The organism is Kutzneria viridogrisea DSM 43870, assembly GCF_000525635.1.
Taxonomy (GTDB): domain Bacteria; phylum Actinomycetota; class Actinomycetes; order Mycobacteriales; family Pseudonocardiaceae; genus Kutzneria; species Kutzneria viridogrisea.
In genome coordinates this window covers 7,961,047-8,016,993 of sequence record NZ_CP007155.1, presented here as the reverse complement: position 1 = coordinate 8,016,993, position 55,947 = coordinate 7,961,047, and the positions used below count along the sequence as shown (strand labels likewise).

The 55,947-nt window shown below is 72.2% G+C and carries 55 protein-coding genes (2 of these 55 cut by a window edge); 38 read left to right on the top strand and 17 right to left on the bottom strand.

Annotated elements, in window-relative coordinates:
• Both KALB_RS34740 and KALB_RS34735 read right to left on the bottom strand, forming a co-directional pair.
• Window positions 1–676 carry the 5' portion of an LON peptidase substrate-binding domain-containing protein gene (locus KALB_RS34740; protein WP_025360282.1) on the bottom strand. Its footprint begins 5 nt before the window's first position, so only the first 676 of its 681 coding nucleotides appear in the window; the start codon lies at window positions 674–676; the stop codon falls past the left edge of the window.
• A gap of 22 nt (window positions 677–698) precedes the next feature.
• Window positions 699–1,397 (bottom strand): NUDIX hydrolase, encoded by a 699-nt coding sequence (locus KALB_RS34735; RefSeq protein ID WP_081789676.1) that lies wholly within the window; start codon window positions 1,395–1,397, stop codon window positions 699–701.
• 51 nt (window positions 1,398–1,448) lie between these two features.
• Here KALB_RS34735 and nadA point away from each other — a divergent pair, with 51 nt between their 5' ends.
• The 5 genes from nadA to KALB_RS34710 are packed head-to-tail and all read left to right on the top strand — an operon-like array spanning window position 1,449 to window position 7,755.
• Entirely contained in the window at window positions 1,449–2,465 is a 1,017-nt protein-coding gene (nadA, locus tag KALB_RS34730; protein ID WP_025360280.1) for a quinolinate synthase NadA, read from the top strand.
• A complete protein-coding gene (locus KALB_RS34725; RefSeq protein ID WP_042221107.1) occupies window positions 2,462–4,084 on the top strand; it encodes an L-aspartate oxidase in 1,623 nt (540 codons plus the stop codon). The genes nadA and KALB_RS34725 overlap by 4 nt, the downstream gene beginning before the upstream one ends.
• Window positions 4,081–4,923, top strand: a complete 843-nt coding sequence (gene nadC / locus KALB_RS34720; RefSeq protein WP_025360278.1) for a carboxylating nicotinate-nucleotide diphosphorylase — start codon at window positions 4,081–4,083, stop codon at window positions 4,921–4,923. Before KALB_RS34725 ends, nadC begins: the two co-directional genes overlap by 4 nt.
• A gap of 22 nt (window positions 4,924–4,945) precedes the next feature.
• Window positions 4,946–6,121, top strand: a complete 1,176-nt coding sequence (locus tag KALB_RS34715; RefSeq protein WP_025360277.1) for a tetratricopeptide repeat protein — start codon at window positions 4,946–4,948, stop codon at window positions 6,119–6,121.
• Window positions 6,118–7,755 (top strand): tetratricopeptide repeat protein, encoded by a 1,638-nt coding sequence (locus KALB_RS34710; protein WP_025360276.1) that lies wholly within the window; start codon window positions 6,118–6,120, stop codon window positions 7,753–7,755. Before KALB_RS34715 ends, KALB_RS34710 begins: the two co-directional genes overlap by 4 nt.
• Before the next feature lie 13 nt (window positions 7,756–7,768).
• On the opposite strand, the gene KALB_RS34705 is transcribed toward KALB_RS34710, so the two are convergent.
• Window positions 7,769–8,551: a carbon-nitrogen hydrolase family protein gene (locus KALB_RS34705; protein WP_025360275.1), complete on the bottom strand. Its 783-nt coding sequence runs from the start codon at window positions 8,549–8,551 to the stop codon at window positions 7,769–7,771.
• A gap of 72 nt (window positions 8,552–8,623) precedes the next feature.
• Here KALB_RS34705 and KALB_RS34700 point away from each other — a divergent pair, with 72 nt between their 5' ends.
• The 7 genes from KALB_RS34700 (at window position 8,624) to KALB_RS48345 (ending at window position 15,327) form a co-directional block, all read left to right on the top strand.
• On the top strand, window positions 8,624–9,244 hold the full coding sequence (locus tag KALB_RS34700) for a GntR family transcriptional regulator (RefSeq protein WP_025360274.1): 621 nt from the start codon (window positions 8,624–8,626) through the stop codon (window positions 9,242–9,244).
• 53 nt (window positions 9,245–9,297) lie between these two features.
• The gene (locus KALB_RS34695) at window positions 9,298–10,872 is read left to right on the top strand and encodes an ABC transporter substrate-binding protein (protein ID WP_030109600.1); all 1,575 of its coding nucleotides are present in this window, start codon (window positions 9,298–9,300) and stop codon (window positions 10,870–10,872) included.
• Entirely contained in the window at window positions 10,869–12,041 is a 1,173-nt protein-coding gene (locus KALB_RS34690) for an aminotransferase class V-fold PLP-dependent enzyme (RefSeq protein WP_025360272.1), read from the top strand. Before KALB_RS34695 ends, KALB_RS34690 begins: the two co-directional genes overlap by 4 nt.
• Before the next feature lie 23 nt (window positions 12,042–12,064).
• The gene (gene hisD, locus KALB_RS34685) at window positions 12,065–13,390 is read left to right on the top strand and encodes a histidinol dehydrogenase (RefSeq protein ID WP_025360271.1); all 1,326 of its coding nucleotides are present in this window, start codon (window positions 12,065–12,067) and stop codon (window positions 13,388–13,390) included.
• On the top strand, window positions 13,387–14,493 hold the full coding sequence (locus KALB_RS34680) for a histidinol-phosphate transaminase (RefSeq protein ID WP_025360270.1): 1,107 nt from the start codon (window positions 13,387–13,389) through the stop codon (window positions 14,491–14,493). The genes hisD and KALB_RS34680 overlap by 4 nt, the downstream gene beginning before the upstream one ends.
• The gene (gene hisB / locus KALB_RS34675) at window positions 14,490–15,089 is read left to right on the top strand and encodes an imidazoleglycerol-phosphate dehydratase HisB (RefSeq protein ID WP_025360269.1); all 600 of its coding nucleotides are present in this window, start codon (window positions 14,490–14,492) and stop codon (window positions 15,087–15,089) included. Before KALB_RS34680 ends, hisB begins: the two co-directional genes overlap by 4 nt.
• A gap of 73 nt (window positions 15,090–15,162) precedes the next feature.
• Window positions 15,163–15,327 carry a hypothetical protein gene (locus tag KALB_RS48345; RefSeq protein ID WP_169743544.1) on the top strand — a complete coding sequence of 55 codons (165 nt, stop codon included), beginning with the start codon at window positions 15,163–15,165 and terminating at the stop codon, window positions 15,325–15,327.
• A 53-nt stretch (window positions 15,328–15,380) separates the two neighbouring features.
• Here KALB_RS48345 and KALB_RS34670 read toward each other — a convergent pair whose 3' ends face one another.
• From KALB_RS34670 to soxR, 3 genes are all read right to left on the bottom strand, one after another.
• Window positions 15,381–15,899 (bottom strand): RNA 2'-phosphotransferase, encoded by a 519-nt coding sequence (locus KALB_RS34670; RefSeq protein ID WP_236650085.1) that lies wholly within the window; start codon window positions 15,897–15,899, stop codon window positions 15,381–15,383.
• Window positions 15,900–15,945: 46 nt separating this feature from the next.
• Window positions 15,946–16,854 (bottom strand): ornithine cyclodeaminase family protein, encoded by a 909-nt coding sequence (locus KALB_RS34665; protein WP_025360267.1) that lies wholly within the window; start codon window positions 16,852–16,854, stop codon window positions 15,946–15,948.
• Window positions 16,855–16,965: 111 nt separating this feature from the next.
• Window positions 16,966–17,430 carry a redox-sensitive transcriptional activator SoxR gene (soxR, locus tag KALB_RS34660; RefSeq protein WP_025360266.1) on the bottom strand — a complete coding sequence of 155 codons (465 nt, stop codon included), beginning with the start codon at window positions 17,428–17,430 and terminating at the stop codon, window positions 16,966–16,968.
• A gap of 94 nt (window positions 17,431–17,524) precedes the next feature.
• Between soxR and KALB_RS34655 the strand changes: the two genes are divergently transcribed.
• From KALB_RS34655 to priA, 5 genes are all read left to right on the top strand, one after another.
• Complete coding sequence (locus tag KALB_RS34655; RefSeq protein WP_042222943.1) at window positions 17,525–18,163, top strand: thiamine pyrophosphate-binding protein; 639 nt, start codon at window positions 17,525–17,527, stop codon at window positions 18,161–18,163.
• A 13-nt stretch (window positions 18,164–18,176) separates the two neighbouring features.
• The gene (locus KALB_RS34650; protein ID WP_025360264.1) at window positions 18,177–19,064 is read left to right on the top strand and encodes a transketolase family protein; all 888 of its coding nucleotides are present in this window, start codon (window positions 18,177–18,179) and stop codon (window positions 19,062–19,064) included.
• Between the two features lie 27 nt (window positions 19,065–19,091).
• Window positions 19,092–19,775, top strand: coding sequence for a hypothetical protein (locus KALB_RS34645; protein WP_148309771.1), 684 nt, complete (start codon window positions 19,092–19,094; stop codon window positions 19,773–19,775).
• Between the two features lie 184 nt (window positions 19,776–19,959).
• Complete coding sequence (gene hisH, locus KALB_RS34640; RefSeq protein ID WP_201771854.1) at window positions 19,960–20,589, top strand: imidazole glycerol phosphate synthase subunit HisH; 630 nt, start codon at window positions 19,960–19,962, stop codon at window positions 20,587–20,589.
• 22 nt (window positions 20,590–20,611) lie between these two features.
• Entirely contained in the window at window positions 20,612–21,349 is a 738-nt protein-coding gene (gene priA, locus KALB_RS34635) for a bifunctional 1-(5-phosphoribosyl)-5-((5-phosphoribosylamino)methylideneamino)imidazole-4-carboxamide isomerase/phosphoribosylanthranilate isomerase PriA (RefSeq protein WP_025360261.1), read from the top strand.
• Here the strand turns inward: priA and KALB_RS34630 are convergent.
• Window positions 21,309–22,046 carry a Clp protease N-terminal domain-containing protein gene (locus KALB_RS34630; RefSeq protein ID WP_025360260.1) on the bottom strand — a complete coding sequence of 246 codons (738 nt, stop codon included), beginning with the start codon at window positions 22,044–22,046 and terminating at the stop codon, window positions 21,309–21,311. The genes priA and KALB_RS34630 overlap by 41 nt on opposite strands.
• A gap of 54 nt (window positions 22,047–22,100) precedes the next feature.
• Window positions 22,101–22,490: a PPOX class F420-dependent oxidoreductase gene (locus KALB_RS34625; RefSeq protein WP_025360259.1), complete on the bottom strand. Its 390-nt coding sequence runs from the start codon at window positions 22,488–22,490 to the stop codon at window positions 22,101–22,103.
• A 245-nt stretch (window positions 22,491–22,735) separates the two neighbouring features.
• Here KALB_RS34625 and KALB_RS34620 point away from each other — a divergent pair, with 245 nt between their 5' ends.
• From KALB_RS34620 to hisI, 4 genes are all read left to right on the top strand, one after another.
• Entirely contained in the window at window positions 22,736–25,732 is a 2,997-nt protein-coding gene (locus KALB_RS34620) for an NACHT domain-containing protein (protein ID WP_025360258.1), read from the top strand.
• A gap of 359 nt (window positions 25,733–26,091) precedes the next feature.
• On the top strand, window positions 26,092–26,865 hold the full coding sequence (hisF, locus tag KALB_RS34615; protein ID WP_025360257.1) for an imidazole glycerol phosphate synthase subunit HisF: 774 nt from the start codon (window positions 26,092–26,094) through the stop codon (window positions 26,863–26,865).
• Window positions 26,862–27,233, top strand: coding sequence for a hypothetical protein (locus KALB_RS34610; RefSeq protein WP_025360256.1), 372 nt, complete (start codon window positions 26,862–26,864; stop codon window positions 27,231–27,233). Before hisF ends, KALB_RS34610 begins: the two co-directional genes overlap by 4 nt.
• Complete coding sequence (gene hisI, locus KALB_RS34605) at window positions 27,230–27,604, top strand: phosphoribosyl-AMP cyclohydrolase (RefSeq protein WP_025360255.1); 375 nt, start codon at window positions 27,230–27,232, stop codon at window positions 27,602–27,604. The genes KALB_RS34610 and hisI overlap by 4 nt, the downstream gene beginning before the upstream one ends.
• Here the strand turns inward: hisI and KALB_RS34600 are convergent.
• Window positions 27,574–28,170: a TetR/AcrR family transcriptional regulator gene (locus KALB_RS34600; protein WP_025360254.1), complete on the bottom strand. Its 597-nt coding sequence runs from the start codon at window positions 28,168–28,170 to the stop codon at window positions 27,574–27,576. The genes hisI and KALB_RS34600 overlap by 31 nt on opposite strands.
• Before the next feature lie 79 nt (window positions 28,171–28,249).
• Between KALB_RS34600 and KALB_RS34595 the strand changes: the two genes are divergently transcribed.
• From KALB_RS34595 to KALB_RS34560, 8 genes are all read left to right on the top strand, one after another.
• Complete coding sequence (locus KALB_RS34595) at window positions 28,250–29,782, top strand: anthranilate synthase component I (RefSeq protein WP_025360253.1); 1,533 nt, start codon at window positions 28,250–28,252, stop codon at window positions 29,780–29,782.
• Window positions 29,775–30,317: a Trp biosynthesis-associated membrane protein gene (locus tag KALB_RS34590; protein ID WP_030111198.1), complete on the top strand. Its 543-nt coding sequence runs from the start codon at window positions 29,775–29,777 to the stop codon at window positions 30,315–30,317. The genes KALB_RS34595 and KALB_RS34590 overlap by 8 nt, the downstream gene beginning before the upstream one ends.
• A gap of 127 nt (window positions 30,318–30,444) precedes the next feature.
• On the top strand, window positions 30,445–31,254 hold the full coding sequence (gene trpC / locus KALB_RS34585; RefSeq protein WP_025360251.1) for an indole-3-glycerol phosphate synthase TrpC: 810 nt from the start codon (window positions 30,445–30,447) through the stop codon (window positions 31,252–31,254).
• Window positions 31,255–31,273: 19 nt separating this feature from the next.
• Window positions 31,274–32,494 (top strand): tryptophan synthase subunit beta, encoded by a 1,221-nt coding sequence (gene trpB / locus KALB_RS34580; protein WP_030111199.1) that lies wholly within the window; start codon window positions 31,274–31,276, stop codon window positions 32,492–32,494.
• The gene (trpA, locus tag KALB_RS34575) at window positions 32,494–33,282 is read left to right on the top strand and encodes a tryptophan synthase subunit alpha (protein ID WP_030111200.1); all 789 of its coding nucleotides are present in this window, start codon (window positions 32,494–32,496) and stop codon (window positions 33,280–33,282) included. The genes trpB and trpA overlap by 1 nt, the downstream gene beginning before the upstream one ends.
• 140 nt (window positions 33,283–33,422) lie before the next feature.
• Window positions 33,423–34,442 carry a prolipoprotein diacylglyceryl transferase gene (gene lgt / locus KALB_RS34570; RefSeq protein ID WP_042221097.1) on the top strand — a complete coding sequence of 340 codons (1,020 nt, stop codon included), beginning with the start codon at window positions 33,423–33,425 and terminating at the stop codon, window positions 34,440–34,442.
• Window positions 34,442–35,104 (top strand): response regulator transcription factor, encoded by a 663-nt coding sequence (locus KALB_RS34565; RefSeq protein WP_025360247.1) that lies wholly within the window; start codon window positions 34,442–34,444, stop codon window positions 35,102–35,104. Before lgt ends, KALB_RS34565 begins: the two co-directional genes overlap by 1 nt.
• A gap of 3 nt (window positions 35,105–35,107) precedes the next feature.
• Window positions 35,108–36,478: a sensor histidine kinase gene (locus tag KALB_RS34560; protein ID WP_025360246.1), complete on the top strand. Its 1,371-nt coding sequence runs from the start codon at window positions 35,108–35,110 to the stop codon at window positions 36,476–36,478.
• Here KALB_RS34560 and KALB_RS34555 read toward each other — a convergent pair.
• From KALB_RS34555 to KALB_RS34550, 3 genes are all read right to left on the bottom strand, one after another.
• Window positions 36,434–37,363, bottom strand: coding sequence for a TAXI family TRAP transporter solute-binding subunit (locus KALB_RS34555; protein WP_201771853.1), 930 nt, complete (start codon window positions 37,361–37,363; stop codon window positions 36,434–36,436). The two genes, KALB_RS34560 and KALB_RS34555, sit on opposite strands and share 45 nt — an antisense overlap.
• 9 nt (window positions 37,364–37,372) lie before the next feature.
• Entirely contained in the window at window positions 37,373–37,495 is a 123-nt protein-coding gene (locus KALB_RS49990) for a hypothetical protein (protein ID WP_268872229.1), read from the bottom strand.
• Between the two features lie 82 nt (window positions 37,496–37,577).
• Window positions 37,578–39,014, bottom strand: a complete 1,437-nt coding sequence (locus KALB_RS34550) for an FAD-dependent monooxygenase (RefSeq protein WP_025360244.1) — start codon at window positions 39,012–39,014, stop codon at window positions 37,578–37,580.
• A 47-nt stretch (window positions 39,015–39,061) separates the two neighbouring features.
• Between KALB_RS34550 and KALB_RS34545 the strand changes: the two genes are divergently transcribed.
• Together KALB_RS34545 and dctA are read left to right on the top strand one after the other, a co-directional pair.
• Window positions 39,062–39,478, top strand: coding sequence for a MerR family transcriptional regulator (locus KALB_RS34545; RefSeq protein WP_025360243.1), 417 nt, complete (start codon window positions 39,062–39,064; stop codon window positions 39,476–39,478).
• Between the two features lie 186 nt (window positions 39,479–39,664).
• Entirely contained in the window at window positions 39,665–40,993 is a 1,329-nt protein-coding gene (gene dctA / locus KALB_RS34540) for a C4-dicarboxylate transporter DctA (protein WP_025360242.1), read from the top strand.
• A 155-nt stretch (window positions 40,994–41,148) separates the two neighbouring features.
• Here dctA and KALB_RS34535 read toward each other — a convergent pair whose 3' ends face one another.
• Genes KALB_RS34535 through KALB_RS34525 form a run of 3 tightly spaced genes read right to left on the bottom strand, consistent with a single transcriptional unit; the run spans window position 41,149 to window position 43,863 of the window.
• Entirely contained in the window at window positions 41,149–41,925 is a 777-nt protein-coding gene (locus KALB_RS34535; protein WP_025360241.1) for an ABC transporter ATP-binding protein, read from the bottom strand.
• On the bottom strand, window positions 41,922–42,932 hold the full coding sequence (locus tag KALB_RS34530) for a FecCD family ABC transporter permease (protein ID WP_025360240.1): 1,011 nt from the start codon (window positions 42,930–42,932) through the stop codon (window positions 41,922–41,924). The genes KALB_RS34535 and KALB_RS34530 overlap by 4 nt, the downstream gene beginning before the upstream one ends.
• Before the next feature lie 4 nt (window positions 42,933–42,936).
• On the bottom strand, window positions 42,937–43,863 hold the full coding sequence (locus KALB_RS34525) for an ABC transporter substrate-binding protein (RefSeq protein WP_025360239.1): 927 nt from the start codon (window positions 43,861–43,863) through the stop codon (window positions 42,937–42,939).
• Window positions 43,864–44,198: 335 nt separating this feature from the next.
• Between KALB_RS34525 and gltB the strand changes: the two genes are divergently transcribed.
• The 4 genes from gltB (at window position 44,199) to KALB_RS34505 (ending at window position 52,104) form a co-directional block, all read left to right on the top strand.
• Complete coding sequence (gene gltB, locus KALB_RS34520; protein WP_025360238.1) at window positions 44,199–48,770, top strand: glutamate synthase large subunit; 4,572 nt, start codon at window positions 44,199–44,201, stop codon at window positions 48,768–48,770.
• Window positions 48,763–50,271, top strand: a complete 1,509-nt coding sequence (locus KALB_RS34515) for a glutamate synthase subunit beta (protein ID WP_025360237.1) — start codon at window positions 48,763–48,765, stop codon at window positions 50,269–50,271. Before gltB ends, KALB_RS34515 begins: the two co-directional genes overlap by 8 nt.
• Before the next feature lie 211 nt (window positions 50,272–50,482).
• Entirely contained in the window at window positions 50,483–51,562 is a 1,080-nt protein-coding gene (locus KALB_RS34510; protein WP_025360236.1) for an HNH endonuclease signature motif containing protein, read from the top strand.
• Window positions 51,563–51,693: 131 nt separating this feature from the next.
• A complete protein-coding gene (locus KALB_RS34505) occupies window positions 51,694–52,104 on the top strand; it encodes a hypothetical protein (RefSeq protein WP_025360235.1) in 411 nt (136 codons plus the stop codon).
• A gap of 48 nt (window positions 52,105–52,152) precedes the next feature.
• Here KALB_RS34505 and KALB_RS48895 read toward each other — a convergent pair whose 3' ends face one another.
• Window positions 52,153–53,124: a DUF6923 family protein gene (locus tag KALB_RS48895; protein ID WP_201771852.1), complete on the bottom strand. Its 972-nt coding sequence runs from the start codon at window positions 53,122–53,124 to the stop codon at window positions 52,153–52,155.
• A gap of 241 nt (window positions 53,125–53,365) precedes the next feature.
• On the opposite strand from KALB_RS48895, the gene KALB_RS34495 reads away from it, so the two are divergent.
• Window positions 53,366–54,130 (top strand): bestrophin-like domain, encoded by a 765-nt coding sequence (locus KALB_RS34495; RefSeq protein WP_025360233.1) that lies wholly within the window; start codon window positions 53,366–53,368, stop codon window positions 54,128–54,130.
• A gap of 64 nt (window positions 54,131–54,194) precedes the next feature.
• On the opposite strand, the gene KALB_RS34490 is transcribed toward KALB_RS34495, so the two are convergent.
• Window positions 54,195–55,085 carry a TIGR03619 family F420-dependent LLM class oxidoreductase gene (locus KALB_RS34490; protein WP_025360232.1) on the bottom strand — a complete coding sequence of 297 codons (891 nt, stop codon included), beginning with the start codon at window positions 55,083–55,085 and terminating at the stop codon, window positions 54,195–54,197.
• A 114-nt stretch (window positions 55,086–55,199) separates the two neighbouring features.
• Here KALB_RS34490 and KALB_RS34485 point away from each other — a divergent pair, with 114 nt between their 5' ends.
• Both KALB_RS34485 and KALB_RS34480 read left to right on the top strand, forming a co-directional pair.
• Window positions 55,200–55,514, top strand: coding sequence for an ArsR/SmtB family transcription factor (locus KALB_RS34485; RefSeq protein WP_025360231.1), 315 nt, complete (start codon window positions 55,200–55,202; stop codon window positions 55,512–55,514).
• Window positions 55,511–55,947: the 5' portion of a cation diffusion facilitator family transporter gene (locus KALB_RS34480; protein ID WP_025360230.1), read on the top strand. Its footprint extends 433 nt past the window's final position; the window shows 437 of its 870 coding nt (coding positions 1–437); the start codon lies at window positions 55,511–55,513; the stop codon falls past the right edge of the window. Before KALB_RS34485 ends, KALB_RS34480 begins: the two co-directional genes overlap by 4 nt.

Below are 55,947 nucleotides of genomic sequence, written 5' to 3'. Positions count from 1 at the left end.
TGTAGTTGGGCTTGGTCGTGAACTCGGGCAGGGCGGCGGGGATGGCCCGCAGCGCCTTGAGGATGCCGGTCTCGCGGTTGAGCACCCGGCGCACCATGCGCAGCCGCCGCAGCGGGTTGACCTCCTCCAACAACTGCTGGCGGTCCTCCATGCTGAGCAGGCAGTCCGCTGCGATCAGGTGCGCCAGCGACTTGGCGTCGGCCTCCGCCTCGGGCTCGGTCCAGTCCTCCTGGCGCCAGGCCGCGGAGCAGTACCTGCGGTGCGCGGCCCGCGCCGCCTCGGTCAGCGCGGGCACGGCCTGCACGCTGGCCCCGGACGGCTCGCTGTCGGGCACCCACTCGACCTTGCCCATCAGGTACGGCGCGCTGCTGGAGTCCAGCGCCAGCAGGCGGAACCGCTGCTCACCCCGGGTGACGATGTCGAACCGGCCGTCGGACAGCCGCTTGACCTGGCGCAGGCTCGCCGAGCAGCCGATGTGCTGCACCTGGGCGAACTCCTCCACGTCGGTCATCCAGCCCTGCCGGATGGCGACCACGCCGAAGGCCCGCCCGCTGATCGCGCCGGTGACCAGGTCCACGGTCAGCTGGCGGTAGCGCGGCTCGAAGATGTGCAGGGGCAGCGAGGCACCCGGCAACAGCACCGTGCCCAGCGGGAAGATCGGCAGCGTGTCGGCCACCCGTTCACGGTACGGGGCCAACTCAGGCCGTGCTTGGTGGTCGCAGCACCGCGAAGGGGTCGGTGACCAGCATTCCGTGCCCGGTGAACCGGAACAGCGCAGCTGGGCGGCCGCCCGCTGGGCCAGGTGGAGCAGTGTGCCCAGTTGGTTCCAGCAATCCTCGTCTGGACAGCACGCGTTGCAGGTTGGTCGCCGCGACCCCGTAGCCCAGGGCCGCGGAGTACAGCTCGCGCAGCGCGGAGATCGTGAACTCCGGCGGGGCCAGCGCGAAGCCCAGGTTCGTGTAGGACAGCTTGGCGCGCAGCCGCCCGCGTGCCCGCTGCACGATCGCCTCGTGGTCGAAGGCCGTGGCGGGCAGCTCGTCCACCGGGTACCAGGCGGTGTCGGCGGGCACCTCCGGGTCCACGTCGCAGGGGATCAGCCCGAGGAAGGCGCTGGCCACCACCCGCGGTCCGGGCACCCGGTCGGGCGCGCTGAACACCGCCAGTTGTTCCACGTGGGCCAGCTTGCGCACGTCCACCTTCTCCGCCAGCTGACGGCGGATTGAGGTCTCCACGTCCTCGGTGTCGCACAGCCGTCCACCCGGTAGTGACCAGCGGTGAGCGTGCGGCTCCTGAGCGCGCTGCCACAGCAGGACCTGCAGTGATCCGTCTCTCACCTGGAGTACCGCGGCCAGAACTTCATTGCCTGTTAACCCCGGACGGCTGCTAGGATCCTGCATGTTTTCGATCCTAAGGCGAAAACCTGGGGATCCGCAACGGAGGAGGACGAGATGGCCGCTACTGCCACTGTGGAGCGGACCGAGTTCGGCTACACCGGCGTGCAGCCCGACGCGGACTGGCGGGAGGAGGTCCTCGCGCTCGCGGCCAAACGCGACGCGGTGATCCTCGCGCACAACTACCAGCTGCCGGAGATCCAGGACATCGCCCACCACACCGGTGACTCCCTCGCGCTGAGCCGGATCGCGGCGCAGTCGCAGGCCTCGACGATCGTGTTCTGCGGCGTGCACTTCATGGCCGAGACGGCGAAGATCCTCAGTCCGGACAAGACCGTGCTCATCCCGGACGCCCGCGCGGGCTGCTCGCTGGCCGACTCGATCACCGGCGCCCAGCTGCGCGAGTGGAAGGCCGAGCACCCGGGCGCCGTCGTGGTGTCCTACGTCAACACCACCGCCGAGGTGAAGGCGGAGACCGACATCTGCTGCACCTCCTCCAACGCCGTGGACGTGGTGGCCTCGATCCCGGCCGACCGCGAGGTGCTCTTCTGCCCGGACCAGTTCCTCGGCGCGCACGTGCGCCGCAAGACCGGCCGGGACAACCTGCACGTGTGGGCCGGGGAGTGCCACGTGCACGCGGGCATCAACGGGCCGGAACTGGCGGGCAAGGCGAAGGCCAACCCGGACGCGGACCTGTTCATCCACCCCGAGTGCGGCTGCGCCACCTCGGCGCTCTACCTGGCCGGTGAGGGCGCGCTGCCCGCGGAGAAGGTCAAGATCCTGTCCACCGGGGACATGCTCACCGCGGCGCGGGACACCAACGCGCGCCAGGTGCTGGTGGCCACCGAGGTCGGCATGCTGCACCAGCTGCGCAGGGCCGCGCCGGAGATCGACTTCCAGCCGGTCAACGACCGGGCCTCGTGCCGGTACATGAAGATGATCACGCCCGCGGCCCTGCTGCGCTCGCTGCGGGAGAACGCCGACGAGGTGCACGTGGACGCCGACACGGCCGCCCGCGCCCGCAAGTCGGTGCAGCGGATGATCGAGATCGGCCAGCCCGGCGGTGCCGAATGAGAATCGAACCGCGCTGGGAGGCCGAGGCCGACCTGGTGGTGGTCGGCACCGGGGTGGCCGGGCTGACCGCGGCGGTCGACGCGCACGCGCTGGGCCTGCGCGTGCTGGTGGTCACCAAGGCCACCGCCGTGGACGGCAACACCCGCTGGGCGCAGGGCGGGGTGGCCGTGGTGCTGCCCGGGGAGCACGACGAGGGCGACACGGTGCGCCACCACGTGCAGGACACGCTGACCGCCGGTGCGGGCCTGTGCGAGGAGGCGGCCGTCGCCGCGATCCTGGCCGACGGCCCGGCCGCGGTGACCAGGCTGCGGCGCTTCGGCGCGGTGTTCGACGCGGGCTCGAACGGCAGGCTCGCGCGCACCCGTGAGGGCGGGCACAGCGCGTTCCGCGTGGTGCACGCGGGCGGGGACGCCACCGGGGCCGAGGTGGAGCGGGCCCTGCTCGCCGCCGCCAAGGACAACCGGATCACCATGCTGGACAACCACATCGCGGTGGAGGCGTTGCGCACTCCGCACGGCGAGGTGTCCGGGCTGCTGGTGCTGGACGGCCGGGGCGTGCCGGGTGTGCTGCGCGCGCCCGCAGTGCTGCTGGCCACCGGCGGCATGGGCCAGATGTACCAGGCCACCTCGAACCCCGAGGTGGCCACGGCCGACGGGCTGGCGCTCGCGCTGCGGGCCGGTGCCGTGGTCAGCGACCTGGAGTTCGTGCAGTTCCACCCGACCGTGCTCTACACCGGGGCCGAGGCGCGGGGCCGCTGCCCGCTGGTGACCGAGGCCGTGCGCGGGGAGGGCGCGATCCTGGTCGACGCCTTCGGTGAGCGGGTCATGCTCGGCGTGCACCCGCTGGCCGACCTCGCCCCGCGCGACGTGGTCTCCGCGGCGATCACCCGCCGCATGGTCGAGACCGGCACCGACCACGTGTTCCTGGACGCCACGCACCTGGACGGCGAGGCGTTCCGCAAGCGGTTCCCGACCGTGCACGCCGCCTGCGCCGCGGTGGGCGTCGACCCCGCCGTGGACCCGATCCCGGTGGCCCCGGCCGCCCACTTCTCCTGTGGTGGCGTAGTGTCCACTGTGGACGGCCGTACCCAGGTGACGGGCCTGTACGCCGCCGGTGAGGTCGCCCGCACCGGCCTGCACGGGGCGAACCGGTTGGCCTCCAACAGTTTGCTGGAGGGCCTGGTCGTCGGGGCGCGGGCCGCCCGCGCGGTCGCCGCCGACCTGGCCTCGGGCCTGCTGGGGGATCCGGCGCTGGCCGAGTCGCTGCCCCCGCTGGCGGCCCCGGTGGCCGAGCGGGACGTGTTGCAGCGCACCATGAGCCGCCACGCCGCGATCGGCCGCAACCTGGACGGGCTGGGCGCCGCCGCCCAGCTGATCGACCACGCCACGGTCGTCCGTCCACTGAGGACACGTCAGGCCGTGGAGGACGCGGCGCTGACGATGGCCGCGGGCATCCTGCTGACCGTCGCCGCGCACCGCACCGAGTCGCGCGGCTGCCACGTGCGCACCGACTACCCGGAGCGCAACGACATCGCCTGGGGCCGCAGCGTTTCCGTGCGGCTGGACGTGGCGGGACAGCCGTTCCTGTTCGACACACCGGTACTGGGAGGCGTGGCGTGACCATCGATCTGGACGATCTCCAGCGGGTGATCGACACCGCGCTGGCCGAGGACCTGCGCTACGGGCCGGACGCCACCACGGCGGCCACCGTGCCCGCGGACGCCGTGGCCGTGGCCAGCTTCACCCCGCGCAGGCCCGGCACCATCGCGGGCGTACCGGCGGCACTGGCCGTGCTGGACAAGGTGCTCGGCGACTACGAGGTTCTGTCCACAGTGGAGGACGGAACCCGGCTGGCCGCGGGCGAACCGGCGCTGGTGGTGCGCGGGCAGGTCCGCGGCCTGGTGACCGCCGAGCGCACCGCGCTGAACCTGTTGTGCCACCTGTCCGGCGTGGCGACGGCCACCGCGGCCTGGGTGGACGCCGTGGCCGGAACCGGTTGCGCCATCAGGGATTCCCGCAAGACCCTGCCCGGACTGCGACTGTTGCAGAAGTACGCGGTGCGCTGCGGCGGCGGGGTCAACCACCGGCTCGGGCTCGGCGACGCGATCCTGATCAAGGACAACCACGTGCAGGCGGCCGGTTCGGTGACCGCGGCGTTGAAGGCGGCCCGCGCGCACGCCCCGCAGCTGGTCTGTGAGGTGGAGGTGGACAGCCTGGAGCAGCTGGACGAGGTGCTGGCCGAGCGCGCGGAACTGGTGCTGCTGGACAACTTCACGCCCGAGCAGTGCGCCGAGGCCGTGCGCCGGACCCGTGCCGCGGGCACGCCAACCGAGCTGGAGGCCTCCGGCGGGCTGACCCTGGACGTGGCCAGGGCCTACGCCGAGACCGGGGTGGACTACCTCTCCGTGGGCGGGCTCACCCACTCCTCACCCGCCCTGGACCTCGGCCTGGACATGTAAGGTCACCGCCAGGGGAGGGGACATGGGCGAGGACCAGGCCAGACTCATCGACAGCCTGCTGGCGGCGGTGCGGGCCGCGCCGACGGACACCACGCTGCGCACGCACCTCGCGCAGCTGCTGGTGGCCCAGGGGCGCAACGAGGAGGCGATCAGCCACATCGCCGTTGTCCTGCAACAGGAACCGGGTTCGGAGTCGGCGCGGGCGCTGATGGTCCAGGCCATGGGCGCCCCGGTCGCGCCCGCGCCCGAGTTCGACTGGCAGCGCGCCGAGCGGGAGCTGGACCTGCCGGTGCCCACCGAGTTCGCCGAGGGGGCACCGGCGCACGAGGTGGCCCGCTCCACCGTGCGGCTGGCCGATGTCGGCGGCATGGAGCAGGTCAAGCAGCGGCTGGAGGCGGCCTTCCTCGGGCCGATGCGCAACCCGGAGCTGCGCAGGATGTACGGCAAGAGCCTGCGCGGCGGGCTGCTGCTGTACGGCCCGCCGGGCTGCGGCAAGACCTTCCTGGCCAAGGCCGTTGCCGGGGAGCTCGGCGCCGGGTTCCTCACCGTGTCCCTGGCCGACGTGCTGGACATGTGGATCGGCCGCAGCGAGCGCAACCTGCGCGAGGTGTTCCAGCTCGCCCGCCGCAGCGCGCCCTGCGTGCTGTTCCTGGACGAGATCGACGCGCTGGGCCGCAAGCGCACCCAGCTGGCCAACTCCGGCATGCGCAACACGGTCAACCAGCTGCTGTCCGAGATGGACGGCGCCGACGCCGAGAACGAGGGCGTGTTCGTGCTGGCCGCGACCAACCACCCGTGGGACGTGGACCCCGCGCTGCGCAGGCCGGGGCGGCTGGACCGCACCGCGCTGGTGCTGCCGCCCGACCTGCCCGCCCGGGTGGCGATCGTGCGGTACCACCTGCGCGACCGGCCGATCGCGGGCATCGACGTCACCGGCATCGCCCGGCGCACGGAGGGCTACTCCGGCGCGGACCTCGCGCACCTGTGCGAGACCGCGGCCGAGCGCGCGCTGCTGGACTCGGTGCGCAGCGGGCAGCCACGCATGATCGACATGCCGGACCTGGAGGCGGCGCTGCGGCAGGTGCGGCCCTCGCTGCGGCCCTGGTTCGACACCGCGCGCAACGTGGCGCTGTACGCCAACGAGGGCGGTCAGTACGACGAGCTGGTGGCGTACATGAAGAAGCACCGGCTGCTGTGAGCGGGGTCTACGAGCGGGCGCAGGCCCTGATCGACCTGGGCCGGCACGAGCAGGCCGTGCAGGTGCTGATCGAGCATCTGGGCGGCCAGCCCTACGACGTGCAGGCGCTGAACCTGCTCGCGCTGGCACACCTGAAGTCCGGCAACAACCACGCCGCGCTGGAGGCCGCGAACTCCAGTGCGGCGCTGACGCCCGACCACGAGTGGCCGCACCGGCTGCGCAGCGTGGCGCTGGCGGCGCTGGGCGCGGGCCCGGACGCGTTGGCGGCGGCGGAGCTGGCGGTGTCGCTGGCGCCGCACGTGTCGCTGACCCACGCCAACCTCGCCACCGTGCTGACCACGCTCGGCCGCCCGCAGGACGCACTGGCGCCCGCCAACACGGCGATCGGCCTGGCGCCCAACGTGGCCGACCGGCACGTGCAGCTCGCGCGGATCTCCCTGGCGCTGAAGGACCTCGCAACGGCACGGGCCGCCGCGCAGCGCGCGGTGCAGCTCGAACCGGACAACGCCGAGGCCGTGCGCGCGCTGGCCGCGACCGACCTGTCCTCCGGCAAGCTGCGCAGCGCGACCGAACTCCTGCTGGGCGCCGTGCGGATGGATCCCCGGCAGCTGGCCTCCGGGGCGGCGCTGGACGTGGTCGGCGGCCGGTACGCCCGCCGCCTCGTGCTGGGCCTGCTGCTGCTCCTGCTGTGCACCACGGCAACCCTGTCGGTCCTCGCGCTGGCCCCGGACTTCCTGCCGCACCTCGGCGACACCCTGATCGCCCGCGAGGTGATCGGCGCCGCCTTCGTGGTGCTCACGGCGGGTTTGCTGGTCGGCTGCGTGCTGAGCACGCCCGCGCAGCTGCGGCACCACCTCGCCGCCCTGCCGGGACGCGTGCCGCCCGGCGGCTGGATCACCGTTGCCTTGGCGCTGCTGGACATCGCCGGGCTCGCCGTGCTGCCCACCCAGGCCGCCCGGGTGCCCGCGGTCCTCACCGGGTTCCTGCTCGCGCTGTTCCTGCTCGGGCTGGTGGCCCGCACCCAGCCCAAGCTCGGTGGCGCGGCGGCACTCGTGGTGTTCTTGCTCGCCGTGTGGCTGGTCGTCCGCCCGTACTGGCCGAGCCAGCACACCGCCGCCCCGCCCACGATCACGATGCCCACCTTCACCGTGCCGAGCCTGCCGCCCGGCATGGGCACCGGCACCGCCGCCGGGGCGTGGACCGAGCAGTTCTGCAAGCGGCTGGACCCGATCACCGACCCGACCGCCACGCTCCCGCCGCTGCCGCGCTACGGCACGCCGCCGGAGGACATCGCCATGCTGTACCGCCAGTTCATCGCCGTGCTCGTCAGCAAACGGGACAAGGCGACCACCCAGTTCGAGACGGTCCAGCCGCCGCCGACCGCGGACGGCCCGGCCATGCACGCCGCCCTCATGCAGGCACTGGTGGCGGACCGCTCCGCCGTGACCGCGCTGCTGCGCGAGGTGGACCCGATCGCGACCGCGGACAACCCGTATCCGCTGCTGAAGTCCCTGGACGACAAGGTGCGCGACACCGTGAAGCAGGGCCTGACCAGGATCCGTGCCGTGCTCGACAGCTCACCGGAGCTGCGCGAGGCCGCGAAGACCTCGCTGAGCTGCGTGTTCCTGAAGTGACCTTGCCGGGGACTCAGAACCGGCGGTTGGCCAGCACCGGGATGGCCTTGCGGGCCTCGTCGGCCATGGCCGGGTCGATGTCCACCACGAGCAGGTCCGGGTCCGCGCCGAGCTGGCCGTGCACCCTGCCGAACGGGTCGGCCACCATGCTGTACCCGACCCCGGTCGGCGCGTTGCCCTCGCCCGGCTGCTCCGGCGGGGCCTGGCCGCAGGCCACCACCCAGCTGGTGCTGTCCACGGCCCTGGCCCGCACCAGCAGCTCCCACTGCTCGCGCTTGCCGGGGCCGTCACCCCAGGAGGCGCCCAGCACGATCACCTTGGCGCCCTGGTCGGCCAGGGTGGTGAACAGGCCGGGGAAGCGCAGGTCGTAGCAGATGGCCGCGCCAAGGCCGACCCCGTTGAACTCGACCACCACGGTGGGCTTGCCGGGGGCCACCGTGCGGGACTCGGTGAAGCCGAACGCGTCGAACAAGTGGATCTTGTCGTACCCCAGGTGCACCCTGGCACAGGTGATGAGCATCGTGTTGCGCACGCGGTCGTCGTCGGCGGGGGTGAACATGCCCGCCATGGCCACGACCTCGTGCCGCACGGCCAGCTCACGCAGTTGCGTGGCCCACGGCCCGTCCAGCGGTTCGGCCACCGGGCCCAGCGGCACGCCGAAGCAGGCCATGGTCGCCTCCGGGAACACCACCACCTCGGCGCCCTGCGCGGCGGCCTTGGCCATCGCCTCGGCCACCAGCTCCAGGTTCGCCCACTTGTCCGGGGTGGAGGTGATCTGGCACAGGGCGATCCTCACGGCTGGCTCCTTGGCTGTGCGTGCGCTGTTACCGTCGTGTATACCGCCAGTATGCAAGCCACGGGAGGGGTTGTGAACTCTGGGCGGGACAAGGCGTACGAGTACCTGCGGGACACCATCCTCGCCGACCCGGCCAGCCAGGGCCAGTTCATCAGCGAGCAGGAGGTCGCCGACCGGGTCGGCGTCTCACGCACCCCCGTCCGCGAGGCCCTGCTGCTGCTGGCCGCCGAGGAACTGGTGCGCCTGGTGCCCAAGCGCGGCGCCTACGTGGCCCCGATGACCGCCCGCGAGATCACCGAACTGGTGGAGCTGCGCGGGCTGCTGGAGCGGCACGCCGCCGAGCAGGCCCTGGCCAGCGGTGCCGTGCCGCTGGCCGAGTTGCGGGAGGCCCTGGACCGCCAGCGCGCCGAGCCCGAGGTCCGGCAGTTCATCGACTGGGACCGCCGTTTCCACACCGCGCTCGTCGCCGCCACCGGCAACGCCATGCTGACCAGGGTCTACACCGGGCTCGGCGCCCGGCAGGTCCGCGCCGGGCTCACCGCCCTGCACGCCGCCGCCGACCGCCGCGAGGCCGTGCTCACCGAGCACGAGGCCATCCTCGCCGCCCTCGCCGCCAACGACCCCGCCGCCGCCCGCGCCGCCATCACCGCCCACCTCGACAGCACCCTGCGAGTGCTGCTCGCGGGGGCGTGAGGCGGCCCGCCCTCGCCGCACCTCACACCGCTCGGACAGCTAGGGTCCAAGGCGTGCGTCGTCTCCTGGTTCCCGCCGTCGTGGCCGTCCTGCTCGCGGCGGGGTGCAGCGGCGATCCGGTGCCGAGCGCGCCGGCGCCGGTGGACAACACCGCGATGGTGCTGGCCGACGCCTCGGAGCCGGGCTCGCTCAACCCGCTGCTGGGCTACGCCCCGTACGGCGCCGCGAGGTTCTACGACGGGCTGATGGAGTTCGGCCCGACGAAGGTGCCGCAGACGGTGCTGGCGGCCCAGCAGCCGCAGCCCGCGCCGGACGGCCGGTCGTGGACGGTGAAGGTCCGCCAGGACGGGGTGAGGTTCTCCGACGGCAGCAAGCTCACGGTGGACGACGTGGTGGCGACCTACCAGGCGCTGCTGGACCCGGTCTACGCCTCGCCGCTGCGCGCCTCCTACGACATGCTCAGCGCGGTCGTGAAGGTGGACGCGAGCACGGTGCGCTTCGACCTGGCGTACCCGTACCCGGCCCTGCCGACCAAGCTCACCCTGGGCATCCTGCCGCACACGGCGCTGACCCCGCCCGGGCCGCTGGCCAACTCCCCGGTCAACGCCAAACCGGTGGGCACCGGCCCGTACCAGTTGGTGAGCTGGACCAAGGGCGACCGGATGGTGTTGCAGGCCAACAAGTCCTACTTCGGCGGGGCCCCGAAGGTGAGCAAGGTGACGGTGCTGTTCCAGCCCGACGACGCCAAGCGCGCCGAGCAGGCGCGGGCGGGTCAGCTGGACGGGGCCGAGGTCTCCCCGCAGCAGGCGGTGGCCTTCGCCAAGGTGGACGGGGTCCGGGTGATCACCCAGGACAGCGCCGACTTCCGCGCGATCACCCTGCCCACGGCCAACCGGGTCACCGGGGACAAGGCGGTGCGGCTGGCGCTGAACTACGCGGTGGACCGCAAGGCGCTGATCGGCTCGGCCCTGGCGGGCAAGGGCTCCCCGGCGTACACCCCGATGCCCGGTTCCATGCCGGAGTTCATCGAGACCCAGGCGACCTACCGCTACGACAAGGCCGAGGCCGCGCGCGTGCTGGAGCAGGCGGGCTGGGTGCCCGGGGCCGACGGGGTGCGGGCCAAGGACGGGGTGCAGGCCCGGTTCACCCTGCTCTACCCGACGGGGGACACCGAGCGGGCGGCCGTGGCGCAAGCGTTTGCCACGCAGGTCAAGGCGATCGGGGTGCAGGTGGAGGCCACGGCCCTCGCCCCGGAGGCGATCACGGCGCGGGGCGGGGCGGACGCCCAGGTGCTGGGCGGCGGCGACCCGTTCAACCCGGACACCGGCTTCGCCCCGGTGCTGCACACGGGCGGCGCGCTCAACCCCGGCGGCTACAGCAACGCGCAGGTCGACACCGCACTGGACAACGCGCGCAAGGCCACCGACCCGGCGCGCCGCGCCACCGCGTACCGGCAGGCCCAGCGCGCCTACACCGCCGACCCGGGCCTGGTCGTGCTGGCCTTCGTGAACCACACCTACGTGGTGCACGACGAGTGGACCGGCTACCAGCCCGTGACCGAACCCGCCGTGCACGGGGCCCTGGGCTGGGGCCCGTGGTGGAACCTCCAGACCTGGGGACCGCGATGATCGATCTGACCGCCGTCCGACTCGACACGCCCGCCGCGCGGCGGCACGTCTTCCTGGACAGCGCCGGGTCCTCGCTGCCGCCGACCCCGGTGGTCGAGCAGGTGCTGGCCCACGTGCGCCGGGAGGCCGAGGTCGGCGGCTACCTCGCCGCCCAGGAACGCCTGGACGACCTGGAGCGGGGCTACTCGGTGCTCGCGCGGCTGCTGGACTGCCGCCCCGAGGAGATCGCCTTCACCGACAGCGCCACCCGGTCCTGGCTGGCCGCCGTGGACGCCGTGCCGCTGGCCGAGGGCGATCGCGTGCTGGTGACCGAGGTCGAGTACGCCGCGAACGCGATCGCGTTGCTGCGTAAGGCCGAGGAGACCGGGGCGAGCATCGAGCCGGTGCCCTCCGAGCCCTCCGGCGAGATCAGCCTGGACGCCCTGGACCGCATGCTGGACGAGCGGGTGAAGCTCGTCTCGCTGGTGCACGTGCCCACCAACAGTGGGCTGGTCAACCCGGTGCGCGAGGTCGTGGACGCGGCGCACCGGGTCGGCGCGCTGGTGCTGCTGGACGCCTGCCAGTCGGTCGGCCAACTGCCGGTGCACGTGGCCGAACTGGGCGTCGACCTGCTGTCGGCCACCGGGCGCAAATGGCTGCGCGGCCCGCGCGGCACGGGCGTGCTGGTGGTCACCGCGCAGGCGGCGGGCAGGCTGCGGCCCCGGCTGGTGGACCTGCGCGGCGCGGTGTGGGAGACGCCCACCAGCTACACCCTGCGCGAGGACGCCCGCGCCTACGAACTGTGGGAGTACTCGGTCGCCGACCGGCTCGGCCTGATCGAGGCCGCCCGGTACGCCCTGGACCTGGGCCTGGACAAGATCGCCGAGGCGGTGGGGGAGCGGGCCGCCCGGGTGCGCGAGGGGTTGGCCGAGCTGCCCGGCGTGCGGGTCCGCGACCTCGGCACCCGGCGCAGCGGGCTGGTCAGCTTCACCGTGGACGGCCTGGCCGCCCCCGAGGTCCGCGACCGGCTGCGCGCCGCGGACATCACCGTGACGGCCAGCTTCACCGCCTCGACCCTGTTGGACATGACCAAGCGCGGGCTGTCCTCGGTGGTGCGCGCCTCCCCGCACTACTTCGTGGCGCCCGAGCAGATCGAGTCCTTCCTGGCGGCCGTGTCGAAACTCGGTTAGCCGAGTTGGCTACCCTTGGGGCCATGCTCAGCCGCACCGACCTGCGTGGTCGTGTCCCGTCACCGGCCCAACTGCGCGCCGCTCTGCCGCGCGCCGAGGTGGACGTGGACGCGGTGCTGCATCAGGTGCGGCCGGTGGTGGACGCGGTGCGCGAGCGCGGTGTCGAGGCGGTGCTGGAGCTGGCCGAGCGGTTCGACCGGGTGCGGCCCGAGTCGGTCCGGGTCCCCGCCGAGCGCATCGCCGCCGCGCTGGCCGGGCTGGACCCCGCGGTGCGCGAGGCCCTCCAGGAGTCGATCACCCGCGCCAGGAAGGTGCACGCCGACCAGCGGCGCACCGACACCACGACCCAGGTCGTGCCCGGCGGCACGGTCACCGAGCGCTGGGTGCCGGTGGCCCGGGTCGGCCTCTACGCCCCCGGCGGGCTGGCCGTGTACCCGTCCAGCGTGGTCATGAACGTGGTGCCCGCACAGGCCGCCGGGGTCGAGTCGCTGGTGGTCTGCTCCCCGCCGCAGGCCGAGCACGGCGGGCTGCCGCACCCCACGGTGCTGGCCGCCTGCGCGCTGCTGGGCGTGGACGAGGTGTGGGCCGTTGGCGGCGCGCAGGCCGTGGCCCTGCTGGCCTACGGCGGCACCGACACCGACGGGGCCGAGCTGGTGCCCGCCGACCTGGTCACCGGGCCGGGCAACATCTACCTGACCGCGGCCAAGCGGCTGCTGCGTGGGCTGATCGGCATCGACTCCGAGGCCGGGCCCACCGAGATCGCGATCCTGGCCGACCACAGCGCCGACCCGGCGCACGTGGCCGCCGACCTGATCAGCCAGGCCGAGCACGACACCCTGGCGGCCAGCGTGCTGGTCACCACCTCCGAGCAGCTGGCCGACGCGGTGGACGCCGAGCTGCACCGGCAGGTCGGCGCGACCAAGCACAGCGAGCGCATCGCCACCGCCCTGCGCGGCAGGCAGTCCGGCTGCTTCCTGGTGTCCACTGTGGACGACGGGTTGACCGTGGTGGACGCCTACGCCGCCGAGCACCTGGAGATCCAGACCGAGTCGGCCGCCGAGGTGGCCGCCCGGGTGCGCAATGCGGGCGCGGTGTTCGTCGGCGCCTGGTCCCCGGTCTCGCTGGGCGACTACTGCGCTGGCTCCAACCACGTGCTGCCCACCGGCGGCTGTGCCCGGCACTCCTCGGGCCTGTCCGTGCAGACCTTCCTGCGCGGCATCCACGTCATCGACTACAGCCGCGAGGCGCTGCGCGAGGTCGCCGACAAGGTGGTCGCGCTCGCCGACGCGGAGGACCTGCCCGCACACGGGCAGGCGGTCACCGCACGGTTCAAGGACTCCCAGGCATGACGCAACCCATTGGCAGCCGGGTCCGGCTCGCCGACCTGCCGCTGCGCGAGGACCTGCGCGGCGGCACGCCCTACGGCGCCCCGCAACTGGACGTGTCCATCCGGCTCAACACCAACGAGAACCCGTACCCGCCGCCGCCCGAGCTGGTGGCCGACGTGACGGCCGCGGCCTCGGCCGTCGCCGGGGAGCTGCACCGCTACCCGGACCGGGACGCCGTCGCGCTGCGCACGGACCTGGCCGCCTACCTGGCCGCGAGCACCGGCGTGCCGGTCACGGTGGACAACCTGTGGGCCGCCAACGGGTCCAACGAGATCCTGCAACAGCTGTTGCAGGCCTTCGGCGGCCCGGGGCGCACGGCGCTGGGCTTCGAGCCCTCGTACTCCATGCACCCGATCATCGCCGCGGGCACGCGCACCGACTGGGTGCCCGCCCCGCGCCGCGCGGACTTCTCCCTGGACACCGCCGAGGCCGCCAGGGTCATCGCCGAGCGGGCCCCGGACCTGGTGTTCATCACCAGCCCGAACAACCCGACCGGCCAGTCCATCCCGGTGGACCAGCTGCGCGAGCTGATCGCGGTCGCGCCGGGCGTGGTGGTCGTGGACGAGGCGTACGCGGAGTTCTCCAGCCAGCCCAGCGTGCTCGGCCTGCTGGCGGAGTTCGCGGAGAAGCTGGTCGTCACCAGGACCATGAGCAAGGCCTTCGCCTTCGCCGGTGGGCGGCTGGGCTACCTGGCCGCCGCCCCCGCGCTGATCGAGGCCCTGCTGCTGGTGCGGCTGCCCTACCACCTGTCCAGCCTCACCCAGGCCGCCGCGCGGGCCTGCCTCGCGCACGGGGAGCAGACCCTGCGCTCGGTGGCCACCCTGGTCGGTGAGCGGCACCGGGTGGTGGACTCCTTGGCGGGCATGGGTTTCCAGGTCGTGCCCAGTGACGCCAACTTCGTCCTGTTCGGACAGTTCACGGACGCCAGGGCCTCCTGGCGGTCCTACCTCGACCAGGGGGTGCTGATCCGCGACGTCGGCATCGGCGGGCACCTGCGGGTCAGCATCGGCACGCCGGAGGAGAACGACGCCTTCCTGGCCGCTAGCAAGGAGATCGTGCGATGACGCGGGTCGGCAGGATCGAGCGGACCACCAGGGAGTCCTCGGTGCTGGTCGAGGTGGATCTCGACGGCACCGGCCAGGTGGAGATCGACACCGGGGTGCCGTTCTACGACCACATGCTCACCGCGTTCGGCACGCACGGCAGCCTGGACCTGGTCGTGCGCGCCACCGGTGACGTGCACATCGACGCGCACCACACCGTCGAGGACACCGCCATCGTGCTGGGCCAGGCGATCCGGCAGGCCCTTGGCGACAAGAAGGGCATCCGGCGCTTCGGCGACTGCTGGATCCCGATGGACGAGACCCTGGCGCACGCCGCCGTGGACGTGTCCGGCAGGCCGTACTGCGTGCACGTGGGCGAGCCCGAGGTGATGACCGGCTTCGTGGTCGGCGGCAACTACCCGACCGTGCTCAACCGGCACGTGTTCGAGTCGCTGGCCTTCCACGCGCAGATCGCCTTGCACGTGCGGGTGATCCACGGCCGCGACCCGCACCACATCGCCGAGGCCGAGTACAAGGCCATCGCCCGTGCGCTGCGTGCCGCCGTCGAACCCGACCCTCGGGTGTCCGGCGTGCCCTCCACCAAGGGAGTGCTGTGAGCGAGCTTGCGAGCGAACCGTTCAGCACTGCGACCGCGCGAATGCGCGCGCCGAGCGCCAGCGAGGTGGGGGCATGAGTACCAGTCAGTGGATCACCGTGGGGCTGCTCGCGGTGGCCGGTTTCCTCGTCGGCGGGGTCTACACCACCTGGAAGACCGCCAAGGTCATGGCCGTGATCCTCGGCGTGCTGGCCGCCCTCGCCGTGGGCGGGGCCGTCGCCTGGTACGTCTCGGGCTGACCCAAGCGCCATGAAAGTGCCGTTCCTGGCACTGGACGCCAGGAACGGCACTTTCATGGCATCAGCCGCAGGGCGTTCGCGGGCACCGAGCCGGTGAGCCACACGCCGTTGGCAGACACGCGGAACACGTGCCCGGCGGCGGACATGCCCGCCGCGTCGACCTCGAACACCACGGGACGTCCGTGTCGCGCGCCGACCCGCCGCGCGGTGGCCACGTCCCGGGACAGGTGCACGTCGTGGCGCCGCATCGGGCGCAGGCCCTCGGCCAGGATCGCGGGCACCGTGCGCTCGGCGGTGCCGTGGTAGAGCACGGCGGGCGGCTGCGCCTCGGGCAGGTCCAGGTCGACCTGCACGGAGTGGCCCTGGCTGGCCCGGATGAGCGTGCCGGTCCCGTCCAGTGCGAACCGGCTCTTGTCGTTGTGCGCCACCACGTGCTCCAGTTCGGCGCGGGTCATGCGCAGCGCGTGGAGCAGCGGCTCGACCTCGGTCCAGCCGCCGGTCCCCAGCGTCACGCCGAACTGCTCCGGCGCGTGCCGCAGGCACTTGGCCAGCCGCTTCGACAGGGTGATCATTCTTTTGTCCACGGCCTCCACTGTGACCCGGCCGTGCAAGCGCATTTCAGGCGGCGGCCACCTCGGGGTCGGTGAACAGCAGGTCGGCCAGCAGCACGTCGGTGCCCGCGAGCCCGGTGGAGCAGAACAGGGTGGTCTGACCCTCGCTGATCCGCCCCGGCAGGTCCCCGGCGATGATGCCGCCGAGGTGGCTGAGCCGGCGCCCGGTGAAGAACGGGTTGCCGTAGGCCGCCGCCTGCGCGGGCGAGTCGCTGCACACGATCGCCGAGACGCTGGCCAGTTCCGCGGGCAGTTCGCTGGCCCCGCGCAGCTTGGGCCCGATCGTGTTCACGTGGCAGCCGGGGGAGAAGGCCGTCGCGGGCAGCACGGGCCGGGTGGACTTGGTGGCCACCAGCACCACGTCGGCCCCGCGCACCGCCTCCACCGAGTCGGCCATGGCCACCGCGTTCAGGCCGAGCACCTCACGGGCCCGCGCCGCGAACCTGGTCCGGTTGGCCGGTGTCGGCGAGCTGACGCGCACCTCGGTGAAGCCGCGCACCGCCGAGGCGGCCCACAGCTGCGCCCAGGACTGCGTGCCCGAGCCGATCACCGCGCAGACCGAGGCGTCCGGCCGGGCCAGCGCGTCCACCGAGGCGCCACCGATGGCCCCGGTGCGCAGTGCGCCGAGCGCGTGGCCGACCACGACCCCGCGCACCTTGCCGTCCGGACCCCAGACGGCCACGAGTTGGTCCGCGTGCTCGGGCCCAGGCCAGAGGCCGTAGCAGCCGAAGCCGACCGTGCCCGCCTCGGTCCCACCCGCGGTGAACACCAGTTCCGTTGAGCCCACGTCGATTCCGGTGCGGGGCGGGGCCTTGAGGGTGCCGCGGTGTGCCTGGACCAACGCGTCCCGGCAGACCCGAACCGCCGCACCCGGCCGCAGGGCCGCGCGCACCTGCGCGTCCGAGATCACTTTCACACCGACAAGTCTGCGACCGCGACCACGGGGGCGGTCAATACGCCGAGGTCAGCACCCTCGAAAAGGAGCAACCCCGATCACGCAGCGCAGACCGGTACCGCCTGCGGGGACTCAGGGGATCCCTCCCTCGGCGGCGGGCCACAGCCGGGGCGCTCCCGGCCCGTAGTCGGCCAGCCGGTCCTCGGCGTTGTGCAGCCCGCACACCCGCAGCGACAGGCAGCCGCATCCCACGCAGTAGGTGAGTTTGTCTCGAAGTCGTTGCAGCGCGTCGATCCTGGCGTCCAGCTCGGCCTGCCAGTTGCGGGAGAGCCGGGACCAGTCCGCCTTGGTCGGGGTGCGCCGCTCGGGCAGCGTGGCCAGCGCGGAGCTGATCTCCTCCAGGCTCAGGCCCACCCGCTGGGCCGTCCGGATGAAGGCCAGCCTGCGCAGCACCGACCGGTTGTACCGGCGCTGGTTGCCCGCGCTGCGCTCGGCGGTGATCAACCCCCGGTCCTCGTAGAACCGGAGCGCGGTCTGCGCGACACCGCTGCGCTCGGAGACCTGGCCGATGGTCAGCCAGTCGGGAAGCTTCGACACCTCGCCGAGCCTAGTACTTGACCTCCAGTTAGGTCGAGGTTGGAGGGTTGGCCGCGTGACCGGATACCGAGACCTCGCAGCCCTGATCGACCGGATGCCCAGTCCGGCGAAGTACGCCAACATCGTCAACTCCACACTGGACGTGCTGTGGGTGCTCTACGACCGCGTGCTCGACGTCTCCCCGGAGCGGATCGAGGACCCGGACCGCGACCGCTTCCTGCTGTCCAAGGGGCACTGCCCCAACGCGTTCTACGCCGTGCTGGCGGCCAAGGGCTTCATCGAGGCCGCCGAACTGGACAAGTGGGGCAGCTTCGCCTCGCGCCTTGGCAAGCACCCCGACCGCGTGCTGCTGCCCGGGGCGGAGATCGGCAGCGGCTCGCTGGGCCACGGGCTCGGGCTCGGCGTGGGCACCGTGCTCGGCCTGCGGGCGCAAGGCCGCACCGCACCGAAGGTCGTAGTGCTGGTGGGCGACGCCGAGATGGACGAGGGCAGCAACCACGAGGCGATCGTGCTGGCCGGCCGGCTCGGGCTGGAGCAGTTGACCGCCGTGGTCGTGGACAACACCTCGGCCAGTCACGGCTGGCCGGGCGGGATCGGCGCGCGCTTCGCCCTCGAGGGGTGGGCGGAGCGCGTCGTCGACGGGCACGACCACACGGCGCTGTACGAGGCGTTCACCCAACCGCACCCGGGACGGCCGCTGGTGGTCGTGGCCCAGGTCGAGCCGAAGAACTAGGGGGAGACACACGATGAGGGACGCCTTCGCCGAGACGATCTCGCGCGCGCTGGACACCGACCCGAGGCTGGCGCTGGTGCTGGCCGACATCTCCGCGGACCGGATCCAGCAGGCCGCGCGCAGGCACCCCGACCGCGTGATCAACGTGGGCATCCGGGAGCAGTTGCTGATCGGCGTCACCGGCGGGCTCGCGCTGGCCGGGATGCGGCCGGTGGCGCACAGCTTCCCGCCCTTCCTGGTGGAACGGGCCTTCGAGCAGATCAAACTCGATCTGTCCCACCAGGACGCCGGTGCCGTGCTGGTCAGCTGGGGCGGCTCGTACGACATCGCCGACAACGGCCGCACGCACATGGCCCCCGGCGACGTCGCGCTGATGGACACCTTGCCCGGCTGGCGCATCCAGGTCCCCGGCCACCCGCGGGAAGCCGCCGAGCTGGTCAGCGCGGCGCTGCCCGGCGAGGACTCGGTGTACCTGCGGCTGTCCGCGCAGAGCAATGCGCAGGCCCGGCCCGTGACCCCGACCCTGCAGGTGGTCCGCCGAGGACGCGAGGCGGTGGTGGTGGCAGTCGGTCCGACCCTGGACCGGGTACTGGCCGCCACGGCGTCGATGGACGTCACCGTGCTCTACGCCAGCACCGTGCGCCCGTTCGACGGGGCGGGGCTGCGTGCCGCCGTCGAGTTCACCGGCCGTGCCGACGTCGTGCTGGTCGAGCCGTACCTCGCGGGCACGTCCACGCACTGCGTGGCCGAGGCGCTGCTGCACGTGCCGCACCGGGTGCTGGCCCTGGGCGTGCGCCGCGACGTGGAGTTGCGCGCCTACGGCGAGCCCGCCGACCACGACGCCGCACACGGGCTGGACGTCACCGGGATCGCCGCTGCGGTGCACACCTTCACGGGCTAGCCGGTGATCTTGGCATGATGGTCCACCGTGACCGCGAGAAGCCTGATCTGGACTCCCGTGCCCACCGCTCAGCTGCAACTGCGGCTGCACGCGGAGGGGGACGGTCCGGCGCTGCTGGTCCCGGTGGAGTCGGGCACGGTGCTGGCGCCCTCGCCCGCGCTGCGCTTCCACCGGGTGGTGGCGCTGGCGCGGGCCTGTCGCCGGGTCGGCGGGCACGCGGTCGCCGTGCGCTGGAACGAGCGGGCGGCCACCGTGCACCCGGTCTACGACAAGATCGTGTATGGCTGGTCCTGGGGCGGGCACGCCCAGGTGCTCGCGCTGATCGACCAGACGGTGGCCCGCGGCCCGGTGAGCCGGGCGGTGCTGCACGGGCAGTTCCTGGTCAACCGGGACAAGCGCGAGGACCGGTCCCGGCACGACCTGGTGACCGCGCGGTTCGCCGAGTCGCTCGGGGCCGCTGAGGACCCGGTCTTCCAGCGGGTCCGCGACTGGCAGACCGGCGGCCCCGACGAACTCGCCGCGCTGTTCGAGACCGCGGGCAAGTCCGACGTGGCCAAGGTCGTGCGCCTGGTGCAGGCGGGCACCGCGGACTCCTGGCTGGCGAAGCTGCCCGAGGCCGGCCGCAAGGCCGTGCGCACCGGTCCACTGGCGACGGTCCTGCCGGTCGTGCCCGTCACACAGGGCTCGGTGCCCCCGCCCGGCCAGGGCTGAGCGCGGGACTCACGGGGTTCCTGCGCGTGTCGGCGCTTCCGGTGCCGCGTGTCGGACGTTCCGGTGCCGCATGTTGGCGTTCCCAGCGCGCCATCCCACGAGCTGGGAAAATGGGCGCCACGCGCGGACACGCCGTACGGGAAGCGCCGACACGCGCTTTTCGGTGGACCGTTAACCTGGGCTGGTGCCTCGTGTTGTCGTGCTGGACTACGGATCAGGGAACCTGCGCTCGGCCGAGCGGGCGTTGCGCCGCGTCGGCGCCGAGGTGGAGGTGACCGCCGACCATCGCGCGGCGCTGGACTGCGACGGCCTGGTCGTGCCCGGGGTCGGCGCGTTCGCGGCCTGCATGGCCGGGCTCAACGCCGTGCGCGGCGGCCGGATCATCGGCGAGCGGCTGGCCGGTGGCCGACCGGTGCTGGGCATCTGCGTGGGCATGCAGATCCTGTTCGAGCGCGGGGTCGAGCACGGCATCGAGGCGGAGGGCTGCGGGGAGTGGCCGGGCACCGTGGAGCGGCTGCACGCCGAGGTGCTGCCGCACATGGGCTGGAACACGGTGCGGGCACCCGAGGGCACGGGCCTGTTCGCCGGGCTGGGGCCCGAGGAGCGGTTCTACTTCGTGCACTCCTACGGGGTGCGCAAGTGGGAGCTGGTGCCCGACAGCAGGCTCGCCGCGCCGTTGGTGACCTGGGCCGAGCACGGCGAGCCCTTCGTGGCGGCCGTGGAGAACGGCCCGCTGTGCGCGACCCAGTTCCACCCGGAGAAGTCCGGGGACGCCGGGGCCCAGCTGCTGAGGAACTGGCTGAACGGGCTGTGACCGCGGGCGTTAAGGTTGCCCCGTGACCTTCCAGCTCCTCCCCGCTGTCGACGTCGCCGAGGGCAAGGCCGTGCGCCTGGTCCAGGGCGAGGCCGGAACCGAGACCTCGTACGGCGACCCGCTCGACGCGGCGCTGGCGTGGCAGGCCGACGGCGCCGAGTGGATCCACCTGGTTGACCTGGACGCCGCCTTCGGGCGCGGGTCCAACCGCGAGCTGCTGGCCGGTGTGGTCGGCAAGCTGGACGTCAAGGTCGAGCTGACCGGCGGCATCCGCGACGACGCGTCGCTGGAGGCCGCCCTGTCCACCGGCTGCGCCAGGGTCAACCTGGGCACCGCCGCGCTGGAGGACCCCGCCTGGTGCGCGAAGGTCGTCGCCGAGCACGGCGAGCGGGTGGCCGTCGGCCTGGACGTCAGGATCACCGAGCAGGGGCACCGGGTGGCCGCTCGCGGCTGGACCCGTGACGGTGGCGACCTGTGGGAGGTGCTGGACCGGTTGGACCGCGACGGGTGTTCCCGCTACGTCGTCACCGACGTGAGCAAGGACGGCACCCTGCGCGGTCCCAACCTGGAGCTGCTGCGCGAGGTCTGCGCCCGCACCGACGCGCCGGTGGTCGCCTCCGGCGGTGTGTCCAGTGTGGACGACCTGCTCGCGCTGGCCGAGCTCTCCCAGGACGGGCTGGAGGGCTCGATCATCGGCAAGGCGCTCTACGCGGGCAAGTTCACTCTTGCTCAGGCCCTCGCTGCCGTAGCAGCTCGGTGAGCTGCTCCACGATCCACGCCTCGCCAGCCTCCCGGTCGTAGCCCAGGCTGAACAGCACCTTCGCGGCCACGCTCTCGTCCTCGGCCACGATGCCGAGCAGGATGTGCTCGGTGCCCACGTAGTTGTGGCCCAGCCGCAGCGCCTCGCGCACCGTCAGCTCCAGGACCTTCTTGGCGCCCGGTGTGAACGGGATGTGCCCCGGCACGTTCTCCTTGGCGGGGCCGAGCACGACCTTCACCGAGTTGCGCAGTTGCTCGGCGGTGATGCCCTGCTCGGTCAGCGCCTTGGCGGCCAGCGCCTCGGGCTCGCACAGCAGCCCGAGCAGCAGGTGCTCGGTGCCGATGTAGTTGTGCCCGGCCCTGCGGGCCTCCTCCTGGGTCTCCACGATCACGTGCCTGGCCCGGTCGGTGAACCGGCTGAACGGGCCCATGTCCACGATGGTCGAGGCGTCGGCCTTGGGCACGAACCGCTTCTGCGCGGCCTGCTTGCTCACGCCCATGCTCTTGCCGATGTCGGTCCACGAGGCGCCCGCCTTGCGGGCCTGGTCCACGAAGTGACCGACGAGGTGGTCGGCCAGTTCGCCGAGCCGCTCGGAGATGAGCACGGCGTCGGCGAGCTGGTCCAGGGCGTCACCGTTGGGGTGCAACGCCTTCACAGTGGTGATCATGTCGTCGAGTCGGTACTGGGGTGCGTCCATGCGTCAACGATAGGTTGACGATCCGCCAATCGTCAACCTCAAGTTGACGTCCATTCAGGCGACACCCGGCTCGATCGCGATGCCGATCGTGCCCTTGCTGCCCCGGCGCACCCTGCTGCCCCAGACCAGCAGCCGACCCGTCACCGGGTACTTGCGGGTGATCAGGTGCCGCGCGCTCTCGGTGCCCGCCGCGTCCAGCAGGCGTGCGCGCCCCGGCACCGGGTCCCCGGTCGGGTTGCCTTTCACGTCGCAGGGGGCCAGTTCCACCGTGTCGTCCCGGCGCAGCCGCTTGACCTTGCCCGACCCAGCCACCGTCCACACCACCAGCAGTTCACCGTCCCGGGCCACCCACACGGGGGTCGGCACCGGGGTCCCGTCCTTGCGGAACGTCGTGAGCAGCAGGTACTTGCCTGCGGAGAGTCGCTCCACCTCGGAGAGTGCCACGAGGCCAACGCTAGCGCGGTCCGGTCGTCCAAGGTGGCAGGACAAGCCATGAAGGTGCCCTTCCGGGCGTTCAACGCCGTGAAGGGCACCTTCGTGACGTCACGGGGGCGGTCGCCGGACCCGCAGCTACGCCACGAAGGTGCCGTTGCGGACGCCCAACGTCGTGAAGGGCACCTTCGTGACACTTCGGCGCGAAACGCTCAACCGCTCCCGAGCGATCAGTGGGGCGACCGGGGGTGGTGGGCGTGGACTCGTGGACCGGGGTGTTGCAGTCCTGGGGCGTTCCCGCGCTGGTGGTGGGCGTGGTGGTGCTGCTGGTGGCGGCCCCGAAGGTCATCGAGGGCATCCGCGCGGTACTGGGCCTGCTGGTGGCCCCGCTGCGACTGCTCACCCCGGCCCTGCTCGGACCGGCGGCCCGTGCCGAGCAGGCACGTCGCCGCCGGGTGGCCACGGTCCTGCTCAGCGCGCTGGACCTCACCGAGGAACGGCTGGGCTGGCGGGGTGAGCGCTACACCGAGATCCGGGCGGCCATCGAGTCGGTGGACACCCCGCGCCGGACCCGGGGCCTGTTCGGGCTGCGCACGGGCGCGGGCACGTACCGCACGCGCTCGCTGGAGGCGGCCTTCCGCAGGGAACGGGCCGCGGTGGTGCACCTGCACGGCAGCGCGGGCTCGGGCAAGAGCGTGATCCTGCGCCGCTACGCCCGCGACGTGCTGGTGTCCGCGCGGGACGGGGCCGCGCGGCGCAGGCCGCTGGCGCTCTACGTCAGCCTGCGCGACCTGGACCTGCCGCCCGAACAGGTCACCGCCACCGTGTTGCAGGACTACGTGGCCCGCCAGGTCAACCCGCACGGCAGCGTGGAACTGGCCGAGTACCTGAGCACCGACCTGCCTCGGGACCTGCGCGAAGGCCAGGTCGTGCTGCTGTTCGACTCCTTCGACGAGATCCCGGCGGTGATCGCCAGCGCCACGGTGGACCGCGCGGTGCGGCCGTACGTGGAGCTGATCACGAGCTACCTCGGCGGCGGGCGGGCGCACTGCGTGGTGGCCTCCCGCGAGTACCGGGGCCCGCGCGTGCCCGGCTGGGCGCGGCTGGAGATCAGCCCGCTCGCCCGCGCTGAACAACTGCACCTGCTCAGCGCGTACGGCCTGAGCGGGCGGCAGATCCGTGCGGTCGAGCACCTGCTGCACGACGTGAGCGGCGGGTTCACCACGCACCTGCGCAACCCCATGTACCTGTCGCTGTTCGCGCTCTACGTGCTGGCGCACGGCGGTCCGCCGGACCGGGCCAGCCAGCTGTTCGAGGAGCACCTGCGCACCCGGCTGGACGCGGCCGACCCCAAGGGCCGGCCCGAGGTGCTGGCCGTGCTGCTGGAGGTGCTGGAACGGCTCGCGCTGCGCTCCACCCGCGCCGAGGACTCCGGGCTGTGCATCGAGCTGGCCGAGATCCGGCGCGAGGCGCACGCCTGCGCCCGGGGCGTGCCCGCCCGCGAACTGGTGCCGATCCTGGTGGCCAGCGGGCTGCTCGTGCCGACCACCAACGAGCGCTACGCCTTCGCGCACCGGCTCATCCGCGAGTACGTGGTCGGCGGCTACCTGGTGCGCCACCCCGACGAGGTGCCGGTGGCCGAACTGGTCGAACAGCCCCGCTGGCGGGAGACCACGGTGGCGCTGCTCCAGGTCGGCGAGCCCGAGCACGTGGCCGAGCTGCTCGTGGCGATCTGGATGCTGCTCGACGAGGAACGGCGCACGCCCGAGCGGTTCGAGCAGTTCTCGCCCAGGGCGGTGCACCTGCTGGAACTGCTCGTCACCGCGTACGGGGCCGCGGCGGGCTGGCTGCCCGACCTGTGCCGCACGATCGTCGGCGGGCTCATCGCGCGCGCCTGGGACGAGGGCGGCATCAGCGAGCGCAAGTTCGCACTGGACTGCCTCACGTTGCTGCCCACCGAGCACCAGCCCTGGTACGTGGAGCAGGCGTTCTCGGGCTCCAGCACCTGGCTGCGCATGACGGCGCTGCGCCGCTGCGCGCTGTTCAGCCCGTTGCCGGTGACGATCGAGATGCTGATCCGGCGGCTGCTGGTCACGCTGCTCGCTGGCGGCCAGCTCAGCGCGGACCGGGTCGTGATCGACAGCGACCTGCGCAGGCTCTACGAGGGCACGCGGTTCGTGCGCACCCGCCGGGTGCTGGTCGCGCTGCCGGTGGCGCTGGCCGGGCTGTGCGCCCTGAAGCTGGGCCTGGACCTGGTGCAGTTCGGCCTGCTGGTCCTGGTGTGGCCGTTCGGGCTGCTCACCTGGGTGCTGCTGCCCGCGGGCTCCTTCTGGCTGTTGCAGTCCAGCCAACCGCTGTCCCTGCCCACCAGCACGCGCACCGCCCGCTTCTTCCAGCGCGCCATGGACCGGGTGTACGGCTGGAACGACCGGACGGACTCCGCGCAGCTGTTCCTCGGGATCGTCGTGGTCACGGGCATCAGCGTGCTCATCCAGTTCGTGCTCGCGGTGGCCATGCCGCTGCTGAGCGCCGAGTTCACCCAGGCCGCGATCGGGCTGGCCACGGGGCCGCTGCTCGTGCTGTACCTCTACCTGTGGGCGCCCGCCGTGCTCAACAGCACCGTGAACCGGCCACTCGGATCTGCCATCCGGGTGCGTGAACTGTTCTTCGCGCCGTTGTTCTACGCGTTGCGGGCCGTCCGCGTGCTGGCCACCGACGGCCGACCGATGGCGTTCGACCTGGCCGGTTCACTGGCCAGGATGGTCCTGATCGGTGCGGCGGCCTACGGCGCCTCCTGGTTGATCGTGGAGTTCGCCGGAGTGGTCGGCATCGTGCTGCTGGCGGTGGTCGTGGTGCTGGTCCTCGCGGGCGCCCCGATCGCGGTGGCCCGCCTGGTGATCGGCGAGATCCGCTCGCGCCGTGCGGTGCGGCGGGGGCTGCGCCGCACGACCGCGCTGGACGAGGCCGTGCTGCTCGCCGAGATGAGCCGGTTCACCGACCCGCTCGAGGTGGTCGACTACCTGCGCGCGCTGCGCGTGGACCGCACCGAGCAGGCCCGCGCCCTGCGCCGCGAGTTCGTGCAGGACCTGATCCGCGCCGTGGAGCGGTCCGCCGACACCGAACTGGACGCGCTGCCCGTGCTGCTCGGCGAGGGCGGTGCCGCCGAGCACGTGCCGGTGCCGGTCCTGCGCGGCTGGCGCGTGGAGGTGCTCGACGAGCTCGGTCGGCTGTCGGAGTTTCTGACGGAGCGGTGAGACACTCGACGCCGTGATGCTCCAACGCCCCGGTGAGCTGCTCACGATCGCCCAGTACCAACAGCTCCCCGAAGACGACCAGCACCGCTGGGAACTCCAGGAGGGCGTGGTCGTCAGGAGCCCGTCCCCGACGCCACGGCACATGCTTGCCGTTGGCGCCGTTCCCGGTCGAGATCGACCTGGACGCCCTGATCTGACCCAGGCTCGCGGCCAAGCCATGGCGTGAAGGTGCCCTTCGCGACGTCCAACGTCCTGAACGGCACCTTCATGACGCTCCGGACAGCGGGACTCGCCCTCCCCAGACCGGGACTCGCGCACCGGTCAGCGGGACTCGCGCGCGCAGGTCGTAGGCTGGGCACATGCCAGTTTCGGTCCGTGTCATTCCCTGCCTGGACGTCGATCGCGGGCGGGTGGTGAAGGGCGTCAACTTCACCGACCTCGTGGACGCGGGCGACCCGGTCGCGCTGGCCGCCGCCTACGACGCGGAGGGCGCCGACGAGCTGACCTTCCTGGACGTGACGGCCTCCTCGGGCGACCGGGAGACCACCTATGACGTGGTGCGCCGCACGGCCGAGCAGGTGTTCATCCCGCTGACGGTCGGTGGCGGCGTGCGGGCCCCGGAGGACGTGGACCGGCTGCTGCGCGCGGGCGCGGACAAGGTCAGTGTGAACACGGCGGCGATCGCCCGCCCGGAACTGCTCAGGGAGTGCTCGCAGCGGTTCGGCGCGCAGTGCATCGTGCTCTCGGTGGACGCCCGCCGGGTGCCCGCCGACGGGCAGCCCACGGCCTCGGGCTTCGAGGTGACCACGCACGGCGGCCGTCGCGGCACGGGCATCGACGCGGTGGAGTGGGCGGCTCGCGGCCAGGAGCTGGGCGTGGGCGAGATCCTGCTGAACTCCATGGACGCCGACGGCACCAAGGCCGGGTTCGACCTGGACCTGATCACCCGCGTGCGGGCCGTGGTGGACGTGCCGCTGATCGCCAGCGGGGGAGCGGGCCAGGTGGACCACTTCCCGCCCGCGGTGGCCGCCGGTGCGGACGCGGTGCTGGCGGCCAGCGTGTTCCACTTCGGCACGCTGCGCATCAGCGAGGTCAAGGACGGCCTGCGTGCCTCCGGCGCGGTGATCCGGTGATCGGCGGCTCGGCCCCGCTGGAGGTCCGCGTCGCGGCGCTGGTGTTCGCGCTGGGCGGGCTGCTGTTCGCGGGCGGCTCCTTCGCCTGGGGCACGCAGATCGGTGACACCTCGGTGGCCATCGTGCCCGCGGTGGACGCCGTGGTCGGGCTGCTGCTCGGCGGGCTGCTGGCGGTCGGCGCCCGCGCGGCGCGCATGCCCGCCTTCGTGTGGGCGGCGTTGATCACCATCCTGCAGATCGTGCTGGCGCTGGGCGTGGCGCCGGTCTGGCTGCGCATCCTGTGCGGGCTGCTCGCCGCCGCGCACGTCTACGCCTTCGTGCTGCTCAACACGGCTCCGGCCGGTCGATACCTGGGAGGTGCGCGGTGACGCTCGATCCGGCGATCGCGGACAGGCTCAAGCGCAACGCCGAGGGCCTGGTCTGCGCGGTCGTGCAGCAGCGCGGCACCGGCGAGGTGCTGATGGTGGCCTGGATGGACGACGAGGCGCTGCACCGGACCCTGACCACCCGTGAGGCCACGTACTTCTCGCGCAGCCGGGGCCGTCAGTGGATCAAGGGCGAGACCTCGGGGCACACCCAGCACGTGCACGAGGTGCGCATCGACTGCGACGGGGACACCGTGCTGCTGGTGGTGGACCAGGTCGACGGGGCCTGCCACACCGGGGACCGCACCTGCTTCGACGCGGGCCTGCTGCTGGCGGCCGAGGCTCAGGGCAGCTCCAGCTCCCCGGTGAGGTAGTGCTGGAGGGTGCGGCCGACCGTGGCGACCAGGGTGTCCACATCGGCTGAGGCCAGTGGCTCCAGCTTGACCACGTAGCGGGCCAGGCCCAGCCCGGACAGCTGCGAGCCGAACAGGGACAGCCGCAGCTCGGGCCGGTCCACGCCCAGGTCGCGGATGGCCTCGCCGAAGATCGCGGTGATGAACTCGCGCATCATGGTGGCGGCGGCCTCCTGAGTGGCGGCGCTGCGGATGAGCGCGGCGAACCCGCCGCCCGCGGTGCTGTCCCACACCGTCACGAAGGCGCGCACGGCCCGCTCGGCGATGTGCTCGCGGTCCCCGCCGAACACGTGTGCGCGCACCGCCTCGGGATCGGCCGGCAGCTCGACCGCCGCGGCGAACAGGCCCCGTTTGCCGCCGAACCAGTGGTTGACCATGGCGGGGTCCACCTCGGCGCGGGAGGCGATGCCGCGCACCGTGGCCCCGTCGAACCCCTGCTCGGTGAACACCTGACGGGCCGCAGCGAGCAGGGCCGTCCTGGTATCCTCACCGGCCGGTCGGCGGCCCCTTCTCCTGGGTTGAGTCACACCAGCTCCTTATTCAACGCGCAATGAAATTTAGGCCCGGTGACCCGACGGGTCAAGTGCGTGGAGCACAATGAGGCCCATGGTCAGTGCAGCGCTGGGCGAGGTCAGCCCCACCCGCGAGGAGTTCCGAGCCCTGGCCGCGAGCCGCCGGGTCATCCCGGTCGTGCGCAGGCTGCTCGCCGACGCCGAAACCCCGGTCGGGGTCTACCGCAAGCTCGCGGGCGACCGCCCCGGCACCTTCCTGCTGGAATCCGCGGAGAACGGCCGCTCCTGGTCGCGCTGGTCCTTCGTGGGCGTGCGCAGCCCGGCCGCGCTGACCGTGGTCGGCGGCCAGGCCAGCTGGACCGGCACCCCGCCGGTCGGCCTGCCCAGCGGCGGAGACCCGCTCGACGCGCTGCGCCGCACCCTGGAGGTGCTGCGCACCGACCCGCTGCCCGGCCTGCCCCCGCTGACCGGCGGCATGGTCGGGTTCGTCGGCTACGACGCGGTGCGCAGGCTGGAGCGGCTGCCGGAACTGGCCGCCGACGACCTGCGGCTGCCCGAGATGGTCATGCTGCTGGCCACCGACCTGGCCGCACTGGACCACCACTCCGGCACCATCACGCTGATCGCCAACGCGGTCAACTGGGACGACTCCCCGGAGCGGGTGGACGCCGCCTACGAGGACGCGCTGGCCCGGCTGGACCAGATGACCGAGGAACTGGGCGCCACCGCCCCGGCCACCGCCGCCGTGCTGGCACCCAGCGAGCCCCGGTTCCGGCGCCGCCGCGACAGCGCCGAGTTCCGCTCCGCCGTGGACACCGCCAAGGAGGCCATCCGCGCGGGCGAGGCGTTCCAGGTGGTCGTCTCGCAGCGGTTCGAGATCGACACCGAGGCCGACGCGCTGGACGTCTACCGGGTACTGCGCACCACCAACCCCAGCCCGTACATGTACCTGCTGCGGCTGGACGGCTTCGACATCGTGGGCGCCAGCCCCGAGGCGCTGGTGACCGTGCGCGACGGGCAGGCCACCACACACCCCATCGCGGGCACCCGGTGGCGCGGGGCGGACGCCGAGGAGGACGCACTGCTGGAGAAGGACCTCCTGGCCGACGCCAAGGAGCGCGCCGAGCACCTGATGCTGGTCGACCTGGGCCGCAACGACCTGGGCCGGGTCTGCCGCCCCGGCTCGGTGAACGTGGTCGACTTCTTCCGCGTGGAGCGCTACAGCCACGTCATGCACATCGTGTCCACGGTGACCGGGCACCTGGACACCGGGCGCACGGCCTTCGACGCGGTGGCCGCCTGCTTCCCCGCGGGCACCCTGTCCGGTGCGCCCAAGCCGCGTGCGATGGAGCTGATCGAGGAACTGGAGCCGACCCGGCGCGGGCTCTACGGCGGCATCGTGGGCTACCTGGACTTCGCGGGGGACTGCGACACCGCGATCGCCATCCGCACCGCCCTGGTCCGCGACGGGGTGGCCTACGTGCAGGCGGGCGCGGGCATCGTGGCCGACTCCGACCCGGCGGCCGAGGACACCGAGTGCCTGAACAAGGCGCGAGCCGTGCTCAGCGCCGTGGCCACCGCGGGCACGCTGCGACCGGCGGGCGAGGTGGTGGGTTCCGGTGTCTGAGCGCCGTCCACTCTGGACAGTGGTGGGCCTGCTCGCGCTGGCCTCGCTGGTGCTGTGGCTGTCCTCGCAGATGACCTGGACCTGGAGCCAGCACACCGACGACCTGCGCGGGCTGGTGACCACGAAGGCCACCGGCGACCAGGCCGAGACGGCCCTGGTGCCGCTGGCGGTGCTCGTGCTGGCCCTGGTGGCCGCCGTGGTGGCCACCGGGGGCTGGCTGCGCCGGATCACCGGGGTTGTGGTGCTGCTCAGCGGATTCGGTGTGCTCTGGTTGGCCGCCAACGGCATCGGAGACGTGCTCGGCCCGCACCCCGCCGGGTACCCGGCGGGCACGGTGCTCGCCGCGCACGGGCTCGCCGCGCTGGCCGGGCTGGCGGTGCTCGCGGGCGGCACGCTGCTGGTGGCCGCCGGGCACCGGATGCCCCGGCTCGGTGCGAAGTACCAGTCCCCACAAGCGAAAAAGCCCGTGACCGACCCGGATCGGGAGCTGTGGCAGGCGCTGGACTCCGGCCAGGACCCCACCGCCAGGCAGTGACCGCTCGCACACGGCACGTAATCGTTATCCGAAAGGGCCTTGACTACCAGGGCCTGCTTGCGGCACCCGCTGTCGGGAGGCCAGCCGTCGCGGGGTTAGCATCTTTGCGGCGGGAAGGGGACTTGGCGTGACCGTGCTGGACTCGATCATCGACGGCGTCCGCGCCGACTTGGCCTCGCGCGAGGCGGAAATCCCATTCGAGGTCATCAAGGAGCGCTCGCTCGCGGCGCCCGCGCCGCGCGACGCGATGACCGCACTCAAGGCACCGGGCATCGGCGTGATCGCCGAGGTCAAGCGCCGCAGCCCCTCCAAGGGGGACCTCGCGGAGATCCCGGACCCGGCGGTGCTGGCCGCGGACTACGCGGCCGCCGGGGCGCGGGTGATCAGCGTGCTGACCGAACAGCGCCGCTTCGGCGGTTCGCTGGCGGACCTGGACGCGGTGCGCGCGGCGGTGGACGTTCCCCTGCTGCGCAAGGACTTCATCGTCAGCCCGTACCAGGTGCACGAGGCGCGGGCACACGGGGCCGACGTGGTGCTGCTGATCGTGGCGGCGCTGGAGCAGAACGCGCTGGAGGCCCTGCTGGACCGGGTCGAGTCGCTGGGCATGACCGCGCTGGTCGAGGTGCACACCGCCGAGGAGGCCGACCGGGCCCTGGAGGCGGGCGCCAAGGTCATCGGCATCAACGCGCGCAACCTGCACACCCTGGAGGTGGACCGCGAGGTGTTCGGACGCATCGCGCCCGGTCTGCCGTTCGAGACCTACAAGGTGGCCGAGTCCGGGGTGCGCGGACCGGCCGACCTGATGACCTACGCCGGGGCCGGTGCCGACGCGGTGCTGGTCGGCGAGGGGCTGGTGACCAGCGGTGACCCCAAGGCGGCGGTGACCCAGCTGGTGACGGCGGGCTCGCATCCGGCCTGCCCGCGACCGAGCCGCTGACCTGGGAGAAGCCGTAGCGATGAACGAGCAGCACGATCCGCACGGGCCCGATGAGCGCGGCTACTTCGGGCCCTACGGCGGAAGGTTCATGCCGGAGGCGCTGATCGCGGCGCTGGACGAGCTGACCACCGTGTACGAGAAGGCCAGCGTGGACCCGGAGTTCACCGGGGAGTTCCAACGCCTGCTGCGGGACTACGCGGGCCGCCCCTCGCTGCTCACCGAGGTGCCGCGCTTCGCCGAGCACGCGGGCGGGGCGCGAGTGCTGCTCAAGCGCGAGGACCTCAACCACACCGGCTCGCACAAGATCAACAACGTGCTGGGGCAGGCCCTGCTCACCAAGCGCATGGGCAAGAAGCGGGTCATCGCGGAGACCGGGGCCGGGCAGCACGGGGTGGCCACGGCCACCGCCTGCGCGCTGATGGGCCTGGACTGCGTGGTCTACATGGGTGAGGTGGACACCCAGCGGCAGGCGCTCAACGTGGCCAGGATGCGGCTGCTCGGTGCCGAGGTCATCCCGGTGACCAGCGGCTCGCGCACCCTCAAGGACGCCATCAACGAGGCGCTGCGCGACTGGGTCACCAACGTGGACAGCACGCACTACCTGCTGGGCACGGCGGCCGGTGCGCACCCGTTCCCGGTGATGGTGCGCAACTTCCACAAGGTCATCGGCATCGAGGCCCGGCAGCAGGTGCTGGACCTGACCGGCAGGCTGCCCGACGCCGTGGCCGCCTGCGTGGGCGGCGGCTCCAACGCGATCGGCATCTTCCACGGCTTCCTGGACGACCCCGGCGTGCGGCTGGTCGGCCTGGAGCCCGGCGGCAAGGGCGTCGACAGCGGCCACCACGGCGCCACGCTCACCGCGGGCACGCCCGGCATGCTGCACGGCGCCCGCTCGTACCTGTTGCAGGACGAGGACGGCCAGACCATCGAGGCGTACTCGATCTCGGCGGGCCTGGACTACCCCGGGGTGGGACCCGAGCACTCCTACCTCAAGGACCTCGGCCGGGCCGAGTACCGCTCGGTGACCGACGCCGAGGCGATGGCGGCCATGCGGCTGCTCTCGCGCACCGAGGGCATCATCCCGGCGATCGAGTCCTCGCACGCCCTGGCCGGGGCCCTGGAGCTGGGCCGCGAGCTGGGGCCGGAGGGCATCGTGCTGGTGAACCTGTCCGGTCGAGGGGACAAGGACATGGACACCGCCAACAGCTTCTTCGGTCTGGTCGAGCAGGGGGAGTCCTGATGTCGCTGGCAGAGCTGTTCACCGCGACCCGGGAGCAGGGCAGGGCCGCGCTGGTCGGCTACCTGCCCGCGGGCTACCCGACCGCCGCTGGGTCCAAGTCCATGCTGCGCGCCATGGTGGACGGCGGCTGCGACCTGGTCGAGGTGGGCGTGCCCTACTCCGACCCGGTCATGGACGGCCCCACCATCCAGGCCGCCGCCACGCAGGCCCTGGAGGCCGGTTTCCGGCTGCGCGACGTGTTCGAGGTGGTCGAGTCCATCAGCTCGGCCGGTGGCCGTGCCGTGGTCATGACCTACTGGAACCCGGTCAACCGGTACGGGGTGGACGCCTACGCCCGCGACCTGGCCGCCGCCGGTGGCCTGGGCATCATCACCCCCGACCTGATCCCCGACGAGGCGGACGAGTGGCTGGCCGCTTCCACCGAGCACGGCCTGGACCGGATCTTCCTGGTGGCGCCCTCCTCCACCGAGGAGCGCATCGCCCGTACCGCCAAGGCAAGCAGCGGCTTCCTGTACGCGACCTCCGTGATGGGCGTGACCGGGGCCCGTGACGTGGTCAGCAGCGCCGCACCCGAGCTGGTCCGCCGCGTGCGCGCGCACACCGACCTGCCCGTGGGCGTGGGCCTTGGCGTGCGCAACGGGGCCCAGGCCGCCGAGCTGGCCGCCTTCGCCGACGCCGTGATCGTCGGATCGGCCTTCGTCAGCAAGGTGGCCGAGGGCGAGCAGGCCGTGGCCGACCTGGCCGCCGAGCTGGCCCAGGGCGTGCGCGGAGCAGCCGCCGTGGCCTGAGCCCTCGTGCCATGAAAGTGCCGTTCCTGGCGTTCAACGCCAGGAACGGCACTTTCATGGCACTCGGGTGTGTCGTCACAATCCGGTAATAGCGCGGACCGCGAGGGCGGTCACCCTCCGCAGCCGTATACGGTGGCGCTGTGGTGACCTCCGCCTCCAACATCGTCCTGGCCAGCTTCCCCAGCCCGCCCCAGGGCGTCTGGTACGTCGGCCCGATCCCGATCAGGGCCTACGCCCTGTTCATCATCGTGGGCATCATCGTGGCCATCGTCTGGGGTGAGCGGCGGTTCGTCGCGCGCGGCGGTGAGAAGGGCTTCATCACCGACATCGCGGTGTGGGCCGTGCCCTTCGGCCTGGTCGGTGGGCGCCTGTACCACCTGGCCACGGACTGGCAGAAGTACTTCGGCCCCGGCGGCGACCCGCTGGGCGCGCTGGAGGTCTGGAAGGGCGGCCTGGGCATCTGGGGCGCGGTGGCGCTGGGCGGGGTCGGCGCGCTGATCGCCTGCCGCCGCAGGGGCGTGCCGCTGCCCGCGGTGGCCGACGCGATCGCCCCCGGCATCGTGGTGGCGCAGGCCATCGGCCGACTGGGCAACTACTTCAACCAGGAACTGTTCGGCAGGGACACCGACGTGCCCTGGGCCCTGGAGATCTACAACCGGTACAACCCGGACACCGGGCTGCTGGACTGGATCAACGGTGTGGCGCAGGGCGCGCCGATCCGCACCGTGCACCCCACCTTCCTGTACGAGCTGCTGTGGAACCTCGGTGTCGCCGCCCTGGTCGTGTGGGCGGACCGCCGGTTCCGGCTGGGCCACGGGCGGGCTTTCGCGCTCTACGTGGCGGGCTACACCGCGGGCCGGTTCTGGGTCGAGCTGATGCGTGACGACGAGGCCACGCACATCTTCGGCGTGCGGATCAACGTGTTCGTGGCGGGACTGGTGTTCCTCGGCGCGGTGGCCTACCTGATCATCGCCAAGGCACGCGGGCCCCGTGAGGACCTGGTCGCACTGCGCGAGGCCCGCACCGCGACCAATCAGGTCGCCGCGGACGTGCCGCCGCCTGCCGAGGACTCCGAGGACGGCGCGGACAAGCCCGCCGCGGAGGAGGCCAAGACGGAGGCCAAGGCCGAGGACGAGGCGCCCTCCGAACCGAAGAGCTGATGCGCGTACTCGTCGTCGAGGACGACGACCGGGTCGCGCGCGGCCTGGTGACCGCCTTGCGGCACGCGGGCTACGAGGTGCACCGAGTGTCCACTGTGGAGGATGCCGTGCGCGCGGCCCCGGTCGACGTGGTGCTGCTGGACCTGGGCCTGCCCGACGGGGACGGCTTCGACGTGCTACGCAGGCTGCGCCGCGAGCCGGGCACGGCGGTGATTGCCGTGACGGCCCGCGGCGAGGAGCGGGAACGCGTGCTGGGTCTGCGGGCGGGCGCCGACGACTACGTGGTCAAGCCCTTCGGCACGGCCGAGCTGCTGGCCCGCATCGAGGCGGTGCTGCGTCGCACCCGCACCGCCAGGGCCGAGGCCAGTGCCCCGGTGCTGCGGGTCGGCGGCCTCACCCTGGACGCGGGCACCCGGTCGGCCGAGCTGGACGGTGAGCCGATCTCCTTGACCCGCAAGGAGTTCGACCTGCTCGCGCTACTGGCCTCGCGGCCGGGTGAGGTGGTCAGCCGGGACCTGATCGTGGACCAGGTCTGGCACACCTCCTGGGAGGCCCCCTCGCGCACCCTGGACACGCACGTGGCCGCGCTGCGGCAGAAGCTGGGCGAGCAGCGGGTGCGCATCGAGACCGTGCGGGGCGTCGGCTACCGGTTGGTGGGCTGAGCGGTGCTGCGGCGGCTGCTGCTCGTGCTGGTGCCGCTGCTGGCGGTGTTGGGCACCGCCCTGGGCGTGCCGCTGGCAGCGGCCGTGGCGCAGCGCGAGACCCAGGCCACCTACCTGGACCGACTGGCCGACGTCAGCCGGTTCGCCTCGCTGGCCGAGACCGCGCTGGCCTCCGACCGTACCCAGGCCCTACAGGACGAGTTGTCCCGCTACGACCAGCTCTACGGCATCCCGGTGGCCGTGGTGGCACCGGAGGGCGCGGTGCTGATGGCCTCCCGCGCGCACCCGGACCTGACCGGCCCCGCCGTGCGCGCGGGCCTGCTCGCCGCGTTCTCCGGCTACCGCCCCGAGACCCCGCAGGCCGTGCTGCCCTGGCAGGACAGCCCGCTGGTGCTGGTGGAACCGGTCGGCCGGGACAGCGAGGTGGTCGCCGCCGTGGTCGCCGTGTCGGCCACCGACCGGCTGCGCGCCGAGGTGCTGCGGCAGTGGGGCCTGCTCGCGTTGGCGGGCGTGCTGCCGCTGCTGGCGGTGATCGGCGCCGCCTGGCCGCTGTCGCGCTGGGTGCTGCGGCCGATCCGCCGCCTGGACGAGGCCAGCGCCGAGGTCGCCGGTGGGCGCACCGACTTCCGCGCGGCCGATGTGAGCGGTCCGCCCGAGCTGCGCAGGCTGACCAGTTCCTTCAACACGATGGTCGAGGTCGTGGACGGGGCGCTGCGCCGTCAGCGCGACTTCGTGGCCGACGCCTCGCACCAGCTGCGCAACCCGCTGGCGAGCCTGCGCCTGGCCGTGGACAACCTGGCCCCGCACCTGCCCGATGAGGACGCCCGCGAGGCGCAGCGCGTGGCGGTGGAGGAGGCGGAGGAGATGGCGCGGGTGCTCGACGCCCTGCTGGCCGCCACGAGGGTGGACGCCGGGCGGGACGCCGAGCCGGTGGAGGTGGCCGAACTGGTCGCGGCGCGGCTGCCGGGCTGGCAGGGGCTCGGGCTGCCGATCGAGGTGGACATCCCTGCGGGACAACGGGTCCTGGCTCAGCCGGGGGCGCTGGGCACGGTGCTGGACGAGCTGGTCGGCAACGCCGCACGGCTGTCCGGGGCCAGCCGGGTCCTGCTCGCGTGGCGGGACGGGGAGCTGCACGTCACCGACGACGGGGTCGGCCTGGACGAGGCCGAGCGGGCGGCGGCGCTGGGCCGGTTCTGGCGTGCGCCCCGGCACCAGAACGTGCCGGGGACCGGGTTGGGCCTGGCCATCTGCGCGGACCTGATCGGTGCCTCGGGCGGGCAGCTGCGGCTGGAGCAGGCGCGGCCGCGCGGGCTGGACGTGGTGCTGCGCCTACCGCTTGACCGCGGTGAACCAGGCGGCGGCCCCGGGGTGTAGCGGCACCACCCCGGTGGCGATACCGGTGCGCACGTTGATGCGCCGTGCCTCCGGGTGCCCCTGGGTGATCGCCTCGACCTCGGTGAACACCGTGCTGGTGACGGTCCGCACCACCTCGGCGGACAGGTTGTCGCGGGCCAGCAGCAGGTTCGGCACGGCCACGGTGGGGCAGGCCCGCACCCCCTTGTACGTGGTGGCCGGGATCGTGGCGGGCACGTACGGGCCGGGGAACCGGGCGGCCAGCGCGGCGGCCTCCTCGGCCAGCGGCACCATGCGCACCGGCATGCGCTGCGCCAGGTCGGTGATCGCCGGCGTGGGAATGCCGGTCAGCGTCAGCAGCGCCTCGATCTGGCCCCGCACCAGGGCTGTCGCCGCGTCGGCCTGGGTGAGCCGCACCCCGTTCGGCCGCACCCCGCGCAGGGCGAGCAGCCGGTCGCTGGTGAACTCGGTGCTCGACCCCTGCGCGCCCAGCGAGACGGTGCGACCGGTCAGGTCGGCCAGCGAGCCGATCGGCGAGTCCCGCGGCACCACCAGGTGCAGGAAGCTGTCGTAGATCCGGCCCACCGCGCTGATGCCCGCTGGCGGCCTGCCCCCGTCCTCGGCGGCGTCGATCGCGGACAGCCCGAGCTGACCCTCGCCCGTGGCCAGCAGGTGCAGGTTGGCCACGGAGGCCGCTGTGGGCTTGGCCCGCACCGAGGTCCCGGGCAGGTGCGCGCCGATCGCGGTGGCCATGGCCGCGCCGATCTCGCGGAAGACCGCGCCGGGTGGACCGGTCAGCAGCACCAGTTCCCGCAGCACCGGCCCGCCCGGTACCGAGCACGCGCCCAGTGCGGCCCCGGCCGCACTCGCCGCCGCCGCGCGCAGCACCCCACGCCTGCTCAGCACCGTGGCAGCCTAGCCCCGGTCGTCCTCCGGTGCGGGTGTCGCCTGCTCGGGCTCCGGCTCCTCAGCGGGCTCGGTGGCGTTGTACACCTCGTACTGGCTGAACGTGTCCCAGTTGTAGGAACCGGATCTCATCAACTCCCACCTCGCGATCCGATGCTACCGACGGACAAGTGTGTTGTGCGGCAACCATCGGGGAGTTCTGGGCACGCACGCGCTACTGAGGGTGCGCCGTCCGCGCGTCCTCGGCGGCCGATCGGGTAGTGGCCACGACGCCGTCCGGCCGCACCAGCACCGACTGCCCCGGCGCCAGTCCCGGCAGCACGTGGTGCGGGCGGTCCACCGCCTGCCCGGTGAACTCGGTCCAGCTCGTGCCGATCATGTCCACAGTGGACTTTCCGTGCACCGTCATGTGCGGGAAGCGAACACCGGGGCGGATCTCGTCGCGCAGCACGTCCACATCGGCCGATCCGCCGTAGTCGTAGAACATCATCGCGCGCAGGTAGTCCACGGCCACCTGCTCCAGCAGGGCGCTCGGGTCGCACCCCTTCGCCAGGTAGCCGCGGTGCAGGCGCAGCGCCAGCCCGAGCGATTCCCTCGCCGCGGCAAGACGTTCCGGCTCGTAGCTGTCGAGCAGTTCCGGCTCGGACTGCCCGTGCAGCACCTCGGCGAGCTTCCACGCCAGGTTGTGCCCGTCCTGGATGCCGGTGTTCATGCCGAGACCGCCCGCCGAACTCTGCACGTGCGCGGCGTCGCCGACCAGGAACACCCGGCCCTGCCGCAGCCGGGCGGCCAGCCCCACCGCGGCCGTCCACGAGTTGACGGCGTGCAGCTCGACCGGGATCCGCTGATCGCCGATCGCGGTGCGCAGCAACCGGAGCGCCTGCTGCTCGGACAACTCGTCGGGGCCCTCCGGTTTGCCCGGGTAGTCCAGGATGTGCGAGGTCCACCGCCGGTCGCCGTCCTTCGAGAACAGCGTGGCGTAGACCTGCTCACCGCGCACGAAGCAGGCGCCCGTGCCCCAGCGGGCGAGCGCGTCACCGAGATCGGCGCTGTAGAACGCCGTGGTGATGTGGGCGATCACCTCGCGGTCGAGCACCGGGATGCCCAGCCGCTCGCGGATCCCGCTGCGGGCGCCGTCGGCGGCGATCAGGTAGTCGGCCTCGACGACCCACCGCTCACCGGTCGACTCCTCGACCAGCTCCGCGCGCACGACCCCGTCCACCTCGGTGAAGTCCAGCAGCCGCACGCCGTGCCGGACCTGGCTCCGGTCGAGGTGGGCCAGCGCCAACCGGTTCACCTCCACCTGGGACATGCTCAGCCTCGGGTCCGCCGGGCTGCACGACTCGACGCGCTCGGCGTAGCGCGGCGGCAGGCCGCTTCGCGACAGCGCGGGGCCGAACGCGCTGTCCTGGTGGACCGCCTCCAGCGGAAGGCCGCCGCGCCAGGCCAACCGCTCCACCTCCTCGCCCAGGCCCATGGTGCGGAACAACTCCAGCGTGCGCAGGCTCGTGCCCGCTCGCGGCGGCCCGTGCCCGGCGGCCCGCTTGTCCACCACCAGGGCGTGCACTCCCCAGTGCGCCAGGAACAGGGCGCTGGTCAGCCCCACCGGGCCCGCGCCGACCACCAGTACCGGTACTCGTTCGGTTCGCATGGCCCCACCGTGCTGGCTCAAGTCGGCTTGAGCGCAAGATGGTGGTCGTGAACGAGCCGCTGCACCCCATCGGCGAGGTCGCGCGCCGCTTCGGCCTGCGGGTCTCCGCCCTGCGCTACTACGACGAGCTCGGACTGGTACCGCCCGCCGAGCGGCGCGGCACCGTGCGGTACTACGGCCGCGAGGAGCTGCGCAGGCTCGCGCTCGTGCAGCGCCTGCACCGCGAGGGCATGGTGACCCTGGCCGACACGGCCGTCCTCACCACCGACCGGCACGGCGAGGAGCAGCCCGCGGGGCGTCAGGTGCTGGCCGACACCATCGCCGGGATGACCCGCCGGATCGACGAGCTGGTCGCGGCCCGCGCCGTGCTGGAGCACCTGTTGACCTGCCCCACCGCCGACCCGGTACGCCAGTGCAGCAAACTGCGGGCGGACCTGGACGAGATCGTGGACCGGGTCATGTGAGCGGCTCGTCCTGCCGGACAGCTCGCTGTACGGGGCCGAACGGTTACGCCCCGCTGCCGGGGAACTGATGGTGCAGAGATCAACGTCAGGTGAACCCCAAGTTTCCCGAGGTGCGCTTGCTAGCCCGATGGTGTGTGCTCAGGATCACCGTGTTCCCCGACCCGCGCCGAGCCCTGAGGAGGAGGCATGGCCGCCAACACCGAGGTTGGTAGTCCCGCCAGACCACGCAAGCCCCTGTACCGGCAGCTGTACTTCTGGGTGCTCACCGCCATCGTGCTGGGTGTCCTGTTCGGACTGTTCTTCCCCGCGCAGGCGGCGGGCACCAAGTGGCTGGCCGACCTGTTCGTGAACCTGGTCAAGGTGGTCATCGCGCCGACCATCTTCTGCACCGTCGTGGTCGGCATCGCCGGGCTGGGCAACCTGGCCAAGGCGGGCGGGCTCGCGCTGCGCACGATCGGGTACTTCACGGTGATGACCACGGTGGCGCTGGCCATCGGCCTGGTCGTGGTCAACGTGCTGCGCCCCGGCGACGGGCTGGGCATCGCGGTCAACGAGAAGGCCGCCAAGTCCACGATCGACTCGGCCGCGGCGGCGGGGGAGAGCGTCACCGACTTCGTGCTGAGCCTGGTGCCGAAGTCCTTCGTCGGCGCCTTCACCGACGGGCAGCTCATCCAGGTGCTGCTGCTGGCCGTACTGGTGGCCATCGCCGTGGCCGGGCTGGGTGAGCGCGGCAAGCCGGTGGTGCGCGCGCTGGACACCGTCGCACAGGTGATGTTCGGCGTGATCAAGGTGATCATGTACGCGGCCCCGGTCGGCGCGTTCGGCGGCATCGCCTACACGGTGGGCCAGTTCGGCAGCAAGGTGCTGGGCGGGCTGGTGTACCTGATGGTCGCCTTCTACCTGACCTGCGCGCTGTTCGTGGTCGTGGTGCTGGGCATCGTGTGCAGGCTGGCCGGGTTCAACGTGTTCAAGTTCCTGCGCTACATCAAGGACGAGATCTTCATCGTGCTGGGCACCTCCTCCTCCGAGGCGGCGCTGCCCCGCATGCTGATCAAGCTGGAGGCCGCGGGGGCGCGCAAGTCGGTGGTGGGCCTGACCATCCCGACCGGCTACTCGTTCAACCTGGACGGCACCTGCATCTACCTGACCATGGGCGCCCTGTTCATCGCCCAGGCCACCGGGCACGAGATCGGCCTGGGCACCCAGATCGGGCTGCTGCTGTTCATGCTGTTGTCCAGCAAGGGCGCCGCCGGGGTCACCGGGGCCGGGCTGATCACGCTGGCCGCCTCCCTACAGGCCTTCGGCAGCACCATCCCCGTGGTGGGCATCGCGCTGATCGTGGGCATCGACCGGTTCATGTCCGAGGCGCGGGCGATCACCAACGTGATCGGCAACGGCATCGGCACCCTCGTGGTCGCGCGCTGGCAGGGCGACCTGGACTCCGAGCGCCTCAGGCACGTGCTGGACAACCCGTCCACTGTGGACGTGGACGCCGCGCTGACCCGCCCGTCCTGACCCACCCCCGGCGCGTGTCGGACGTTCCGGTAACGCGTGTCGGCGCTAGCGGTACGGCGTGTTCGCGCTTGCGGCACGGTTTCCCACGAGCTGGGAAACCGTCCGCAAACGTCCGACACGCGGTCCGCCAAGCGCCGACACGCGGTGCTTGGGGGTCACGGTGTTCGGATCGGCGCCACGACCTGGTCGCCGCCGGGGGCGGTCAGCACGGTGACGCGGGCGGCGTAGTGCTCGGAGAGCCGGTCGGCGGTGAGCACCGAGGCGGGCGGCCCGCTGGCGACGACCCGGCCGGAGTCCAGCAGCAGCACGCGATCCGGGTACTGGGCGGCCAGGGTGAGGTCGTGCAACGTGGTGACCACCGTGGTGCCGTCGGCGCGCCGCAGGGTGTCGACGAGTTCGAGCAGGGCCTGCGCGTGACCGATGTCCAGCCCCGTGGTCGGCTCGTCCAGCAGCAGCACCCCGGTCTGCTGGGCCAGCACGCGCGCGAGCACGGCCCGCTGGCGTTCCCCGCCGGACAACGTCCTCAGTGGACGGTTGGCGAGCGCGGAGAGGTCGAGGCGGCCCAGCACCTCGGCCACCACGACGAGGTCGGCGTGGCCCTCACGGCCCAGCGGTCCCAGGTGCGGGGTGCGGCCGAGCAGCACGTAGTCGGTGACGGTCAACCCCTCGGGCAGCGCGGGGATCTGCGGGGCGTACCCGATCTCCCGCGCGCGCTCGCGCTGGCTCAGCGAGCCGAGGGCCCGGCCGCCGAGCAGCACCTCGCCGGTGGCGGGCACGAGCCCGGCCACGGACTTGAGCAGGGTAGACTTGCCAGCCCCGTTCGGACCGATGATCGCCAGCCAACTGCCCTCGGGCAGTTCCAGGGAGACGTCCGAGACCACCGGCCGGCCCCGGTAGCCCGCGCCGACCCCGCGCAGTTCGAGCCGGGTCATGCCCGCCTGGCCCTGAGCACCAGCACGAAGAACGGGGCGCCCGCGAAGGCCGTGACCACCCCGATCGGCAGCTCGGCGGGGGCCAGCACGGTGCGGGCCACCACGTCGGCGGCGATCAGGAACACCGCGCCGCCCGCCAGCGACAGTGGGACCACGACCCGGTAGCTGGCCCCGAACAGCAGTCGCACCAGGTGGGGCACCACGATGCCCACGAAGCCGATCAGGCCGCTCACCGACACGGCGGCGGCCGTCGCCAGCGAGGCGGCCCCCAGCACCAGCATCCGCACCACGGGAGGCCGCACACCCAGCGAGGCCGCCTCCTCGTCGCCCAGCGCCAGCACGTCCAGCAGGCCCGCGCAGGCGCACAGCACCACGACCGCCACCGCGATGTAGGGCAGCGCCTGCACCACCTGGCTCCAGCCCGTGGTGGCCAGCCCGCCCAGGATCCAGCCGTAGACCCGTTGCAGGGTCACGGTGTTCAGCTGCTGCACGAAGGTCTGGATCGCCGTCAGGAACGAGGCCACGGCCACGCCCGCCAGCAGCAGGGTCGCCGTGCCGGGCCCCGCGGTGCGGCCCATGCCCCAGGTCAGGCCGACCCCGCCGAGCGAGCCCGCGAACGCCGCCACCGGCACCAGCGCGGCCGGGGTCTGCGGGACCAGCACCACCACGACCGTCACGGCCAGCCCGGCACCGGCCGCCGCGCCCAGCAGGTACGGGTCGGCCAGCGGGTTGCGGAACACGCCCTGGAAGGTGGCCCCTGAGCAGGCCAGCGCCGCACCCACCAGCCCGGCGAGCACCACGCGCGGCAGCCGCAGCTGCCACAGCACCGCCGCCTCCTGCTCGGTCAGCGGCGAGCGGCCACCGGTCAGCTGGGCCGCGAGCTCACCGAGCACCCGCTGCGGGCCGAGGTCGACCGCGCCCAGCAGCACCGCCCCGGTCGCCACGAGCAGCAGGACGAGCAGGGCCGCCAGCAGGTGCCACCAGGCGAGCCTGGTCGGGGTGGACACGGCCTCAGTGGGCCTTGCTCACCGCGTCGCCCACGGCCCGCGCGAAGTCGACCACCCGCGGCCCCCAGCGCGAGGCCACGTCGTCGTCCAGCGCCACGACCCCGTTGCCGCGCACGGCCTTGAGCGTGCCCCAGCCGGGGCGGGCGGCCACCGTGGCCGGGCTCTGCTGGCAGCACTTGGTGTCCGCCAGGAAGATCAGGTCGGGGTCAGCCTTGATCACCTGCTCGGCGGACAGCTGCGGGTAGGGGCCCGCCGCGCTGGCCGAGTCGGCGATGTTGCCCAGCCCGAACAGGGAGTAGACCTGCCCGGCGAAGGTCTTGGCGGTCAGCGTGTAGCCGTCCGCGGAGACCTCGTGGAAGTAGGTCAGCGGCCTGGCGGGCTTGGGCGTCTTGGCCACCACCTCGGCGATCTGCGCCTTGAGCTGGGCGGCCAGCTTGTCGGCCTCGGCGGCGTGGCCGGTGGCCCTGCCCAGCAGCGAGACCTGCTCGTAGGCCTCGTCCAGGCTGTTCGCCGCGGGCAGCACCAGCACCGGCACCTTGAGCTTCTGCAGGCCGCTGACCAGGTTGTTCGCGTCGTAGTACGCGACGACCAGGTCCGGGCTCTTGGCCGCGATGGCCTCCACGTTGGGCTTGTACGCGTCCAGGTCGGTGCGCGGGGCCTGCGCCGGGTGGTTCGACAGCTTGTCCACGGCCGCGACCTGGCCGCCCGCGCCGATGGCGTACAGGTCCTCGGTGCTGGCGGGGCTGAGCGAGATGATCCGCTTGGGCTGGGCGGTCAGGGTCAGCGGCTGGCCGCCCTTGGGCGTGACCGTCACCGGGAACGCCGAGCCCTGGTCCGGTGCGGGCGCGGGCTGCTCGTGGGTGGCGCAGCCGGTGAGCGCCAGCACCCCGATCAGCAGCAGGGCGGACAGCGTGCGGCGGTGCGGCGTCATGGTTCCTCGCCAGTGAGTGGGTCGCGGAGGGCGAACAGGGACGCTACCAGCGTTAACGCCCTGTGACGGGGATCACCGCACCCGGGGCGGTGATCGCACGTTCTGTCGCCGGATCGTCACAAGCGCGTTGCCGGTGTGTCGGCTATGCTTCGCGCACCGAAACTTCTGGCGGATGTCCGCGTCAATGTCGTCCGGGTAGCCCAGATCGTTACGCAGTGCCGCGGTAACTCACCCGTTTGCGGGTGCCTTCGCGTTTCGCGACTGTTAAGGTTTCGTCAATCACGGGCCACCGTTGTCCCAGGAATTTCGATGTAGGACGACGGGAGGGTGTTGTCGTGATCTTCTCCGCCATCCCAGGCCAGCAGGGCCTGTACGACCCGACGCAGGAGAAGGACGCCTGCGGTGTGGCCATGGTGGCCGACATCCGGGGACGGCGATCGCACGACATCGTGGTCGACGCGTTGACCGCGCTGGCCAACCTGGAACACCGCGGTGCCGCGGGGGCCGAGCCCACCAGCGGTGACGGCGCGGGCATCCTGCTGCAACTGCCCGACGAGCTGCTGCGCGCCGAATGCGGCTTCGAGCTGCCCGAGCCGGACGGGCAGGGGCGGTCCACCTATGCCGCGGGCATCGCGTTCCTGCCCGCCGAGCGGCAGGAGCGGGACAAGGCCGTCGAGCTGATCGGGCAGATCGCCGAGCAGGAGAACCTGCGCGTGCTCGGCTGGCGCCAGGTGCCGGTGACCCCCGAGGCCGCCGAGGTCGGGCCAACGGCGCAGTCGGTGATGCCGCACTTCGCCATGCTCGTGGTGGCGGGGCTGCCCGACGCCGAGGGGCGATGTCCGTCCGGGGTGGACCTGGACCGGCTCACCTTCGGCCTGCGCAAGCGCGCCGAGCGGGACACGGTCGTCGCCGGGTGCGGCACCTACTTCCCCTCGCTGTCCAGCAGGACCCTGGTCTACAAGGGCATGCTCACCACCGAGCAGCTGCCCGCCTTCTTCCCCGACCTGACCGACCCGAGGCTGGCCAGCGCCATCGCGCTGGTGCACTCCCGGTTCTCCACCAACACCTTCCCGTCCTGGCCGCTGGCGCACCCGTTCCGGTACGTCGCCCACAACGGTGAGATCAACACGATTCGCGGCAACCGCAACCGCATGCGGGCCCGCGAGGCCCTGCTGGAGAGCTCGCTGATCCCGGGCGACCTGGCCAGGCTGTTCCCGATCTGCGACCCCGAGGGCTCGGACTCCGCGTCCTTCGACGAGGTGCTGGAGCTGCTGCACCTGGGCGGGCGCCCACTGCCGCACGCGGTGATGATGATGATCCCGGAGGCGTGGGAGAACCACGCCACGATGGACCCCAAGCGCCGCGCCTTCTACCAGTTCCACGCCAGCCTGATGGAGCCATGGGACGGCCCGGCCTGCGTGACCTTCACCGACGGCGAGCTGGTCGGCGCCGTGCTGGACCGCAACGGCCTGCGTCCGGCCCGCTGGTGGCGCACCGACTCCGACCGCGTGGTGCTGGCCAGCGAGACCGGGGTGCTGGACCTGCCGCCGCACCGCGTGGTGGCCAAGGGCCGCCTCCAGCCGGGCCGCATGTTCCTGGTGGACACCGTGGCCGGGCGCATCGTGGACGACGAGGAGGTCAAGTCCCGGCTGGCCGCCGAGTTGCCCTACGACGAGTGGCTGCACGCCGGTCTGCTGGAGATCGCCGACCTGCCCGACCGTGAGCACGTGGTGCAGAGCCACGAGTCGGTGGTGCGCCGCCAGCTCACCTTCGGCTACACCGAGGAGGAGCTGCGGATCCTGCTCTCGCCGATGGCCGAGAACGGGGTCGAGCCGATCGGCTCGATGGGCTCGGACACGCCGATCGCCGCGCTCTCCCAGCGTTCCCGGCTGCTCTACGACTACTTCGTGCAGAACTTCGCGCAGGTCACCAACCCGCCGCTGGACGCGATCCGCGAGGAGATCATCACCTCGGTGTCCCGGGTGATGGGCCCCGAGCAGAACCTGCTGGAGCCGGGACCGGCCTCCTGCCGCCACATCGGGCTGCCCTACCCGGTCATCGACAACGACGAGCTGGCCAAGCTGATCCACGTCAACGACGACGGGGACCTGCCGGGCTACGCGTGCAGTGTCCTCAACGGACTGTACGAAGTGGACGGTGGCGGCGAGGCGCTGGCCGCCGCGATCGAGCGGATCCGCAGGCAGGCCAGCGAGGCCATCGCCGCCGGCGCGCGCACCCTGGTGCTGTCCGACCGCGACTCCGACCACCGCATGGCGCCGATCCCCTCGCTGCTGCTGGTCGCCGCGGTGCACCACCACCTGGTGCGCACCAAGGAGCGGCTGCGCGTGGCGCTGGTCGTGGAGACCGGTGACTGCCGCGAGGTGCACCACGTGGCCGCCCTGCTGGGGTACGGCGCCGCCGCGGTCAACCCGTACCTGGCCTTCGAGACGATCGAGGACCTGATCAGCCAGGGCGCGATCACCGGGGTGGAGCCCGCCACCGCGATCCGCCGCTACGTCAGCGCGCTGGTCAAGGGCGTCCTCAAGATCATGTCCAAGATGGGCATCTCCACCGTGGGCGCCTACACCGCCGCGCAGGTGTTCGAGGCGGTGGGCCTGTCCCACGAGGTGCTGGCCGAGTACTTCACCGGCACCAGCTCGAAGCTGGGCGGTGCGGGCCTGGACGTGCTGGCCGCCGAGGTCGCCGTGCGGCACCGCAGGGCCTACCCGGACAACCCCGCCGACCGCGCGCACCGCAGGCTGGACGTGGGTGGGGAGTACGCCTACCGCCGCGAGGGCGAGCTGCACCTGTTCACCCCGGAGACGGTGTTCCTGTTGCAGCACGCCACGAAGACCCGCCGCCGCGAGGTGTACCAGCGCTACACCGAGGAGGTCGAGCGCCTGGTCCGCGAGGGCGGCGGGCTGCGCGGGCTGTTCTCCTTCCGCACCGGCGAGCGCCCCGCCATCCCGGTGGCGGAGGTCGAACCGGTCGAGTCGATCCTCAAGCGCTTCAACACCGGGGCCATGTCCTACGGTTCGATCTCCGCCGAGGCGCACGAGACCCTGGCGATCGCGATGAACCGGATCGGCGGGCGCTCCAACACCGGTGAGGGCGGGGAGGACCCCGAGCGGCTGCACGACCCCGCGCGCCGTTCGGCGATCAAGCAGGTGGCCAGCGGGCGGTTCGGGGTCACCAGCGAGTACCTGGTGCACTCCGAGGACATCCAGATCAAGATGGCCCAGGGCGCAAAGCCCGGCGAGGGCGGTCAGCTGCCCGCGCACAAGGTGTACCCGTGGATCGCCAGGACCCGGCACTCCACGCCCGGGGTCGGCCTGATCTCCCCGCCGCCGCACCACGACATCTACTCCATCGAGGACCTCGCCCAGCTGATCCATGACCTGAAGAACGCCAACGAGCGGGCCCGCATCCACGTGAAGCTGGTGTCCGAACTGGGCGTGGGCACGGTCGCGGCGGGTGTGGCCAAGGCGCACGCCGACGTGGTGCTGATCTCCGGCCACGACGGGGGCACCGGCGCCTCCCCGCTGAACTCGCTCAAGCACGCGGGCACGCCCTGGGAGGTCGGCCTCGCCGAGACCCAGCAGACCCTGATGCTCAACGGTCTGCGGGACCGGATCACCGTGCAGGTGGACGGGGCGATGAAGACCGGGCGGGACGTGGTGATCGCCGCGCTGCTCGGGGCCGAGGAGTTCGGCTTCGCCACGGCCCCGCTGGTGGTCGCGGGCTGCGTCATGATGCGCGTGTGCCACCTGGACACCTGCCCGGTTGGCGTGGCCACGCAGAACCCGGTGCTGCGCGAGCGGTACACCGGAAAGCCCGAGTTCGTCGAGAACTTCTTCCACTTCATCGCCGAGGAAGTGCGGGAGTTGTTGGCGGAACTGGGTTTCCACACCCTGGACGAGGCCGTCGGCCACGCGGAGCTGTTGGACACCGACGAGGCCGTGCGGCACTGGAAGGCGCGGGGCCTGGACCTGTCCCCGGTGTTCGAGGTGCCCGCCGACACCCGGTACGGCTCGGCCCGCCGCAGGCTGCGCGGGCAGGACCACGGGCTGGAGCACGCCCTGGACCGCACGCTGATCCAGCTGGCCGAGGCCGCGCTGGAGGACGCCCACCCGGTGCGCATGGAACTGCCCGTGCGCAACGTGAACCGGACCGTGGGCACCCTGCTCGGCTCGGAGGTCACCCGGCGCTACGGCGGGGACGGCCTGCCCGAGGACACCATCCAGGTCCGGCTCACCGGCTCGGCTGGCCAGTCGCTGGGCGCCTTCCTGCCACGGGGCGTCACGCTGGAGATGATCGGTGACGCCAACGACTACGTGGGCAAGGGCCTGTCCGGTGGGCGGATCGTGGTGCGACCGCACGCCGACGCGCCCTTCGCCGCCGAGCAGCAGGTGATCGCGGGCAACGTGATCGGCTACGGGGCCACCGGCGGGGAGATCTTCCTGCGCGGGCGGGTCGGCGAGCGGTTCTGCGTGCGCAACTCCGGCATGGTCGCGGTCGCCGAGGGAGTGGGCGACCACGCCTTCGAGTACATGACCGGCGGGCGCGCGGTGGTGCTCGGCCCGACCGGGCGCAACCTCGCGGCGGGCATGTCCGGCGGTATCGCGTACGTGCTGGAGCTGGACCCGATGCTGGTCAACACCGACATGGTCGAGTTGCAGCGCCCGCACCCCGACGACCTGAAGTGGCTGCGGGAAACCGTGCAGCGACACCAGGAACTGACCGGTTCCGCGGTGGCCGCCTCGCTGCTCGGGGACTGGCCGCGCCGGTCGGCGGCGTTCACCAAGGTGATGCCGCGCGACTACCAGCGGGTGCTGGAGGCGATGAGGTTGGCCCGCGCCGAGGGCCGTGACGTGGACCAGGCGATCATGGAGGCCTCCCGTGGCTGACCCCAACGGCTTTCTGAAGTTCTCCCGCAGCGAGCCCGCCAAGCGGCCCGCCGCGCAGCGGATCGGGGACTGGAACGAGGTCTACGCCGAGCTGTCCGGGCCCGAGCGCGACCAGCAGGTGCGCACCCAGGCCGGGCGCTGCATGGACTGCGGCATCCCGTTCTGCCACTCCGGGACCGCTGGCTGCCCGCTGGGCAACCTGATCCCCGAGTGGAACGACCTGGTGCGGCGCGGGAACTGGGCGCAGGCCGGGGAGCGGCTGCACGCCACCAACAACTTCCCGGAGTTCACCGGGCGGCTGTGCCCCGCGCCCTGTGAGGCGGGCTGCGTGCTGTCCGCGACCCCCGCGGCCGGTGGGCCGGTTGCGATCAAGCGCGTCGAGCAGGCCATCGCCGACGTGTCCTGGGAGACCGCCGCCGTTCCGCCGCAGCCCGCGGCCGTCGCCTCCGGCAGGAGGGTGGCCGTGGTCGGCTCCGGTCCCGCGGGGCTGGCCGCCGCGCAGCAGCTGACCCGTGCCGGGCACGAGGTCACCGTGTACGAGCGGGACGACCGGCTCGGCGGCCTGCTGCGGTACGGCATCCCCGAGTTCAAGATGGAGAAGAAGGTCCTCGACCGGCGGCTCGCGCAGCTGCGCGCCGAGGGAACCCGTTTCGTCACGGGCTGCGAGGTCGGTGTCGACCTCACGGTCGAGCAGCTGCGGGAGACCCACGACGCCGTGGTGCTCGCCGTGGGTGCGCTGCGCAGCCGGGACGCACCGGAGATCCCCGGGCGCGAACTGGCCGGTGTGCACCTGGCGATGGAGCACCTGGTGCCCGCCAACCGGGCCTGTGAGGGCGACGGGCCGACTTCCGTTGACGCGGCGGGAAAGCACGTCGTGATCATCGGTGGCGGGGACACCGCCGCGGACTGCCTGGGCACCGCGCACCGCCAGGGCGCTGTTGGCGTGGTCCAGCTCGACCAGTACCCGCAGCCGCCCGCCGAACGCGACTTCGAGGTTTCGCCCTGGCCGACCTGGCCGCTGATCGTGCGCAACTACCCCGCGCACGACGAGGGCGGCGAGCGCAAGTACGCCGTCGCCGTGCAGCGCTTCGTCGGTGACGAGGACGGGCACGTGCGCTCGGTCGAACTGCGCCAGGTCAAGGTGCACAAGGACCCCGCCACCGGTCGGCGCGAGGTCGTCCCGGTCTCGGACGAGGTCGAGGTCGTTCCCGCCGACCTCGTGCTGCTCGCCATCGGCTTCGAGGGCGTCGAACACATGCCGCTGCTCGACGGCCTGGGTCTGTCCCTGTCCGGGCGCGGCACCCTGTCGGTCGGTGCCGACTGGCAGACCGGTTCGCCGGGGGTCTTCGCCTGCGGGGACGCACACCGCGGGGCCTCACTCGTGGTGTGGGCCATCGCCGAGGGCCGGTCCGTCGCCAACGCCGTCGACACCTACCTGACCGGTTCCTCGGAACTGCCCGCACCGGTCCGGCCCAACCTGCTGCCGCTCGCGGTGGTGTGAGCCGCCTGTTGTTCCGGGGCGGTTTGTCCTGGGGCCCTGGCGATGGGCTGTAATCGGGGTAGTCGGGGCGTGGAATGCCGCCCCGATTTCGCCGACGAGCGTAAGCCCATCGCCACCCAGGAAAAACCACCCCTAGGGCTTGCCTTTCGGTGACGGCCTTCAGCGCCGTGTTTCACCCTTCCGTGGCGGCCATTCGGCGTAGAATGGTGGCATGGGGCAGAGGGAGATCGCGGAGCGGATGCTGGAGGCGTGGCAACGCCTCGCGTCCGTCGAATTCGATCTACTTTGCTGCGCCGCCGAGATCGATGATCCTCATGAGATCGCGCTGTTGCTGCGCATTCCACTCGGACGGGCTCGGCGGCTTCAGGAGCAGGCGGCGGCATTGGATCGGTTGCCGGTATTGGCTGGTTTGCTGCGAGACGGGTTGCTGGATCTGGAGCGGTTCGAGGTGGTGCGTAAGCGCACCGAGAACCTGGACTCGGAGAAGGCCCGCCGGGTGGATGCCAGGCTAGCCGACGCCGCCGAACTGAACTCCAGGGAACTCAAGGCCGAGGCGGACCGGTTGATCTGCCTGGTCGACCCGTTCGGCGCGGAGATCCGGCACGTCAAGGCGGTGAAGCGGTCCGAGGTGCGGTACCGGTCGATGCCCGACGGCATGGCTGAACTGACCGCCTACCTGGACGCGGTGCGGGGACGGCAACTGTTCGACCAGATCAACGCTGATGCGGAAACCCTGGACGATGATCGTTCTTGGGGTGAGAAGCAGGCCGATGTGGTCGTTGATCGGATGCTGGGTAGTGGTCGTCCGGTCACTGTGTGCACTGATGTCACGGTTTCCGCTACGACCCTGCTGGGGTTGACCTCCGAACCTGGTTATGTCGCCGGTGTTGGCCCGGTTGAGGCGAACACCGCTCGGGAAATCGCCAGCCAGGGTGATTGGCGGAAGGTTCTCACTGACAAGGTGGGTATGCCGATTGGTGTTGGTCGGAGGCGGTATCGGCCGCCGAGGGCGTTGCGGGATTTTGTGATGGTGCGGGATCGGGTGTGTCAGGCGCCGGGGTGTATGCGGCCAGTCGGGGAATGTCAGATCGATCATGCGCGGGGTTTTGCCTCGGGTGGTGTGACGGATGAGCGGAATCTGGGGCCGTTCTGCGATGTGCATCATTACCTGAAGACGATCGGCCGGTACCGGTTCTCCCGGGGTGCTGATGGGGTGCGGCGGTGGGTCACGCCGTTGGGGTTCGAGTACGAGACCCGGGCGAAGGCCATCGCGGAACCGGACCCGCCATGACGGACGGGCGCGACGGGGAACCTGCGGCCATATGGCGAAACCAAGGGCACCGCCGCCACCCGGGCCGACCGGCCACGGAACCGGTGGCGGGGTAGCGAGGTCGAGGCCCCGGTCATCGGGCTGGGACGCCGGTGGCTGAAGGCTGTGGCTTCGGTAGCGGTGACCGGCCGGGGAACCGGCGGCTGAATGCCGAGGCTGAGACCCACCCGCTGTCCAAAGCCATCAGTAGAGGCGACCGACGAACAAACGGGAACCGGCAACCAGGAACCGGCAACCCCGGGAACCAGCAACCGACCAACGGGAACCAGCAACCGGAGCTGCACGGCTATCTCGCGGCGCGGGCGGGGCACTCAGACGGCCGCACCGGCTTCGCGGTCAGCGCCGGTGACGGACAGCAGCGCGAGGAGATCATCCTCGACCCGGCCAGCGGCCAGTACATCGGCGAGCGCTTCGCGGTCACCGCCGACTGGGAGGGCATCCCGGCTGGCACGACCTGGTCGTTCACCTCGGTGACGACCGCGCTCACCGATCAGGCTGGCTGACCGGCGCGGCACAGGCCCAGGGGTGGGCAATTCCCTGGGCCTGGACCGCTACTTGGCTCGCGCGCGGGCCGCGCTTGTCGCGACCGCACCGGCGCCCAGGACCAGCACGAGCGTGGCCATGGCCCAGCGCCGTTCCTTGGTGACCTCGGTGTTGGCGGCTTTGGCTACTGCTTTCGGCTTGGGCGTGGACTGGGGCCGCTTCGTGCTGGGCACCTGGGCGGGCGGCTCCGGCTTGGGCGGTACGACCGGTGGCGGCGGCACGACCACCGCAGGTGCGGGCGGTGGTGGCGGTGGGGGCGCGACCGGTGGTGGCGGTGGTGGTGGCACGGTGGTCGGCGGGGGCGTGGTGGTTGGTGGTGGCGGCGCGGGCACGCCGAGGCACCCGGCCATGTCCGAGGTGTTCGTGGCCGGGTACTGCGCGACCTGCCGCGCCGAGGTGGCGCCGTGCGGGATCTCGTAGAGCACGCTGTGGTCGTGGTACCGGTTGTTCAGCACGTGCAGCGTGCGCGCCGAGTCGATCACCGCTGACCCGTACGAGCCGTGGTCGGGTAGCCCGCTGGGCGTGGACACCTTGCGCACCGCCCCGCTGACCGGGTCCACGCTCACGACCGCCGCGGGTCCGCCGAGCCCGGTGGACACCCCGTAGAGCAGGCCGTCGGCCTCGTCGAAGGCGAAGTCGTCCAGGTTCTCCACCCAGTCACCGGGCCGTAGCCGGGTCACCCGCACCACCGACAGGAAGGTGGCGCTGCCAGGGGCCACGTCGATCGTGAACAGCCGGTCGTCCAGCCGCACGAACAGCAGGTTGCCGCCGATGGCGCCCGCGGTGGCCAGGGCCAGGTCACCGCGGGGGACCCCGCGTACCTGCCCGTGGTCGGTGGCGGCACCGGACCGGTCGATGCTGATGACGTGGCCCTCGTTGCCGATGCCGTAGACCCGGTCCTGGCCACGGGCGTACCCGATCGCGTTCACCCCGTAGGGCAAGGTCTTGAGCTGTTCGGTTGCACCGGAGAGCACGTTCACTCGACTCAGCGTGGCCCGCGTCTCGTGCTCACCCATTCGGACCTGGAAGGCATCACATTCGGTTGCTGTACCGGCGGCCATCGGGGTGGGCGTGAAGGCCGCCATCGCTAGAACGGGTAACGCTATTCCCACGCAACGGCGAATTACTGTCACGAGACACCGGTTTCCTGGTTCAACGGGTTGGCGGATACGGTTACACCGTAGACGGTGATCTAATCGTCCACCAGACGCAGGAGGCTGAATGGACATCTACCTGCAGGGTATCCTCTGGGTACTCGGCGCCGCGATTGTGAGCGGTGGGCTCACCGCGTTACTCCACCGTCGCACGTCAGGTGATGGGAGGTCCATCGGCAACGAGGCCACCAGTGCCGTCTTCACGATTGTCGCAGGTCTGCACGCCGTGCTCGTCGCATTTGTGCTGATCTCGCTGTTCGACGCGACCAACGCGGCGCACGACGGGGCGCAGCAGGAGGCCAACGCGCTGGTCGCGGTCACCTGGGCGGGTGATTCCCTGCCCGATCCGACCAAGTCGAAGATTCACGAACTAGCACGTCGGTACGCCACCACCGTACGTGACCAGGAATGGCCCCAGATGCGCCAGGAGCAGGCCGTCACCGGTCCTGGGGCCCAGCAGCTCGCGCAATTGCACGACGCGATTACCGAGGCCGCGAGCACCGACGACGAATGGCTCAAGGACCGCAAAACCGAGGCCGCCAACCAGTTGTGGACCGTGTACCAGGCCCGTCAGACCAGGTTGGACGCGGCTGACGGCAGCGGGGTGAATACCGTAGTGTGGCTGGCCCTCATCATCGGTGCACTCATGTCGGTGGCCTTCGCTTACCTGTTCGGCGGTACCCGGATTATCCGGCACGTACTCACGGTGGCACTCTTCGCCGCCACGATCACTCTTGTGCTCTACGCCATCTATCAGATGCAAAGCCCGTTCACCGGCGGGGCGAACGTGGATCCCGAGGCGTTCAGCGATGCCCTGAGCAGGCTCAGTTGAGCCCGCACACCCTCCGCTCCGGTCGGTCGGGGCCGCGTCGCGCGGCCCCGACCGCCAGGTGCGGTCAGCTCAACCGGGTGAGCACCTGGCCGACCACGTCCAGGGACTGCTCCAGTTCCGGGGCGAGGTAGACCAGCTCCACCATCGCCTCGTCCACGATGCCCGTGTCGCGCGCCGCCAGCAGCGTGTCCACCACGTTGTCCACCGTGGACCCCTTCCTCGGGTTCAGCCGCAGCACCACCTCGATCGCGCCGGGGTCGCGGCCGGCCTGCTCGGCGGCCTGCCGGATCACCTGGAGCGGTCCCGCGTACTGCGCGGGGTCCAGGCCGGGCACCGCGCCCGCGGGCAGCCAGCCCTCGGCTCGGCGGCCGACCCTGCGCAGCGCGGCCGGGGCGAACCCGCCCAGGTGGATCCTGGGCCGGTGGGCGGGCTTGAGGTCGATCCAGCTCGGCGCGATCGTGCTGCCCGGGCCCTCGTGCGTGACGACCTCCTGCGACCACGCGGCTTCGAGCACGTCGAGCACCTCGTCCAGGCGGGCGCCCCGCTCGGCCATGGGCACCCCGGCCGCCGCGTACTCCTCGGGGGACCAGCCCACCCCGAAGCCCGGCACCACCCGGCCGCCGCTGAGCTGGTCGATCGAGGCCAGCGTGCGGGCCAGCAGCAGCGGCGGGTACCAGGGCGCGCAGAGCACGTGCGTGCCCAGCCGGACCCGGGTGGTGGCGGTCGCCGCGGCGGTCAGCAGGGTCAGCGGGTCGAGCACCCGGCGGAACTCCCTCGGGTACGGGCCGGGGCCGCTCATGCCGTAGCCGATGCTCGGGTCCACCGGGCTGAGCAGCCGGTCACCCACCCACAGGCTGTCCGCCCCGGCCTTCTCGGCGGCGACCGCGAAGGTGACCACGTCGGCGGGGCGCTCGCCCGCCATTCCGAACTGGGGCAGGGAGAAGCCGATCCGCATGGGTGCCTCCAAGCTGGCTCTGTTCAGTTCTGTCCGCGCCCACCGATTCTGCCCCTCCGAGGACAGTACAGCGAACGCTTGACAGTACAGCGGCTGCTGTATCAAACTTGGTACATGACCGAGACGCACCTGGACGCGCTGGTCCGGATGGGCCGCGCACTGTCCGACCGCACCCGCTGCCGGTTGCTGCTCGCGCTGCTGCCCGGCCCCGCCTACCCGGCCGAACTCGCCGAACAGTTGGGCGCCACCCGGCAGAACGTGTCCAACCACCTGCAGTGCCTGCGCGAGTGCGGCATCGTCACGGTGGCGCACGAAGGGCGGCGCGCTCGCTACCAACTGCTCGACGAGCGCATCGCGCACGCGCTGACCGACCTGTCCGGACTCGGCCTCGCCGCGGGCGCCGGACACGAAGTCGAGGTGTCCTCATGAGCGCCGCTCGCGCCGACCAGCGCCGCCGACTGTGCCTGGTGCTGGCCATCTCCAGCGCGGTGATCGCCGTTGAGGTGGTCGGCGGGCTGCTCACCGGATCGCTGGCGCTGCTGGCCGACGCCGTGCACCTGGGCGTGGACTCGCTGGGCGTGCTGCTGGCGCTGATCGCGGTGCTGCTGGCCGCAAGGCCCGCCACCGCCCGGTTCAGCTTCGGCTACCTGCGCGCCGAGGTGCTGGCGGCGTTGGTCAACGCCGTGCTGGTGACCGGCATCGGGATCACCATCCTGGTCGAGGCCGTGCAGCGGTTCGCCGAGCCGCCCGAGGTCAGCTCCGGCGGCATGCTGCTCGTGTCGCTGCTCGCCAGCGCGGGCATGGCCTGCTCCGTGCTGCTCCTGCTTGGTGCGCAAGGGAAATCGCTCAACGTGCGGGCGGC

What these genes read in the sequence shown, in the direction of transcription:
- KALB_RS34735 (WP_081789676.1), bottom strand. Translation starts at nt 1,397, where the DNA reads ATGCAGGATCCTAGCAGCCGTCCGGGGTTAACAGGCAATGAAGTTCTG.
- nadA (WP_025360280.1), top strand. Translation starts at nt 1,449, where the DNA reads ATGGCCGCTACTGCCACTGTGGAGCGGACCGAGTTCGGCTACACCGGC.
- KALB_RS34725 (WP_042221107.1), top strand. Translation starts at nt 2,462, where the DNA reads ATGAGAATCGAACCGCGCTGGGAGGCCGAGGCCGACCTGGTGGTGGTC.
- KALB_RS34715 (WP_025360277.1), top strand. Translation starts at nt 4,946, where the DNA reads ATGGGCGAGGACCAGGCCAGACTCATCGACAGCCTGCTGGCGGCGGTG.
- KALB_RS34690 (WP_025360272.1), top strand. Translation starts at nt 10,869, where the DNA reads ATGATCGATCTGACCGCCGTCCGACTCGACACGCCCGCCGCGCGGCGG.
- hisD (WP_025360271.1), top strand. Translation starts at nt 12,065, where the DNA reads ATGCTCAGCCGCACCGACCTGCGTGGTCGTGTCCCGTCACCGGCCCAA.
- KALB_RS34680 (WP_025360270.1), top strand. Translation starts at nt 13,387, where the DNA reads ATGACGCAACCCATTGGCAGCCGGGTCCGGCTCGCCGACCTGCCGCTG.
- hisB (WP_025360269.1), top strand. Translation starts at nt 14,490, where the DNA reads ATGACGCGGGTCGGCAGGATCGAGCGGACCACCAGGGAGTCCTCGGTG.
- KALB_RS48345 (WP_169743544.1), top strand. Translation starts at nt 15,163, where the DNA reads ATGAGTACCAGTCAGTGGATCACCGTGGGGCTGCTCGCGGTGGCCGGT.
- KALB_RS34670 (WP_236650085.1), bottom strand. Translation starts at nt 15,899, where the DNA reads ATGATCACCCTGTCGAAGCGGCTGGCCAAGTGCCTGCGGCACGCGCCG.
- KALB_RS34655 (WP_042222943.1), top strand. Translation starts at nt 17,525, where the DNA reads ATGCCCAGTCCGGCGAAGTACGCCAACATCGTCAACTCCACACTGGAC.
- KALB_RS34650 (WP_025360264.1), top strand. Translation starts at nt 18,177, where the DNA reads ATGAGGGACGCCTTCGCCGAGACGATCTCGCGCGCGCTGGACACCGAC.
- KALB_RS34630 (WP_025360260.1), bottom strand. Translation starts at nt 22,046, where the DNA reads ATGGACGCACCCCAGTACCGACTCGACGACATGATCACCACTGTGAAG.
- hisF (WP_025360257.1), top strand. Translation starts at nt 26,092, where the DNA reads ATGCCAGTTTCGGTCCGTGTCATTCCCTGCCTGGACGTCGATCGCGGG.
- KALB_RS34595 (WP_025360253.1), top strand. Translation starts at nt 28,250, where the DNA reads ATGGTCAGTGCAGCGCTGGGCGAGGTCAGCCCCACCCGCGAGGAGTTC.
- trpB (WP_030111199.1), top strand. Translation starts at nt 31,274, where the DNA reads ATGAACGAGCAGCACGATCCGCACGGGCCCGATGAGCGCGGCTACTTC.
- trpA (WP_030111200.1), top strand. Translation starts at nt 32,494, where the DNA reads ATGTCGCTGGCAGAGCTGTTCACCGCGACCCGGGAGCAGGGCAGGGCC.
- KALB_RS34565 (WP_025360247.1), top strand. Translation starts at nt 34,442, where the DNA reads ATGCGCGTACTCGTCGTCGAGGACGACGACCGGGTCGCGCGCGGCCTG.
- KALB_RS49990 (WP_268872229.1), bottom strand. Translation starts at nt 37,495, where the DNA reads ATGAGATCCGGTTCCTACAACTGGGACACGTTCAGCCAGTACGAGGTG.
- KALB_RS34550 (WP_025360244.1), bottom strand. Translation starts at nt 39,014, where the DNA reads ATGCGAACCGAACGAGTACCGGTACTGGTGGTCGGCGCGGGCCCGGTG.
- dctA (WP_025360242.1), top strand. Translation starts at nt 39,665, where the DNA reads ATGGCCGCCAACACCGAGGTTGGTAGTCCCGCCAGACCACGCAAGCCC.
- KALB_RS34535 (WP_025360241.1), bottom strand. Translation starts at nt 41,925, where the DNA reads ATGACCCGGCTCGAACTGCGCGGGGTCGGCGCGGGCTACCGGGGCCGG.
- KALB_RS34525 (WP_025360239.1), bottom strand. Translation starts at nt 43,863, where the DNA reads ATGACGCCGCACCGCCGCACGCTGTCCGCCCTGCTGCTGATCGGGGTG.
- KALB_RS34510 (WP_025360236.1), top strand. Translation starts at nt 50,483, where the DNA reads ATGGGGCAGAGGGAGATCGCGGAGCGGATGCTGGAGGCGTGGCAACGC.
- KALB_RS34495 (WP_025360233.1), top strand. Translation starts at nt 53,366, where the DNA reads ATGGACATCTACCTGCAGGGTATCCTCTGGGTACTCGGCGCCGCGATT.
- KALB_RS34490 (WP_025360232.1), bottom strand. Translation starts at nt 55,085, where the DNA reads ATGCGGATCGGCTTCTCCCTGCCCCAGTTCGGAATGGCGGGCGAGCGC.
- KALB_RS34485 (WP_025360231.1), top strand. Translation starts at nt 55,200, where the DNA reads ATGACCGAGACGCACCTGGACGCGCTGGTCCGGATGGGCCGCGCACTG.